The following is a 55469-nucleotide window of genomic DNA, read 5'->3' on the forward strand; positions in this document are numbered from 1 at the left end:
GTCCGGGCTGTCGAGCTTCTCCAGCTTGCGCAGCTGGGCCTTGAGCATGGCGGCTTCGATCTTGGCCTTCTTCAGCGCTTCGTCGCCAGCGGCTTTCGGTGCTGGCGCAGGGGCGGCAGCCTGGGCCTCGGCCAGCGCTTGCTGCGCGGCCTCGGCGGCACGGCGCAGCTCGGCGACCTGCGCCTGCAGCTCGGCGGTGTCGTGGGCGGCCAGTTGTTTCTCCGCCTTCTTCAGCGCGACCTGGGCCATGCTGGCTTCGATCTTGAGTTTCTTCAGCGCCTCGTCCGCTGGCGAGGCTGCTGCTGCCGGAGGCGCTTCGGCCTGCGCCGCCTTGGCGCGCGCGGCTTTCTCGGCGCGGGCCTTGCGTTCGGCTTCCTTCTGCTCCTCGGCGCGGCGCAGGCGTTCCTGGCGTTGCTCGAAGCGCTGCTTGGAATGTTCGGCCTTGAGCTGCTTCTGCTCCAGCTCGCGAATCTCCGCCTTGGCCACGCGGTAGTACTGCACCAGCGGGATGCTCGACGGGCAGACGTAGGCGCAGGCGCCGCATTCGATGCAGTCGAACAGGTTGTGTGCCTTGAGCTGCTCGTGTTCCTGGCCCAGGGCGAAGAAATGCAGCTGCTGCGGCAGCAGGCTGGCCGGACAGGCCTCGGCACATTCGCCACAGCGAATGCAGGGCATGGCGGGCGCTGGCGCCGGCAGTTCCTCGGCGGTGCTGGCGAGCAGGCAGTTGCTGGTCTTGATCAGCGGCACGTCGAGGCTGGGCAGGGTGAAGCCCATCATCGGTCCGCCCATGATCAGGCGATTGAGCCTGCCCTGGTCGAGCCCGGCGAAGGCCAGCAGCTCGCGGACGGGCGTGCCGATCAGCGCCTCGACGTTGCCGGGCCGCGCCAGCGCGGCACCGGTGAGCGTGGTGATGCGCGAGATCAGCGGTTTGCCCAGCAGCACGGCGTCATGGATGGCGACGCAGGTGCCGACGTTCTGGCAGAGGATGCCGATATCGGCCGGCAGCCCACCGCTGGGCACCTCGACGCCGGTGAGGATCTGGATCAGCTGCTTCTCGCCACCGGACGGGTACTTGGTGGGGAACACCCGTACCTGGAAATCGTGCCCGGTGCAGGCGGCCTGCACGGCGGCGGCGGCTTCGGGCTTGTTGTCCTCGATGCCGATCAACACCTGCTCCGGCTGGATCAGGTGGGCCAGCACGGCGATACCGGCCACCAGTTCGGCGGCGCGCTCGCGCATCAGCACGTCATCGGCGGTGATGTAGGGTTCGCACTCGGTGCCGTTGATGATCAGCGTGTGGATCTTCTGCGTCGGCCGCGCGGTGAGCTTGACCGCCGTGGGGAAGCCGGCGCCGCCCAGGCCGTTGATGCCGGCCTCGCGGATCAGCGTCAGCAGTTCGCCGGGCTCCAGGCTGCGGTAGTCGGCGGGGGGCGTCAGTGGCAGCCACTCATCCAGGCCGTCGCTGTCGATGACGATGGCCGGCGCCAGCATGCCGGAGGCATGTGGGTAGGGCTGCTCACCGATGCAGGCGATGGTGCCGGAGGTCGGTGCGTGCAGCGGCACGCTGACGAAGCCGTTGGCCTCGGCGATCTTCTCGCCCTTGCGCACGCGCTGACCGACCGTCACGCAGGGCTCGGCGGCGGCGCCGATATGCTGGCCGAGCGGCAGCACCAGGCGCTTGGGCAGGGGCAGCGCCTGGATCGGCGTGCGGTTGGACAGGTCCTTGTGCTCGGCCGGATGGATGCCGCCGGGGATGTCCCAGATTTTCATGGGGTCTTTCAGTACTGCGCTCATGCGGCCTGCTCCCGGTCACTGGCGATCAACTGGCCGGGCGCCAGTGGCTTGTCCCATTTCCAGCTCTGCACCGTGCTGCCGACTTCGAGCATGTCGATGCAGTCCACCGGGCAGGGCTCGACGCACAGGTCGCAGCCGGTGCACTCGCTGACGATCACCGTATGCATCTGCCGCGCCGCGCCGACGATGGCGTCCACCGGGCAGGCCTGGATGCACTTGGTGCAGCCGATGCACTCCGCCTCGCGGATGAAGGCGACCATCTGCGGCTTCTCGCCTTCCACCGCGTCCAGTGGCTCCGGCTCGACGTCGAGCAGGTCGGCCAGGGCGGCGATGGTCGCCTCGCCACCGGGCGGGCACTTGTTGATCTTGTCGCCGCCGGCGATGGCCTCGGCGTAGGGCTTGCAGCCGGGGTAGCCGCACTGGCCGCACTGGGTCTGCGGCAGCAGGGCGTTGATCTGCTCGGCGATGGGGTCGCCCTCGACGCGAAAGCGCACGGCGGCGAAGCCGAGGATGGCGCCGGCGATCAGGCACAGCGCGAGCAGCGCGGCGATCGCGACCAGGACCAGGCTCATAGCTTGATCAGCCCTGAGAAGCCCATGAACGCCAGCGACATCAGGCCGGCGGTGATCATGCCGATGGCTGCGCCCTGGAAGGACTTGGGCACGTCGGCGATGGCGATGCGCTCACGCATGGCGGCGAACAGCACCAGCACCAGGGAGAAGCCCAGGCCGGCGGCGAAGCCGTTGACGGTGGCGGTGATGAAGGTGAACTCGCTCTTGTTGGCGTTGAGCAGGGCCACGCCGAGCACGATGCAGTTGGTGGTGATCAGTGGCAGGAAGATGCCCAGCACGCGGTACAGCAGGGGGCTGGTCTTGTTCACCACCATCTCGGTGAACTGCACGGTCACGGCAATCACCAGGATGAAGCTGATGGTGCGCAGGAACTCCAGATCCAGCGGTTTCAGCACGTATTGCTGCACCAGGTAGCTGCACATGGCCGCCAGGGTCAGCACGAAGGTGGTGGCCAGCGACAGGCCGATGGCGGTTTCGATCTTCTTCGACACGCCCATGAACGGGCACAGGCCGAGGAACTGCACCAGCACGAAGTTGTTGACCAGGATGGCGCTGACCATGATCAGGACGAGTTCGGTCATCGGGTTGCCGTCGAATGCGCAAAGGCCTTAGGAAAAGGGCGCCTATTATCGGGAAGCAGCCCTGGCCATACAAGCCGCATGCGGCGAATCGCCTGCACTTGGCGACCATTCGTCACAGCTGGACTCAGTGACGGGTGAGGCGTCGCCACAGTTTGCGCAGGCCGAGGGCCAGGGGGAACAGCACGATGAGGAAGGGCAGGCCATAGCCGATGAACTCGATCAGGTTGGCGGTGCCTTCGGCAAGGTTGTCCTGCAGGCGCGAGAACGCTTCGCCAATGCGCCCCAGGGGCGAACGCTCGTAGGGGCTGCTGAAGCGCAGGGTCAGCAGGTTGGTGTCCAGGCGCCGTTGCTGCTGGGCGGCGTCCTGGGCGATGGCCTGCAGCTGCACTTCCAGGGCGGCCTGTTCACGGGCCAGGGCAAGCAGGTCGGCGACGGCGAGGTCGTCGCGTTTCTCGAATTGCTGCAGGGTGCGCTGCTGGCGCAGCAGTTGCTCGTGCTGGCGACGGTTGTCGGCCACGGCCTGGGCCAGGTCCTCGGCATGGGTGGTGCGGCTGGTCAGTTCACCGTCTGCGCTGGCGAGCTGGGTGATGGCCTCGACGCCATCGGGGACGATGCGCAGGGTCAGTTCGCCACGCGGCGCCTGGCCGCTGCTCTGTTGCGCCGTGATCAGGCTGCAGGCGCCGAAGCGCTCGCTCAGGCACGCCTCGCGGGTCGCCGCGATACGCTCGCCGATACGCTCGGCGGGCAGTTCGATAGCCACATGGTGTTCATAGGCTAGGTAGCTGTCGGCCTTGTTGCGTTCGCCCTGCAGGGCGCCGCCTTGCGGCAGGCCCGACGGGTCTGAACAACCCGCCAGGACGAACGCAAGCGTTGCCACCATCCATGGTTTCATCGAGGCCTCCTGGCGTGTGGCTTACTTGACGCGCTGGCCCGGCTTGGCGCCGCTATCCGGGCTGAGCAGGTAGATGTCCTCACCGCCGGGGCCGGCCGCCAGGACCATGCCCTCGCTGATGCCGAACTTCATCTTGCGCGGCGCCAGGTTGGCGACGTACAGAGTCAGGCGGCCTTCCAGCTTGCTCGGGTCCGGGTAGGCGGACTTGATGCCGGAGAACACGTTGCGCTTCTCGTCACCGATATCCAGCGACAGGCGCAGCAGCTTGTCGGCGCCCTCGACGAACTCGCACTTCTCGATCAGCGCGATGCGCAGGTCGACGGCGGCGAAGGCATCGAAGTTGATCTCGGCCGCCAGCGGGTCCTTGGCCAGCTCGCCGTTGCCCTGTGGTTTGGCGGCTTCGGCGGCCAGGTCTTCCTTGGAGGCTTCGGTCATGGCGTCGATCTTCGCTTGTTCGATACGGGTCAGCAGCGGGTTGAACGGGTTCAATTGGTGGTTGGCCAGCGGCAGCGCCAGGTCGGCCCAGGTCTGCGGGGCGACATTGAGGAAGGCCTCGGCGTCGGCGGCCAGCTGCGGCAGCACCGGCTTGAGCATGATCACCAGCTGGCGGAACAGGTTGATGCCCAGTGCGCAGATTTCCTGCACCTCGGCCTGCTTGCCTTCCACCTTGTTCAGGGCCCAGGGGGCCTTGTCGGCGATCCAGGCGTTGGCGCGGTCGGCCAGCGCCATGATCTCGCGCATGGCGCGGGAGAAGTCGCGTGCCTCGTAGGCCTCGGCGATGCTCGGCGCGGCGGCGCGGAAGGCGTTCCACAGCTCCGGCTCGGGGTCGGCGGCGACCAGCAGGCCGCCGTTGCCCTTGTGGATGAAGCCGGCGCAGCGGCTGGCGATGTTGACCACCTTGCCGACCAGGTCGGAGTTGACCTTCTGCACGAAGTCCTCGAGGTTCAGGTCGAGGTCATCGACGCCGCGGCCCAGCTTGCTGGCGTAGTAGTAGCGCAGGTATTCCGGGTTCAGGTGGTCCAGGTAGGTGCGCGCCTTGATGAAGGTGCCGCGCGACTTGGACATCTTCTGCCCGTTGACGGTCAGGTAGCCGTGCACGTTGACGGCGGTCGGCTTGCGGTAGCCGGCGCCTTCGAGCATGGCTGGCCAGAACAGGGCGTGGAAGTTGACGATGTCCTTGCCGATGAAGTGATACAGCTCGGCGCTGGAGTCCTTGCCCCAGAAGGCGTCGAAGTCCAGTTCCGGGCGGCGCGAGCAGAGGTTCTTGAAGCTGGCCATGTAGCCGATCGGCGCATCCAGCCAGACGTAGAAGTACTTGCCCGGCTCATCGGGAATCTCGAAGCCGAAGTAGGGCGCATCGCGGCTGATGTCCCACTCCTGCAGGCCGCCGTCGAGCCATTCGGCGATCTTGTTGGCGACCGCCTCCTGCAGGGCGCCGGAGCGGGTCCACTGCTTGAGCATGGCTTCGAAGTCCGGCAGCTTGAAGAAGAAGTGCTGCGACTCCTTGAGCACCGGGGTGGCGCCGGAGATGGCCGACTTCGGGTTCTTCAGCTCGGTCGGCGAGTAGGTGGCGCCGCATTTCTCGCAGTTGTCGCCGTACTGGTCCTCGGTGCTGCACTTCGGGCAGGTGCCCTTGATGAAGCGGTCGGCGAGGAACATGCCCTTCTCGGGGTCGAAGTACTGGGTGACCGCGCGCGTGGCGATGTGGCCCTTGTCGCGCAGCGCCAGGTAGATCGAGGACGACAGCTCGCGGTTCTCTTCCGAGTGGGTCGAGTGATAGTTGTCGAAGGCCACGCCGAACTCGGCGAAATCGGCCATGTGCTCGGCGCGCACGCCGTCGATCAGTTGCTCGGGCGTGATGCCTTCCTTCTCGGCGCGCAGCATGATGGCCGAGCCGTGGGCGTCGTCGGCACAGACGTAGATGGCCTGGTTGCCGCGCAGTTTCTGGTAGCGCACCCACATGTCGGTCTGTACGTACTCGAGCATGTGGCCGAGGTGGATCGAACCGTTGGCATAGGGGAGGGCGCTGGTAACGAGGATCTTGCGGGCTTCGGTCATGGTGATCGGCTGCACTGGTAAAACGAGGGAAGTCAGCAACTATAAAGCAGCGACAGTCTGCAAGCCACCAGCGACAACGAGCGTCGTTGTTGCTCGCGGCGTGACGCTCGCGGCCCGTGGCTGCTGTTAAGATGACGCTCTGATTTCCTGCCTGCCTTCTGGAGTTCTTGCATGAGTGCCGTCACCCGCGAAGCGGTCGAAGCCTGTCTGCGTCAGTTCACCGACCCCCACCTCGATCAGGACCCGGTCAGCGCCGGCTGCCTGCGTGAGGTCGACATCCAGGGCGGGCGGGTCTCCGTGCGCCTGGAACTCGGTTACGCCGCCGGCCTGTTCAAGAACGGCTGGGCGCAGATGCTGCAGATGGCGCTGGAGAACCTCGACGCCGTCGACAGTGCGCGCGTGCAGGTCGATTGCGTGATCGACTCGCACCAGGGGCAGGCCCAGGTGCCGGCCCTGCAAGGGGTGAAGAACGTGATCGCGGTGGCCTCGGGCAAGGGTGGCGTGGGCAAGTCCACCACCGCTGCCAACCTGGCGCTGGCGCTGGCCCGCGAAGGCGCGCGGGTCGGTATTCTCGACGCGGACATCTATGGCCCGAGCCAGGGCATCATGTTCGGCATCGCCGAAGGCACCCGACCGCTGGTCAAGGAGCAGAAGTGGTTCGTGCCGCTCGAAGCCCATGGCGTGCAGGTGATGTCCATGGCCTTTCTCACCGACGACAACACGCCGATGGTCTGGCGCGGGCCGATGGTCAGCGGTGCGCTGCTGCAGCTGATCACCCAGACCGCCTGGAACGAGCTCGACTACCTGGTGGTGGACATGCCGCCGGGCACCGGCGACATCCAGCTGACCCTGGCGCAGAAGGTGCCGGTGGCCGGCAGCGTGATCGTCACCACGCCGCAGGACCTGGCCCTGCTGGATGCGCGCAAGGGCGTGGAGATGTTCCGCAAGGTGCACATCCCGGTGCTCGGCGTGGTGGAGAACATGGCCGTGCACATCTGCTCCAACTGCGGCCATGCCGAGCATCTGTTCGGCGAAGGCGGCGGCGAGAAGCTGGCCGCGCAGTACGGCGTCGAGCTGCTGGCATCGCTGCCGCTGTCGATGGCCATCCGCATGCAGGCCGACGACGGCAAGCCGACCACGGTGGCCGATCCGGAAAGCCAGATCGCCATGATCTATCAGGAGCTGGCACGCAAGGTGGGCGCGCGCATCGCCCAGGCCGGCAAGCCGAGCATGCCGAGCATCGAAATCAGTGATGATTGAGAGCGGCTGCGCAGCAGCCATCTGCTGACCCTCTCCCATTCATGGGAGAGGGTGCCCGAAGGGCGGGAGAGGGCGCTCGGCGCAGCGGTTTTGGCTCTCGTGCTTGTCGGCGCATCCCTTCGGGGCGCTGGGGGCAACACTGTAGGTGCTTCCGCAGTGCGGCGCCGCCAGCATCACCCTCTCCCCCAGCCCCTCTCCCGCAAGCGGGAGAGGGTAGCGGCTGTGCCCCCTTGGCTTCGCCCTAGCCACCCTGGGCTGGTGTTTTGTAGGAGCGGCTTCAGCCGCGAATCTAGCGGATAGATCCGCTCCCACAGGGCGTACAAACAGGCACAAAAAAGCCCCGCACTAGGCGGGGCTTTTTCAGCAGCTCAAAAGCGCAGATCAACCAACGATCTGAACTTCTTCAGCTTGCATGCCTTTCTGGCCACGGGTAGCCACGAAGGAAACCTGCTGGCCTTCCTTCAGGGTCTTGAAACCGTCGGCCTGGATGGCTTTGAAGTGAACGAACAGGTCGTCACCGGATTGCGGAGTGATGAAGCCGTAGCCTTTCTCATCGTTGAACCACTTGACGGTGCCAGTCTGACGATTGGACATGTTGATGTCTCCTAACAAAAGTAATAGCAGCCCTGGAAAAGCCCAGGCCGGGACTGAGTGCAACGAGTACTAGGAGTCGGACGATGTTTGGATCGAAATCTGGGCATCTAGTAGCGATTCGCGGTGACACATGCAGCACAGTGGGCACACCATACGTGTTTTTATCGCCAAGTGCGAATGGTCGATGCAGCTTTTTTTGCAAATAATGACCAAGCGCTCGGCGGGCAATCTTTGATGCGTGGCGCGCGCATCGGTAAGATGCGCTCACTTTTTCGTAATCGCCCACTCAGGACCCTTCGCCATGAGCATCAAATCGGACAAGTGGATTCGCCGCATGGCCCAGGAACACGGCATGATCGAGCCCTTCGTCGAGCGCCAGGTGCGCGGCGCCGACGCCAGCCGGGTGATCTCCTACGGTGTCTCCAGCTACGGCTACGACGTGCGCTGCGCGGATGAATTCAAGGTGTTCACCAACATTCACTCCGCCGTGGTAGACCCGAAGAACTTCGACGAGAAGAGCTTCGTCGACATCAAGAGCGACGTCTGCATCATCCCGCCGAACTCCTTCGCCCTGGCCCGCACCGTCGAGTACTTCCGCATTCCGCGTGACGTGCTGACCATCTGCCTGGGCAAGAGCACCTACGCGCGCTGCGGCATCATCGTCAACGTCACGCCGCTGGAACCGGAATGGGAAGGCCACGTGACCCTGGAGTTCTCCAACACCACCAACCTGCCGGCGAAGATCTACGCTAACGAAGGCGTGGCGCAGATGCTTTTCCTGCAGTCCGATGAGGCCTGCGAGGTCTCCTACCGTGACCGTGGTGGCAAGTACCAGGGCCAGACCGGGGTGACACTGCCCAAGGCCTGATGTTTTCGTAGGCATGAAAAAGCCGGGCGCTTGCCCGGCTTTTTTCTGCCCGTTGCTCAGGGCACCAGAGGCAGCTCACGCTTGTGGCGGGTGTTGTCGTAGGTGCGCACGATGGTGGCATAGGCCTCGTCACTGACGGCCTCGCCATGCAGGAAGGCGTCGATCTCGGCATAGGTCACGCCATGCGCTTCCTCGTCCGGCTTGCCCGGGCGCAGTTCTTCCAGGTCGGCGGTCGGGGTCTTCATCACCAGGTGTTGCGGCGCCCCCAGGTGCCTGGCGATGGCGCGTACCTGGTTTTTCACCAGGCCGGACAGCGGGGCAAGGTCGCAAGCGCCATCGCCGAACTTGGTGAAGAAGCCCATCACCGCCTCGGCTGCGTGGTCAGTGCCGATCACCAGGCCGTTGTTGGCGTTGGCGATGGCGAATTGGGCGACCATGCGGATGCGCGCCTTGACGTTGCCGACGACGAAGTCGCGGCGGGCATCGGTCAGCTTCTGCAGGTGGGTGACCTGCTCGCCGAGGCCGTTGACCGCCCCGGCGATGTTCACGGTGTCGTCTTCGTCGGCGCGGATGAATTTCAGCGAGTCCTGGGCATCGTGCTCATCGTGCTGAGCGTTGTGCGGCAGGCGCACGGCGATGAAGCGGTAGGCGCTGTCACCGGTTTCCGTGCGCAGTTCCTCGACTGCAAGCTGCGCCAGGCGCCCGGCGGTGAGGGAGTCGACGCCACCGCTGATACCCAGCACCAGCACCTTGAGGCCGGATTGCTTGAGCACGTGCTTGATGAAGGTCTTGCGTCGCTCGATTTCCGCGTTCAGCGCGGCGTCGTCGGCGAACGGCGGCACCACGTCGAGGGCGGCGGCGATTTCGGCTTGGCGGTTGCTCATGTCTGGGTCCTCACTGGGTCACGCGAAAGACGTGTTTCAGGTAGCTGACGAAATTCTCGTCGCGGCATTGGGTCTTGCCGGGCGTGTCGGAAATCTTCGCCACGGGTTGGCCGTTGCAGGCGATCATCTTGATCACGATGTTCATCGGCTCGACGCCGGGGATGTCGCAGGTCAGGTTGGTGCCGACCCCGAAGCTTACGTGGATTCGCCCGGAAAGTGCACGGTAGAGGCGCAGCGACTTCTCCAGGTCGAGCCCGTCGGAGAACACCAGGGTCTTGCTCAGCGGGTCGATGCCGAGCTTCTCGTAGTGGGCGATGGCCTTTTCCGCCCAGACCAGCGGGTCGCCCGAGTCGTGGCGCAGGCCGTCGAACAGCTTGGCGAAGTACAGATCGAAGTCGGCCAGGAAGGCGTCCATGGTGATGCAGTCGGTCAGGGCGATGCCCAGCTGGCCCCGGTACTCGCGGACCCAGCAGTCCAGTGCGGCGCTCTGGCTGTCGATCAGGCGCGGGCCGAGCTGCTGGTGGGCCATCAGCCATTCGTGGGCCATGGTGCCGATGGGCTTGAGTTCAAACTCGCGGGCCAGGTGCAGGTTGCTGGTGCCGACGAAGCGCCCGGGGAAGTCGCGCTTGAGGATGCGCACGGCCTGCTCCTGCGCACGGTAGGAGAAGCGCCGGCGGGTGCCGAAGTCGGCGAGCTGGAAACCGGCCAGCTCGTCGTCACTGGCCTCGCTGCGCAGCCAGTCGATTTTCTCGTAGAGGCGCTCGGCGGCCTGCTCCAGCACCACTTCGCGGTAGCGATAGCGGTTGCGCACTTCGCTGATGATGGCCAGCAGCGGCACTTCGAAGAGGATCACGTGCAGCCAGGGGCCGCGCAGGCGGATGCTCAACTGGCCGTCTTCGATGCTGGTGTGCACGTAGCGCAGGTTGAAGCGGAACAAGCTGAGGAAGCGGATGAAGTCCGGCTTGATGAACGGAATGCGTTCGAGGAAGGCCAGCTGGTCGACCGTCAGGCTCAGCTCGCTGAGGCGCTCGAACTGGTAGCGAATCTCGGCCAGGTAGGGTGTCAGGTCTTCACTGTTGCGGCAGCGGAACTCCCATTCCACCTCGGCATTGGGGTAGTTGTGCAACACCGCCTGCATCATCGTCAGTTTGTACAGGTCGGTGTCGAGCAGGTTCTGCACGATACGGTCGGCGAAAATGCTGTCGCTCATCCTTGGGTCTCCAGAGTCAGGATCGCATCCAGCTCTTCCTGGCTGGCGGCGAGGGTAATGCCGGCGTCGTTCATCGCGCGGCAGGCCGGCACGGCCGTTTCTTCGGCGATGGCGCGGCAGGCCGGCAGGTAGACGATCACCTCGAAGCCTGCACGGCGCAGTTGCAGAGCGGTGGTCTTGACGCAGTAATCCAGCGCCAGGCCGCCGACCAGTACACGCTCGACGTCATTGTGCCGGAGAAACTCGATCACGCCCGTGCTGCGCTTCTCGGCCAGGTCGTGGTAGCAGGCGCCGTAGGGGTGCAGGTCCGGTTCCACGCCTTTCCACACGAAGTAGTCATAGTCCAGCGGCGCGGGCAGGCCGTCGAGCAGTTCGAAGCCGAGGGTGCCGGGTACGCAGTGGCTGACCCAGGTCAGGTCGGCATTGGCCAGGGGCAGGGGGCGCAGCATCTCCGTGTGGCTGTCGACGACCCAGGCGGCCTGCGGGCTGTGCGCGTCCTTGCTGCCGATGCGCAGCTGCGCCCGTGCGGCCAGCTGATTGAGCGCCGCCACGATGGCATCGCCCTCGGGCACCGGCAGTTCGTTGGGGCACAGCGGGGTGAAGCCTTTCTGGGCATCGACGTCGAAGCTGGCGATCTTCATGGTGTGCCTCCTTTCTGCGTGTGAGTGACTACATATTCCATCTGATGAAATATGTAGTCAAGCGTTTATCTGATTTTCCACGTGAAAAAAACCGCCTTATTGGTCAAGATGAAATAAGTACACGGAGGAGCAGGTGACAGGATGAGTGCAGTGGAGGTTCTTGCCGGGGTCGATATCGTGGCGTTGCGTCTGAGTGAGGCGGGGACGCTGCAGGTGTTGTTGATTCGCCGTCAGCGTGAGCCTTATGCGGGGCAGTGGGCATTGCCCGGTGTGCTGGTCAATGGTCGCTGCGTCGACGCCAGCCTGGATGCCGCCGCCGAGCGGGCGCTGGCGGACAAGGCGCGGCTGCGGCCGCACTACCTGGAACAGGTGGCGACGGTGGGCAATGGCGTGCGCGACCCGCGCGGCTGGTCGCTGAGCACCTGCTACCTGGCACTGCTGGCGGCGGACGTCGAGCCGGAAGACGACGACCTGCGTTTCGTCGACCTGCAGGCGGTACTCAGCGGCCAGCAGGCGTTGCCCTTCGATCATGCGCAGCTGGTGCGCCTGGCCGCCGAACGCCTGCAGGGCAAATCGGTATACAGCTCGTTGCCGCTGTACCTGCTGGTATCACGCTTCACCGTGACCGAGGCACTGGCGGCGTTTCAGGCCTGCCTGGGCGAGCCGGTGCAGCACACCACCCTGCGTGGGCGTCTGGAGCGGATGAAGGCGCAGGGCTGGATCGCCGATACCGGCGAGAAGAACTACCCGAAGATGGGGCGGCCACAGCATCTGCTGGAGCATCGTCCGCAGGCGGGAGAGGCCTTCATCTTCGACCGCAGCCTGCTGGCATAGAGGGTTTGCCTGATTGCGGGCAAAAAAATAGGCGCCATGGGCGCCAGGGGAGCATTTCAATCGATGCACAGGTTCAGAGCCTGCTTCGAGCGAGAAGTTCAATCCACTGATGCAGAAATGCCATCTTTTTTTCTGCAGGCAAAAGAAAAGGCGCCAGGGGCGCCTCAAATCGATGATCTATGGAGTAAGTCGATTACTCAGAGTCTGGCGCTGAGGAAAAGGTTCAGCGCCAGCCGACGAACGGTCATCACTTGCCCGGCATCAGCAGCAGACGCTGGCTGCCATAGACCTTGTCCAGATTCTGCGCCTTGAACGGGAAGCTCATGTAGCCGCCCTTGAGCCAGGCCTCGATGCCATCGGCGTAGTGCGGGCTGGCCGGGTTGCCGGACTGCCCCGAACTGTTGACGCCGATCAGCGGCTCATCGGCGGAAAAGTCGACGACGATGCGCATGGCCGGGATCAGGAAGGTAGTGAAGTCCTGACCCCAGGGGTAGGCCGCGACGTTCAGGGTGCCGTGGTCACCACCGGCCGGGTAGGGACCGCGATCCAGGTAGCCTTTGAGGGCGTTGATGCTGGTGCGCTGGCTGGCGCTCATGTAGGGCGCCAGGCGTGTGGTGTCGGTGACCCATTCGTAGGTGTGCAGCTTGCCCCACTGCCAGTTGCGGCGTTCGCTGCCCAGGCGGCTTTCCAGCAGCGTGATGCTGGCGGCCAGGCTGCGCGCCAGGATGGCCGGCTTGTCTTCCTTCTGCGGGGTGCGGATGTCATCCCAGAACGGGCTGTCAGGACGGCCGAGCAGGTGGTCGGCCTGCGCCGAATAGGACAGGTTGGCGGTTTCCACCAGGGCCTGCCAGGCCGGATCGTCTTCCGGGCCCAGTTCGTCGAGGAAGGTCTGCCGGGCGCCCTCCTGCATGAATGCACCGTAGACGGCCGCATCGGCCGAGCTGGCGGTGAGCTTGCCGTCGAAGGCCAGCAGGCGCCGCAGCGCTTCATCGGCGCGCTCGCGCTGGCCGCTGGGCAGCGCGGCGATCGCCTGGCGCAGCGGCTCGTGCATGGCCGGGTCGTTGAACATCGCCTGCAGCTTGGCGACGAACGGGGAACTCTGGTCGTACTGCATGGCGATCATGCTGCGGCCATCGTGACGGCCGTTGCCTGCCAGCTCGGCGATGCGCTCGGCGCGTTCCGGGTAGAACCAGGAACTGGACAGCTGCATGCCATAGCCGGGTTCGACGCTGCGCTGGTTGGCGGTGCCCAGCCAGCCTTGCGGCGGGTCCTGGTCGTAGGGATGCAGCATCGGATCGGCGTAGCCGTCCCAGGCGTAACGCTGGTCCCAGCCGGGGGAGGGCAGCAGGCCACGGCCTTCGCGCCGGTTCGGGTAGCGACCGGTGACCTGCCAGCCGATGTGCTGGGCATCGGCGAAGACGATGTTCAGCGGCATCGCGCGGATTTCCCGGGTGGCTTCGAAGGCGGCATCCACCGACTGCGCACGGGACAGGTCGAAGAAGGCGTCGAGGCTCTTGTCGCGCTCGAACTGGGTGGTCTTCAGGGCCAGGCCGTAGCCAGTCTGCAAGGGCAGGGGCTGCAGCATGTGCTTGCGCTCGCCCAGTACCGAGTTGAGCAGCGGGCCGTTGCGAGTCTCGTACAGGGTTTCGCGGATGGGGCGCTGGCCCTTGATGAAGAAGGTCTCCTGGCGCTCCATCACCGGCAGCCACTGGCCGTCGGCCTGGTACATCAGACGACTGCCCTCGCGCTTGATGCGTTCGAGGTAGATGTCCTGGTTGTCGCCCATGACCATGGTCATGCCCCAGGCCAGCTTGCCGTTGTACCCGGCCACCACGGCCGGCACGCCGGCCAGCGAAACACCGGCGGCCTGGTACTTGGGCGAGCGGATCTGCACGAAATTCCACAGCGACGGCATGCTCAGCGGCAGGTGCGTGTCGTTGGCCAGCAGGCTCTTGCCGCCACGGCTGCGTTCGGGGGCGATGGCCCAGTTGTTCGAGGCCGCGACACCCAGCATGTGCTGCTCGGCGATCTGCGCGGCGCTGCGGGCGATCGCCTGCAGACCGGGCAGCTGGCCCTTGAGATCGAGACCGGCGAGTTTCTCCGCTTCGGCGAAGGGCAGCGGCTCATCCGGGTAGATCGGCAGCAGCCAGGGCAGCTTGTCGACGCCGACCTGCTGGGCCATCGTCAGCGCGGCGATCTCCTCCTGCAGGTTCACCGACAGGCCGAAGTTCAGCAGGCAGAACAGCAGCACCGAGTCCTCGGGTTTCCAGTACTCGGGGCGATAGCCGGATTCCGCCAGGTCCATCGGCAGGCGGTCGCGGTAGCGGAACAGATAGGCATTGACGCCGCGTGCATAGACCTCGAAGAAGCGTTTCAGGCGCGGCGAGGCGTCGGCATAGAGCAGCTCGGCGCTCTTCCTGAGGTTGACTGCACGCATGAAGCGGTCCATCTCCAGCACGCCCGGGCCGGCCATTTCCGACAGGCGACCCTGGGCCAGCAGGCGCATGCCGACCATCTGGCTGAGGCGGTCGCCGGCGTGCACGTAGCCCAGGGTGAACAGCGCGTCGTGAAAGGTGCCCGACTCGATCAGCGGCATGCCGAGGGCATTGCGCCGCACCGATGCGCTTTCCGCCACGCCCTGGATGCGCTCGATGCCGCGGGTCGGCGGCACGCTGTCGGCATAGCGGCTGTTGAGCAGTGACTGGCAGCCACCGAGCGTGGTCAGGGATGCGGCAAGGGTCAGGCGGGCCAGCGTGCGCATGGCGGATATCCTTGGACAGGGGATGAGGCCGGTCGGGTGTCGACCGGCCACGAAGTCGCCAAGGTAAAGAGGCCGTTGCGACCTGGCAAGAGGGCTCAGGCGTTCGGCTGAGTGCGCTTGAGCCCGTCATCGAGCAGCCAGCGCGCGGCCGTGCGGGCGGCGGCCTTGTGCTGCAGCTCCAGCTCGTTGAAACGCTTCTCGAAGCGCCGCCGCTGCTCCTTGTCCAGCGCCTTCCAGGCCGCATGGGTCGGTACGTCGGTGGTCGCCTCGAAGAGCAGGTGGAACACCTGGCAGCGGCTGTCGTTGCTGAGGTCGCTGTCGTAGTTGTCGAGCAGCACCTTGATGCGGATGGCGCCCTCGATCAGCGGCAGCTGCTCGTCGAGCAGGCTGCTGGCGAGGATGTTCAGGTCACCACCGAGGCGCTCCTGGCGTTCCTGGCGAGCCTCCTCCTGGGCCTGTTGCCGGGCCCAGACGCGGCGCCAGAGGTGCCAGGCATAGGCGGCCAGGGCGGCGATCAGCAGCAGGCCGGCGAGCAGCAGGGGCAGGGTCACGGCGTGCATGCCCGGCTCAGGCGCCGTGGCACTTCTTGAACTTCTTCTGACTGCCGCAGGGGCAGGGATCGTTGCGGCCGACGTCCTTCAGGGCGTTGCGTACCGGCTCCTGATGGCCGTGGTTGCAATGCGGGCCGTGGACATGGCCATGGTCGTGGTGATCATGGTCATGGTTGCAGTCAGGGCCGTGGACGTGGGGTTGGTTGCTCATGAGGGTTACTCCGGGATGAAATCACCGGGAATTATCTCGCCATTGCGCGACATGTGCACGCTGCGGCTGAAGAGCATGCCGGTCTTCACTTCACCCTTGAGGCTGTAGCGGATCGGCTGGTCGGGTTTTTCCAGCATCTTCACCACCTGGCGGACATGGCGCCACAGGTTGGTGCGCACCGGCACGTCGAAGCTGTGATGCCCATTGGCGGGCACGGTGAACCACTCACTGGCGGAACCGTCGGCCAGGGGAATGTCGTTGAGGGTGACCGCATATTCCAGACCGCGTACCGGCAGGCTGACGCTGTTGGGATTGTCGATGCGAAAGCGCAGGAGGAACTCTTGTTCGAGCAGCCTGGCCTTGATTACGTCCACCTTGATGAGTCGGACATCCGGGTCCTTGAATCCACCCGTCATCCAGGTGGAGCATCCTGCGAGGCCTGAAGCAAGGCCAAAAAACATCATTAGGCTGATAATTCTTATCATTTGCGCCTGAGAAAACATTTCATACCCCCATTGCGGCTCAGTGTAACAAGCAAGCGCTTGGCTGCAACTGGGGTGAGTCATTATTTTCAAGGAGATACCGCCGTTGCCCGTTGAACATTTGTAAAGCGTGATGCACGGATGAGAAGCCGGCAGTGTCAGCGCAAAACAACCTGCGCCATACTGAGTCGTGAATAGGACAGGAGTGTGACCATGAGTCGCTACGAGATCGCCTTCTCCGGGCAGTTGGTGCCGGGGGCGCAACTGGAGCTGGTCAAGGCCAACATGGCCAAGTTGTTCCAGGCCGATGCCCAGCGGATCGCCCAGCTGTTTTCCGGGCGTCGCATCGTGATCAAGAACAACCTCGACGCTGCGGCGGCGGAGAAGTACCGATCGACCCTGGAGCGGGCGGGGGCCCGTGTCGAAGTGATCGACATGGATATGCCGATCGAGGAAGTCGAACTGGCTCCACCACCGCCCGCCGAACCGGCACCTGCGGCACCTGCGGCACCTGCTGCGGCAGCGGCGTCGGCGGGGCGACTGCAGGTGGCGCCGCGTGACGAATACATGGCGGCGTTCAGCGAAGTGGATGCCCCGGACTTCGGTATCGCCCCGGTCGGGGCGGACCTGCAGGACGCCAAGCCGGATGCCGAGGCGCCGCGCGTGGACCTGTCGCAGTTCAGCCTGGCGCCGGTGGGCAGTGACATGGGGCAGGCCAAGGCCGACGCGGCGGCGCCACCGCCGGATACGTCACACCTCAAGCTGCAGGAATGAAGAAATGGGCCCGCATGTGCGGGCCCTGTCGCTTCAGCCAGCCTTGCACTGGGCCTTGGCGTCCTCGGGCTTGAGGTTGCGCACGGTGATGAAGAACAGTTCGCAGGTCTGCTGCTTGTCCGTCACCTGCCATTTCTGGGTGCAACTGGTCAGCGTCTGCTGCGGGTCATTGCCCGGGTTCTGGCCCATGCCGGCCTGCCAGCAGGCGGCACTGAGGTCCTGCCCCATGACCTTGATGCCGGTGGCGTTGGCCTTGGCTTCGCTGCCCTGGTTGTTGTCCGGGTCCGCCGCGTACCAGATGTAGCTCGGGTGGTTGGCGCCGAGAACCGACGTCTGCTGCCCGGGCGCCGAGGTGATCTGGCCAAGCCCCAGCACCGGCAGGGTCACGCCGTACTGCTGCTTGATCCAGTTCCGCACCGGGCTGCCGAAGGCAACCATGGGCAGGGTACCGTCTCCCTTGCCGGCGGTGAGCTCGCCGACCATGCGCTGCTGGTAGGTATTGAAGTAGCTGTACACGCCTTCCAGGGTGCTCCCCGCACTGGCCGGTGCCGCGATGGGCGCGATGTCGACGATGGTCTGGTAGGCCGGCGTCTGCTGCACCGGCACGCCGTTGTAGCTGAGCAGCGACGCCCAGCGATCGGTGGTGTTGGAGCGCAGATAGTCCTGCGCCTGGGTCAGCGAATAGTCTGGCGGGAAGTGCAGCAGCTCGACACTCTTGCGGTTCTCCAGCGCCATGCCCAGGGGCAGGAAGAAGTACCAGTTGTACTGCCACTTGCCGTCGCTGTTCAGCTGGCTGGCGCCCTTGTAGGCCAGGTCCCCGGCATTGAGCAGTTGCTGCAGCGGCTTGCCATAGCCGTCGGGAGCACCCTTGAAGTCGGCCAGGATGCGCTCGCCGTGGCGGACCACGTTCACGCTGGCCTGCGGATAACCGTCCCGATCGAGGCTCTGGCGCAGGTAGTGCTCGACGGTCTGCTCCAGCGTCCAGTCGCGATAGCAGATCACGTTGCAGTTGTTCGGGTAGGCGAACAGCCGGCTGACGCGCTGGCTGTCGCCCAGGTCCACGGATTCCCCCTGCAGCCCGCCGGGCTGAGTGGCGCAACCTATGAGCAGGCTCGCCAGAATGACCGTCAAACCACTTTTCTTGTGCATGGCTCTCTCCTTGTTGAGTGTCCTTGCGGACGCTTCAACTCAAGCAGAAAGCGCGAAGAAAGCCAGTCAGGCGCTCAGGAAGGGGGCGCAGCACTTCTTGAATTTCTGGCCGCCCTGGCAGGGGCAGGGGTCATTGCGCCCGGCCTTCAGGGGCACGGTCGGGTCGATGAAATACCAGCGGCCGTCGACCTGGACGAAGGCCGAGCATTCGCGATGACTGTGCTCGCCGTTGTCATCGTGCCAGCGGGCGACGAAGGTCACCTGGGCGTGCTCGGGCTTGCCACCGAACACTTCGCGTTGCTCCACCTCGAGGCCGAGCCAGGTGCTCTGTGCGCTCCAGGCTGCCATGGCGTCGCGGTCGAGTGCCTGTTGCTGGGCGGGCAGGGTGGTCGCCACCAGGTAGTCCACCAGGCCCAGGACGTACGCGCTGTAGCGCGAGCGCATCAGCAGCTCGGCGCAGGGCGCGGGGGTGCCGCTGTGATAGTGACCGCAGCACTGGCTCAGCGGGTTGCCGCTGCCGCACGGGCAGTTGGGATCGAGTGGGTCCATCGTCACCACCAGTATTTGCCGAAATTTTGTGGATTGGCCCAGAACTTTGCGTTCAACCAGTCGGGAACTTGCTTGTAATCGAGCAGATCATAGGTGAACAGATGCAGGGTCTGTCCCTCGCGCTGGAACTGTTCGCTGGCTTGCATGGCCAGGGCGAAGAAGTCGGTTTCCCGCCAGTCGCCCGCCTGCAGATCGACCAACGCGGCGACCCGGCTGGCGTTCAGGTTGCGGATGCCACCGAGCAGTTGCAGTCCGTCGCGCTTGGGCAAGTGCTCCAGGCAGTCGACCAGCAGGGCCAGGTCGAAACGCTGTGCGGCCAGTTCCGGCGCCAGGGGCGCAGCCGCTGCGGTGGTGACCTGACACTGCGGATGTGCCTCTTTGAAGGCATCGACAGCGGGTAGCTCGCTGGCACCGAGCAGCAACAGCTTCTCGGGTGTATAACGGGCTAGCAGTGCGGCAATCGCCTGCTGTGGAGTACGGGAGCTAAGGCTGGCAGTCATCGAACTTCCTCGAAAAGTCTGCAAAGACTAACGTGGTGTCGATATCAGGCCTAGAGTGAGAGAAAATTATCCGTGCTATGCGCTATAGCTGGCGGATTGTACAACTCGTGTCTTTACTACTATTGAGTCGGTTATGGGCCGATGAACATTGGAGACCTAAAGTATGAGTATCACAAGGAACGCTGTACCCCTGATTCTGGCTAGTACCCTGCTGACCGGTTGTGCCGGTCTGCAGAAAACCGACTGGCCCACCTGCGCAGCCGTCGGTGGTGTGGGTGGTGCCGCGTTAGGGGCAATCGAGAGCTCGAGCTGGGCGGGTGGCGGTGCGCTGGTTGGCGCCGGCATGGGCGCTGCCTATTGCTGGGTCCACGGTGCCGAGGCGCAGCAGGTCGAAGTCGTCGAGGAAGTCGTCGTCGAAGAGATGGCGCCTGAGCCGGCCGAAGCCGTACGCGTCGAGCTGGACGTCAAGTTCGACTTCGACAAGGCGCAGGTCAAGCAGGAAAGCTACGGCGACATCAAGGCGCTGGCCGACTTCATGAAACAGTACCCGCAGACCAGCACCGTGGTTGAAGGTCACACCGATTCCGTGGGCAGCGATGTCTACAACCAGGGTCTGTCCGAGCGCCGCGCCGGTGCCGTTCGTGACGTGCTGGTCAACCAGTACGGTGTCGAGTCCAGCCGCGTACAAGCCGTGGGTTATGGCGAAAGCCGCCCGGTCGCCGACAACGCTTCTGCTGATGGCCGCGCCATCAACCGTCGCGTGGAAGCCGAGGTCGAAGCCCAGCCGTAAGGCGCTTCGCCCCGTAGACGGCAGATGCGAACGAGCCCGGTCGGTGTGCAACCGACCGGGCTCGTTCTTGTGTGATCCCCGCCTGCCGTCTTTACTCCTGTATACCGGCATAACGCCGGTACACAGGAGACACCACCATGAGAACCCACCTTCTGAAGGTCATACCTTTTCTCTTGGTCAGCAGTGTTCTCTCTGGTTGTGCCACGACTTCCAGTACGGGAGACGCGCCGCTCAATCAAGGGAACTGGCCCCTGTGCAGTGCGATTGGAGCCCTGGCCGGTGGCGGCCTTGGTGCAATCGAGAGTTCTACCTGGGCAGCAGGCGGCGCCGTGGCCGGTGCGGTACTGGGTACCATCATCTGTTATGCGCAGGACGGCGACGAAGACGACGACGGCGTGTTCGATCGGCGTGATCGATGCCCGGGCACACCCGCTGGAACGCCGGTCCACCACAACGGTTGCCCGCTGCCGCAGTACCCGGCCAGTGTCGCCGAGGAACCACCCATGGAGCCGCAGGCTCAGGACGAAGTCATCGTGCTCAGCGATCTGGGCAACGTGCTGTTCGCCTTCGACTCCGCCGAGCTGACGGGCGAGGCGAAACGTTTGCTGGCGGATGTCGCGACGCGGCTGACAGGCGCCAACCTGGTGGCGGTCAAGGTTGTCGGGCACACCGACAGCGTCGGCAGCGATGCGTACAACCAGGGCTTGTCCGAACGTCGTGCGCGCAGTGTCGCCGACTTCCTCGTCGCCCAGGGTGTGCCAGCCGACAAGCTCAGCACCGAAGGGCGTGGCGAGAGCCAGCCGGTGGCGGACAACGGCAGCGATGCCGGACGTGCGGAAAATCGTCGAGTCGAGCTGTACGTTTCCCGCTGATCGATACCACCTGGTGCCCCCGGTGCATTCGCCCCGGGGGCACGTCCGTCTGGGCCAACGCCTGACAAAGTCCCGGAAAAAGACCCTTGCCGCTGGTGGTCGGCGCTGCGACCGGTTAACGTGCTGCGCTATCAGAAAGTCGCGAGCATGGGGGCGGGATGAAGTCATTGTTGACCGTGGGCAAGGCGCTGGTCTTGGTGTTCTGGGTGGTGTGTGGCGCGGCGCTGGCCAAGCGCTTCGGTGCACCGTTCGAGCAACTGCTCCTTGTGCTGGCCGCTGCCATGCTGCTCGTGCATGCGCTGCAGCTGTGGCTGTTCGCGGGCCTGCTGGTAGGGCGGGCCAATCCCTGGGGTGACCGGCTGCAGGTGCTGCTGTTCGGCATCTTCCATCTGTATCCGATGAAAGCGACGAAGCAGCCCGCTCCCGTCGAGACGGCCTCGGTCGAGGAGGCTGCGCATGCGTAAGCTCGCCCTGTTGCTGTGCCTGTGCACGGGCGTCGCGCTGGCTGACAACCAGGTCAAGGTGCCTGCCAATGCGTTGATGCGCCTGCCTGTGGCCAGCGCCGCCCTGCAGCTGGACCGCCTGGAGGTCGCCGATCACGCGACGCTGATGATTCCGGCGAAGGTCACCGAACTGCGTGTCGGCACCCTGCTGATGGGGCGCGAGGCGCGCATCGGCGTGGCGCCGAGCGATCAGCCGCTGCGCCTGGAGGTGCAGGATGCCGATGTCGGCGCCGGCGCCTGGATCAGCGCCAAGGGCGCCGCAGGCACCTACAGCAAGGCCGCCACGCCTGGGCGGGAAATCAAGCTGAAACTGCACAAGCTGACGTTCGAGTCCCTGACCCTGGACGTGCGTGGCGGTCGTGGTGCGCCGGGTTACGCCGGGCTCGACGGTGCCCATGGCAAGCCGGGTGGTTGTACCTGGGGCCAGGCCAGTGCCGGCTACGATGGCCAGGACGGTACCGACGGGCATGCCGGCGCGGCGGGTGGCAACGTGGTGCTGGAAGTGCCGCACTATGTCGAGGTCGAGCGCCTGCAGGTGTTGCTCGACGGCGGCGAGGGTGGCGCGGCCGGCGCAGCAGGGCGGCCCGGCCACGGTGGCGCGGCCAGGGACTGCCTGCTCTATGGCGTCGATGGCGCCGCCGACGGCAACCCCGGCCAGCCGGGGCGCGCCGGCGCTGCAGGGCGCAGTGGCGCCGTGCAGGTCTTTCGTTTCTGAGGGGCGCGGGCTGCCTGCGCCCTGCAGGCAGCCCGTTCGATCAGAAGCTCGGGCGCATCGCCACCAGCGTCATCAGCGCCAGGCCGACCAGCAGGTTGCTGCCGACGATCTTGCGGATCTTTCCCAGTACCTCAGCGCCGACGGGCCAGTTCTCGGCCTCCACCGCGCGCCGCAGCTCCGGCAGCAGCAGGGCCTGGATACGCAGGAAGAGCGCGAGCATCACCAGGTACAGCCCCATCATGATGTGCACGTAGCGCGGCGCCGCGTCGAAACCGCCGTAGCTCAGGTGCAGCATGCCCACGCCGCTCAGCGGCAGCAGCAGTACCGCCAGCCAGACCCAGACGAAGAAGCGCTTGAACACGTTCAGCCACAGGCGCAGGCGGGCAGGCGGCTCCAGTGCGTCGACCGCTGCCGGGCGCAGGATCATCCAGGCGAAGAACATCCCGCCCACCCAGATGACGGCGGCCAGCAGGTGTAGCGCATAGAGTGGGGCGTAGGGTGTCATGCAGGGTCTCCAGAGGGTTCGGTTGACGGCTCGAGCTGCCCGATGTGCACGGGAGTCTGCGCCAGATCGATTGCCGCGTTATGATAGCGGCCGCTCCGCGAATACTGAAAATTTATCCAGCCTTTTTCGTTTCAGAATCCATGCTCAGTACCGAACTCAAGTCCCAGATTCAGGGCGCCTACTCGCGCTTCCTCGAGGCCAAGTCGCTCAAGCCTCGCTACGGTCAGCGCCTGATGATCGCCGAAATCGCCAAGGTGCTCGGCACCATCAGGAGCGACGACGAGGGCAAGCGCCTGGGCGATCCCGCCGTGGTCGCGGTGGAGGCGGGTACGGGCACCGGCAAGACGGTGGCCTACAGCCTGGCGACGATTCCCACGGCCAAGGCGGCGGGCAAGCGTCTGGTCATCGCCACCGCCACCGTGGCGCTGCAGGAGCAGATCGTGCACAAGGATCTGCCCGACCTGCTGCGCAACAGCGGGCTTAACTTCAGTTTCGCCCTGGCCAAGGGGCGTGGTCGCTACCTGTGCCTGTCCAAGCTCGATCACCTGCTGCAGGACGGCGCCGCGCAGAGCGCCACGGCGCAGCTGTTCGAAGAGGAAGGCTTCCGCATCGACGTCGATGAGCAGGGGCAGAAGCTGTTCACCGCGATGATCGAGAAACTCTCCGGCAACCGCTGGGACGGCGACCGCGACAGCTGGCCCGAAGAACTGGACGACAGCCGCTGGGCGCAGTTGACCACCGATCACAGCCAGTGCACCAACCGGCATTGCCCGAACTTCCAGCAGTGCGCCTTCTACAAGGCCCGCGAAGGCATGGGCAAGGTCGACGTGATCGTCACCAACCACGACATGGTGCTGGCTGACCTCGCGCTCGGTGGCGGTGCGGTGCTGCCCGACCCACGCGAAACCATCTACGTGTTCGACGAAGGTCATCACCTGCCGGACAAGGCCATCGGCCACTTCGCTCACTTCACGCGCCTGCGTTCGACCGCCGACTGGCTCACGCAGATCGACAAGAACCTGACCAAGCTGCTGGCGCAGAATCCGCTGCCGGGCGACCTGGGCCGGCTGATCGAGCAGGTGCCGGAGCTGGCGCGCGAGCTGAAGAGCCAGCAGCAGTTCATGTTCAGCGCCTGCGAAGAGGTCGCCGACTTCAAGGCCGGTGAGGACATGGAAGGGCGCGAGCGCCCGCGCCACCGCTTCGTCGGTGGGGTGGTGCCGGAGCACCTGACCGAGCTGGGGCTGGAACTGAAGAAAGGTTTCTCCAAACTCAACGACCTGTTCACCGGCGTCACCGAGTTGCTCAAGGAAGCGATGGACGGCGAGGGCGCGGTCGGCATCGCCAGCCACCAGGCCGAGGAGTGGTACCCGCTGTTCGGCAGCCTGATGGCGCGCGCCAAGGGCAACTGGGAGCTGTGGCTGGCCTTCACCGCCGAAGACCCGGAAGAAAGCCCGCCGATGGCGCGCTGGCTGACCCTGGCCGACAGTGGCGCGCTGTTCGACATCGAAGTCAACGCCAGCCCGATTCTCGCGGCGGAAACCCTGCGCCGCAACCTGTGGAACGTCGCCCACGGCGCCCTGGTCACCTCGGCCACGCTCACCGCGCTGGGCACCTTCGACCGCTACCGCATGCGTGCCGGGCTGCCCAAGGTGGCGGTCACCGCCATCGTGCCGAGCCCCTTCCATCACGCCGATGCCGGCGTGTTGCGCGTGCCCGACCTCAAGGCCGACCCGCGCGAGGCGGCCGTGCACACCGCAGCCATCGTGCGCGAGTTGCCGGCGCTGGTCGCGGGCAGTCGCGGCACCCTGGTGCTGTTCTCCTCGCGCAAGCAGATGCAGGACGTGTTCGACGGCCTGGATCGTGACTGGCGCAAGCGGGTGTTCATCCAGGGCAACCTGTCCAAGCAGGAGACGCTGAACAAGCACAAGGCGCGTGTCGACTCCGGCGAGGAGAGCGTGTTGTTCGGCCTGGCCAGCTTCGCCGAGGGCGTCGATCTGCCAGGTGCCTACTGCGAGCATGTGGTGATCGCCAAGATTCCCTTCGCCGTGCCCGATGACCCGGTCGAGGCCGCGCTGGCCGAGTGGATCGAGGCGCGGGGTGGCAACCCGTTCATGGAAATCGCCGTGCCGGATGCGTCGCTGCGCCTGGTACAGGCCTGCGGCCGCCTGCTGCGGACCGAGGCCGATCGCGGCACCATCACCCTGCTGGACCGACGCGTGGTGACCCAGCGCTACGGCAAGGCGATTCTCAATGCCTTGCCCCCCTTTCGTCGGGAAATCCAGTGAGCGCCTGACTGTCGGCTGTAGCGCGCGGGTCCGGAAGAGTCCGGGCCGGCGCCGAGTCGCCCGCGTGCCCCGCGTAACATCGACGGCCTGCGGTTCCCAACGGCGGCGGGGGCTGGAACAATGCGGGCAATTTCGTTCAAGGAGACAGATGTGCAGGTTCAGGGCTATTTCGACTTGCGTTTCGAGGCGGTGAGGGATGCCTTCGCCAGCCTGTTCGAGGACTCCCAGGAGCGCGGCGCAGCGCTCTGCGTGCAGATTGGCGGCGAAACCGTGCTGGACCTCTGGGCCGGGGTGATGGACAAGGACGGCCAGCAGGCCTGGCACAGCGACACCATCGCCAACCTGTTCTCCTGCACCAAACCCTTCGCGGCGGTCGTCGCGCTGCAACTGGTGGGCGAGGGCAAGCTCGACCTGGATGCGCCGGTGGCGCGCTACTGGCCGGAGTTCGCCGCCGCCGGGAAAGAGCGCATCAGCGTGCGCCATCTGCTCTGTCACCAGGCCGGTTTGCCGGCGTTGCGCCAGCCGTTGCCGGCCGAAGCCCTGTATGACTGGCAGACCATGACCGCCGCGCTGGCCGCCGAACAGCCTTGGTGGCCGTTGGGCGAGGGGCACGGCTATGCGCCCATCACCTATGGCTGGCTGATCGGCGAGCTGATCCGTCGGGTGGAAGGGCGTGGCCCGGGCGAGAGCATCGCCGCCCGTATCGCCAGGCCGCTGGGCCTGGATTTTCATGTCGGCCTGGCCGACAGCGAGTTCGATCGCGTCGCGCACATCGCCCGCGGCAAGGGCAACTTGGGCGATGCCGCCGCGCAGCGCCTGCTCAAGGTGATGATGAGCGATGCCAGCGCCATGAGCACGCGCTCGTTCACCAATCCGCCATCGATCATGACCAGCACCAACAAGCCGGAGTGGCGGCGCATGCAGCAACCGGCGGCCAATGGTCACGGCAATGCCCGCAGCCTGGCCGGCTTCTATGCCGGCTTGCTCGACGGCAGCCTGCTGGACAGTGAGCTGCTCGGCGAAATGACCCGCGAGCACAGCCTGGGTGAGGACAAGACCCTGCTGACCCGCACCCGTTTCGGCCTCGGTTGCATGCTCGACCAACCCGAGGTGGCCAATGCGACCTACGGCATGGGCGCCGGCGCCTTCGGCCACCCTGGTGCCGGTGGTTCCAGCGGCTTTGCCGATCCGCAGCGCGACCTCGCATTCGGCTTCGTCATCAATAATCTAGGACCGTTCGTCTTGATGGACCCTCGAGCGCAGAAACTTGCGCAACGGGTTGCGGACTGTATCTGATCGAGCGGCTAGACTTGCGCCATTCGTTCAGTACCACCCATAACAAACCGACCATTAGAAACTTGTGCGACCTCGGGGGCTTCATGCGCGCCAACAAGATTTTTGCCTTTACCTGCTGCCTGCTGATTGCCGGCTGCGCGGGCTCGGAGAAGAAAGAGGTCGCCAAGGCGGCCGTGATGCCGCCACCGCAGGTGACCCGTGCCTGGCTCGACGAGTACGAGCCGCGCGTGCGTGACGCCGTCAAGGACAGCGCATTCGAGTTCGAGCGGCGCGACAACCTGCTGGTCGTCACCGCGCCGGTGAAGGGCTCGTTCAACCCGGACCGTCCGCAGATGCTGCTGCCGGCCAGCCTGGGCCCCATCACCCGGGTCGCCAAGCTGCTCGAGGCCGACAACGACATCGCCGTGGTGATACTCGGCCACGCCGACAGCAGCGGTGATGCCTCGCTGAACCGCGACCTCAGCCAGCAGCGCGCGCGTGCCGTGACCTCCATCTTCCGCCTCAGCGGCCTCAAGCAGAACCGCCTGCAGGTCATGGGCCTGGGTTCGGACATGCCGCGTGCCGCCAACGACAGCGCAGCCGGGCGTGCGCTCAACCGTCGTGTGGAAATCCTCCTGACCTCGCGTGACACCATGCAGGGGCTGATCGCCAAGTACAGCCAGCCGGCCAAGGCCGGCCTGAAGGATGGGCCCAAGGTAGCTGCCGCAGATCAAGGAAAACTGGGCAAGTCAGAGTAAGCTTGGCGGCATTTCCCACCTGTTGAGGGTGTATCCGCAACCCGCTGGCGACAGCGCCGAGGGTTGCGGCAGGCGCCCCGAGGAACTGCCATGACCCAGACACTGGCCGATATGCGCCGTGACTACACCCGCGACGGCCTGAGCGAAGCCCAGGCCCCGCTGGAACCCTTCACCCTGTTTCGTCAGTGGTTCGACGATGCCGTGAAGACCGAGCAACTGCCGGTCGAACCCAACGCCATGACCCTGGCCACCGTGGACGAGCAGGGCCGGCCGCACTGCCGTGTGTTGCTGCTCAAGGGCCTCGACGAGCGCGGCTTCACCTTCTTCAGCAACTACGAAAGTGCCAAGGGGCGCCAGCTCGCGGCGCGCCCGTTCGCCGCCATGACGTTCTTCTGGCCCAGCCTGGAGCGCCAGGTGCGTATCGAAGGCCGGGTGGAGCGCGTCACTCCCGCCGAGTCCGATGGTTACTATCAGGTGCGCCCGCTGGGCAGCCGCATCGGCGCCTGGGCGTCGCCGCAGAGCCGGGTGATCCGTGATCGCGCCGAACTGGAAGGGCTGCTCGCGGAAACCGAACGGCGCTTTCTAAACCAGGCCCCGCACTGCCCGCCACACTGGGGTGGCTATCGCCTGCTGCCCGAGCGCATCGAATTCTGGCAGGGCCGCCCGAGCCGCCTGCATGACCGACTCAACTACCGCCTGCAGGGCGAGGCCTGGATTCGCGAACGCCTGGCGCCCTGAGGGGCGCGGAAGGGGGCGTCGAGGCTCGTTGACTGAATAGCAAAGCGCTTTCTGGAGAGGGTGGGGTGGCTGCTATCGGCCAGAAGCGGACCATGGATACCTAATGGCGAAACAGTAGCGATTGATGGACGGCCTCTTGGTAGGGCCACCACTAGCGTTGACTACGGGACACTCACGAATCGGAAAAAGGGAGTCACCAAGCAACGACATTCAAACGTGTCAAATTTCGCTCCATGGATCACCTCTTCGTAACTCGTTAATTTTTCTATTGAACTCATCTAGTGGGGTATCGGGATACTCCTTATGGAGATCGGCGGCGAGCTCTCTTGATGGTTTTTCTGGAAATGCACCAACTAATCTTAAAAGCGATAACCACTTTTTCTTGGCGCGCTTTATCAGTGCCAGTTTCTTCTTTTCTATCACTGCTGTCATTTCGTCGAGCCCGCAGGCAACTATCACCGCAGACCCTGCAGGCGATTTATCAATCGGCTCGTACACGGCATCATCGATGATGGCAATATGCTTTGTGTAATCATGTAAGTACGGATGAATCCATAAATACTGCCGAGACTCATTCAGATAGTTTCGTATGCTTTGTAGCATCACATCCGCATATATCGTAGGGTTGTGTGCTTTCTTTCGACTATTGCAGCGCTTGCAAGTCAATGTCAAATTGGCCCTAACAAAAGTGAACTGAGGCGCCATTGAGGATGGGATGATATGATCGAGCTCTGAAAGCCCAATTTCAGTCGATATTTCTCTTTTACAATAACTGCAGGAGTAATTTTGATGAGAAATAAGTTCGTCTCTCAGAGTGTCTTTCAATATTTTAATGCTTGCTTTTTCCCAGTCTGTCGGTAGCCCTGACGTATTCTTGTCCAGTTTTTTGAGTTCATCAATGCTCCACTCTCTGATAGGGAGACTGACCCCATGGGTAGTCATCATGTCAGGATGACACCTCAATGATAGTTGCAATTACTTCCTTTAGAATATCCGCCTCGGGAAGATTCTTCCTATATGCCTCTAGCCTTACGGATAGATCTTTTAATTCGACCTTGTTATCTTGTATTCCTGCACCAATGATTTTCAAGGCTCGATTGACAAGATCTGTTATTTCTGGCCCCCTTGGGCTTTCGAGAGTGAAAACCTCCTCCAAGAGAGTGTTGCTGTCCCAGCCAGACGGTGAATGTTGAAATTCAGCAACAACATTGTCCGCCTCACGCCTAAGTAGAATGCAATCGGAATCTTTGAGCGGAAGGGAACTAAGTAAAAGTGGGGAATGGGTAGCAACGACTACCTGACATCCTTTTACATGGTCAATTGCTGATAAAATATTATGCAAATAATTTCTTTGCCAGGAAGGGTGTAGGCCATTCTCGGGCTCATCAATTAGGACAAGAGAATTATCTTGAATGCCTAGTGTCACTGTACAAAGAGACACAAACATTCCCCACTGCCCGGCACTTAGGGTGTCCTCACTATTCATAGTGGAATGTCCAAAAACTAAGCTGGTTGGGCGCATAAATCCATAGCGGAAACCTGCTTCCAGAACGTCGCGCGAGAGCTTTCCATAATCGACAGTTCCTTTGTCAAAGTCGACGGAAACCGGAAAAATTGGCCGCTCTACTCCCCTTGTTCTTGTATCGAGCAAATATTTAATGTGTTCTTGTATTCCTTGCTGATAGACGTCAAGGCGGGAGATTTCATGCGTTAAGATTTTTTTCTGTCTATGCGTCGTAGTATCGCTATTGATTCGCCTAGTGAGGACATTCCTTACTTTCAAAATATCTGAATCAATATCTCGTCTTGCATAAGTTCCTCCTTCACGTTCTGCGGAGACGAGGCGGAGGAAGAAGCTAAAGCGTTTATCTATGCCTATTTGTTCACAAATACTGGCTAAATGTTCTTTTTTTGCTGCCACCATCTGTGGTGCAGTCAGCAATGCAGAAACAAGCTCTCTTGCACTTTGATTTCTACTTATGATGTTAGTGGCTGTCCTAGGCCCTACATACGAATACTCGTCAATTTCGAACTCTCCACCAACACTCCTATCGGAATATCCGTACTTTGAAGGGAAACGATCTGTTGGAAGCGCCGAAACTGCAATGATTTTACGAGGAGGATACCGGAACAGGTTCTTACTATCACTTGCTTCTATTTCACCAGTCACAAGGTGAATCGCGTCGTTCAGTATATGCCGAAGAAAGTGACTTTTCCTTGTTCCGTTTTCCCCTATAATTACGGATATTCTATTTTTGTACTGACAAGAGTCCATCGGAATTTCTTGCGAGGAAAATGGTAGGCAAAGGCTAGACAGCATTTAGGCTCCTTACACGTCAGGCGATGCGAAAAGATTGTATGCATTTTCGCAATGCCCTAGGATGAGGGGGGGATAAATATCAGGTAGGCATATTGCCGTCATTCGTTGAAAAAAACTTAACTTGCACTTCTACAACCTTCTCTTCAAGACCTCGTGTTTTAACCGCGAGGAATCGCGATGCCCGCCTGTGGAGCCTCTTTTGCGTAGTTTCCTGATTTTTGATCCATCAGTGGGCATTCATTTTCACCATGCGCAAGGCATTCTGCGGTGGCAGGAACGCCATGTGCGAAGGTCTACTTCTGGCCAGTTTCAGTCTGTTGCGACTGGCGACTCTCGGCCCATTGGCAACCTGCTGCCGTAGGGGGCATTGAGGATTCTATGGCCGCTTGAGGTGCTTTTAGCGGCTTCGCAGCCTCAAAGAATTCATTCCTTCCATTAGGACAACCAGCTGCTCGACTACCCCTTCATCAAAGTCCTCCCGATTCTGCTCCTCGTGAGTGCCTTTGTTTAGGTATTGCCATAACAACGTCTGCTCAGGTATTCCGAGAATCTGCTCCAAGGCTTCCAGCAAAGGCTGCTTATCACCATGCTCAAAGGTGCGTGCGCCATTTAGTCTTGCACGGAGCCCCTCACACAAATTTCGTAGTGAGGGCTGATCTCCCACACCTGCCAACTTGACGCTGATTACGCCTAGATCGTATTGCCCCAGCCATCGCCATACCTTGTTAGCGAGCATTTCTAACGCCTGCCTGCACGGTTGTAGCGCCCCACGATGGTCGCCTCGGTCAACAGCGGCCCTTGCGTTTAAAAGATAGGCTTGCGGCGGCACATCCCGTAGGACGCGCGGGTGATGATTCCCAGTGTGGTGACGGAACGTGTAAGACACCCACTGAGCACGATCAACATGATTCTGGATGTCCTTAATGAACTCATTGCTGTGGCAGGTCACGATGATCTGTGTATTGGCAAAGCGCTCGCTCTGGAACAAAGCCTCCCGAATACCCTGACGATGTTCATGGTCAATAGCATTGATCGCGTCATCGAAGATCACTGTAGGCGCCTGGATGTTGGTAGCCTTTGCCAACAGGATGGCTAACCCCAGACACCGCACATGTCCTTCACTCAGCACCTGAAGTGCATCAACACGCGTTTCTGGGGAACTTCGAAAGCTCAACTCGATTCGACCGTCGCCGGTGACAGGTAGGTGTAGCGCAGCCAGTTTGTCTTCGTCGGCATCACGGACGTTGAACTCGTTGTACAGCTCCATAGCCAAGTTGTTCAAACCTGCCATCAACGTTCTCGGCAACCCCGAGCGGTACTGTCTTAGTAGGCCCAAGAATCCGTTGTAGGCAGCTTGAATTCTTACCTCTGCTGCAATGCGAACTTCCTCTTCTGCGGCAGCGGCGATCAGTCCGGCGTTCTGCGCTTCAAAGGCATCGACACGCTGGCGAGCCGCTGCAATGGCTACACTGGCTTGTTGGCGTCGAGTCGTATGCTCAGTCAATGCGATGCGAGCGTCGGAAAGACGATCTCGCTCAGCAATCAGTTGTGCCCGCTGCTGAAGATTTTGCTGAGTAGCGGCATCCGCCTCCTCTAGCTGACGCGCGTAATTGACTGCCTGCTGTGCCAGTGAGATGCCACCGGCAACTGGGTTGTACCCTACCTTCCACCATGCGGTGCCGGGTTGGACACCTGGATTTGCCAGATAGCGTAAAACTTCATGCTCACTATCAACCCTAGCTCCGACGCGCTGGGCAAAATTGGCGAAGAACGCTCGCAATGCATCTGATGCGACCCGCCTCTGGTCAACAGCCGCTTGGTGCTGCTGCTTGAGCTGAGTCAGCTCCCGCAGCTGCTCCAGACCCTGCGCAGCCTTAACAAAAGGATCAGTATGGACATGCTCCACCCCAACAATTGCAGTCTCACATGCGGGGCAATGGTCTGGAGAAAGCGCCTGTAGCTCAAGAATTGCAGTGTAGAGGCCTTGGTACGCGGCACCATCCTGCTGCAAGGCCAGCTGGCCAGCGAGTTGCTCAACGAGATCGTGAGCTTCATCTGCGACGCGAAATGCCCCAAGGAGATCCTGCTGCCGTACACCGTACAAAGCCGGCGCAGGTTGGTTCAGTATCTCTATCAAAGCCTGCAATCGCCCCGGAGCGTCAGCAGAGCCCACCGCCTGTTTCAACTGGGCATACGTCAGTCCGGCTTGGAAAGCCTCAGCATACTGCCGCTCTGCCTGGTCGAATGCAGCAATACTGGCAGGCTCACCAGTAAGTAGTTCAGTGTCATGAGCGATTGCTTGCCGTCTGCGAGCAAGCTCGAAACCTTGCACAGCTTGAATCGAGAGCTGCGCATCAACTGACTCGTTAAATTGACTCACAAACTCATTGAAATCGTCCATGCCAAACAGCGCGGCGATCAACTCTGTCTTCTGGCCGGCGGGTTTTGCAGCGATCCTAGAAAAGGAGTCAATACGGTTCTTCTCAATGAAGCAGAACCGATATGCGTCGGCATCTGCCTGAACGGCAACTTGCTGGCCATGTGCATCTAATGCCGCCAGCTGAGGAGGTGCAAACCGACCTTCATGTATGTTGCGGAGGTACTGAGCAGCATCAATTCGCTTTTGCGCCCCCTCGTCTACAGCTCCGAGCAGGGCAAACTCGAGCGCCTCGCAAAGACTGGTCTTGCCGCTACCATTGGGGCCATAAAACAGCACTATACGGCGTGCTAGATCAAACGCCTCAGCATTGCGAAAGCCCCGGAATGGCCCAAGCGAGAGGTGGCACAGCCTCTGCCAACTCCAACCTACTCCCCCTGCTATGGCGTCCAGCTGCGGTTGCCCCGGATCAGTCGTGGTGAGTCGCTGGCGCGCCAGCTCAACCAAATGCACCGACCGCTGACTTCGATTACGAGAAGTGGCACTAACTCGTTCAAAATCGTCGAGCACTAGCATTGCAAATCGGCGCACATCTTCTGGCACAGCACCGCCAGGTCGATGAAGCCATTGCATGAAATGCTGATAGTCGTGTTCTGCCGACGCCATCGCTACCTCCGCTGTAACTAGCATGACTATGAACGGCAACGTTACTGGCGCGCTAGCATTGTGTCCATGGCCTGCTTTTGGCCGGTTGCAGCCGGTCTGCGCGCTACCTTATTCACGTATGCCAGCGATTTCGCCCCGCCTTCACAGCTACCGTCGAGCATGCCAGCTGCCAATGGGGCTGTATGCGAGGAGCACATGAGATACCCTTGCGCCACGAATCAACCAGAGCGCTGTGAACCGAACGATGGGTTTTGAACAACTAGCCGAACTGCGTGACCGCCTGCGGGCGGAAAAACAGCAGGCCGAACCTGAAAGTGCCAAGCCGCAGAAGCGCAAGGCACCGCAGAAAACCAGGGCACCGAAAACCAAGGCACGCGAGCAGGATCCGGCCGTCGAGGCGATCTGGCGACTGCAGAAGCATTTCCCCTTGGCCTTCCCGGTCAATCCAGCGCCCAAGGTGCCGCTGAAAGAGGGCATCCTCAAGGATGCCGAGCAGCATCTGGCGTTGCTCGGCATCAGTCTCGAGCAGCTCAAGCTGGGCATCGCCGCCTGGTGCCGGGGCGGGCGCTACTGGTCCGCGATGACCGAGAACTCGCCGCGCCTGGATCTCCAGGGCCAGCCCGTCGGCATGGTGACGGCGGCGCAGGCACTGCATGCCCGGCAGCAGGCCCGGCGGCAGCGCATGGAGGCCCGGCGCGCCCAGGCCAAGGCGAAGGCGCCGGCGGCTGACGAGGCCGTCGAGGCCGTCGAGGCCGCTGCGCAGCCTGACGAGGCGTAAAGCTCCGGCAACCCGAGCTTGCCTCGGGTTCTGCGGCGCATCGTGAAGCGCCGCTGATGTGCCTACAATGACGGCCTCAATCGTGAGGCCGCTTCCGATGCTCGAACTCGATTCCACCCTGGCGCAGCACATCGTCGACCGCGCCATGGCCATCCTGCCGCACAACATCAACGTCATGGATGCCCAGGGGATGATCATCGGCAGCGGAGACCCCAGTCGCCTGCATACGCGGCACGAGGGCGCGCAGCTGGTGCTGGCCAATCGTCGCGTGGTGGAGATCGACGCGCAGGCGGCCGCCTGTCTGCGTGGGGTCAAGCCTGGGGTGAACCTGCCGCTGCTGCATGCCGAGCGCCTGATCGGCGTGCTCGGCATCACCGGTGAGCCCGAACTCGTGCGGCCCTACGCCGAGCTGGTGCGCATGGCTGCGGAGATGCTCGTCGAGCACCGGGTGCTGCAGGCGGAGCGGCATTGGCAGCGGCATCAGCAGGAGGCCTGGCTGCGCCAGTTGCTCGACCCCCAGCTGCGCCTCGCCAGCCTCGAAGCCGATGCCGAGCGCCTCGCCCTGCAGCTCTCCTGGCCGCGGCAGATCTGCCTGCTGCAGCTCGACGCCGACGGCGACCCGCTGCCACGCCAGGCGCGCCTGCTGGCCAGCCTCGGTGGCAAGAACGATCACCTGATCGCCCCGCTTGGACGTGACGAGCTGCTCTGGTGCCGGCCGTTCAGTGCGAGCCGGGATGACCGGGCCTGGCTGGCCCAGGCCGACGAGCGCGAGTGGGGCGTGCGTTCCCTGACGCTCAGCGATCCGCTGCACGACCTGGCCGAGTTGCGCCAGGCCAGCCTGGTCCTGCGTGACCTGCAGGCCTACGGTCAGGCGCGCTTTCCCGAGCGCCGGCTGTTGCGCCTGGACGAGCTACGCCTGCCGACGCTGCTGTATGCCCAGCGCCACAGCTGGTTGTTGCAGGGCTGGCTGGCTCCCTTGCGCAGCGTGCTGGCGCAGGACCCCCAGGGAACCCTGCGCACCACCCTGGAGGCCTGGTGCGCGCATGACGGTCAGGTACAGACCTGTGCCCAGGAACTGGGCATTCACCGCAATACCCTGCGCTACCGCCTGGAGCGCATCGCCGAGTTGAGCGGCCTGGACCTCAATCGCCTGGACCAGCGCCTGCAGCTGTCGTTGGGCCTGGGCCTGCTGGAGCCGGAGGCCTTGGCCGCGGCGCCGACGAGCGAATAGGCGGCTGGCAGGGCGATGCGGCTTTGTGCGCCCGCACAGGCCGCTGGGGTTCGTCAGCGTTGTTTTGGTGCCTGCGCACAGGGCGAGGGGAGTGGTGGCTGAGCCACAATGAGGCGCCTGTCGGCACTTCCACTCGGGCGTCGCGCCCGCCATAACAACAATGAGGAGACTGGTCATGGGCCTGGTCCTGATTCTGGTGGCACTGATCGCGTTCATCGTGCTGTCCACTACCCGTTTGAAACTGCACCCCTTCCTGGCATTGCTGGCCGCTGCCCTGATCGCCGGCTTCGCCTATCAGTTGCCTGGCAACGAAATCATCAAGACCATGACCGCCGGCTTCGGCGGCATTCTCGGCTACATCGGCATCGTCATCGTCCTTGGCACCATCATCGGGGTGATCCTCGAGCGCAGTGGCGCGGCGATCACCATGGCCGAGACGGTGATCCGTCTGCTGGGTCAGCGTTTCCCCACGCTGACCATGTCGATCATCGGCTATCTGGTATCGATCCCGGTGTTCTGCGACTCCGGCTACGTCATTCTCAACTCGCTGAAGAATGCCCTGGCGGCGCGCATGAAAGTCTCGGTGGTGGCCATGAGCGTGGCGCTGGCGACCGGTCTGTATGCCACCCACACCTTCGTGCCGCCGACGCCGGGGCCGATCGCCGCAGCCGGTAACCTGGGCCTCGAAGCCTCCCTGGGGCTGGTGATCCTGGTCGGCCTGCTGGTCGCTGCGGTCACCGCCGTGGCCGGCATGCTGTGGGCCAACCGGTTCCTCAAGCAGAACGACCAGGAGCTGCTGGAGGAGGCGCCCAGCGAGCTGCTCGCCGAGGATGTCGACTTCGACGCCCTGCGCGCCCGCTACGGCAAGCTGCCCAGCGCCTGGCAGGCGTTCTCGCCGATCTTCGTGCCGATCCTGCTGATCTGCCTGGGCTCGCTCGCGGCGTTCCCGAGCAAGCCCTTCGGCACCGGCGCGTTCTTCGACGTGCTGAGCTTCCTCGGCCAGCCGGTCGCCGCCTTGCTGGTCGGTCTGGCCCTGGCCTGCACCCTGCTCAAGGGGGAAGGCAAGCGTCAGCAGTTCCATGACCATGTCGCCCACGGCCTCAAGGAAGCGGCGCCGATCCTGCTGATCACCGGTGCCGGCGGTGCCTTCGGTGCCGTGCTCAAGGCCACGGCGCTGACCGCTTACCTGGGCGACACCCTGTCGGCCCTGGGCATCGGGCTGTTCATGCCGTTCCTGGTGGCGGCCGCGCTGAAAAGCGCGCAGGGCTCCTCGACCGTGGCGCTGGTCACCACGTCGGCCATGGTCGCACCGCTGCTGGGCAACCTGGGCCTGGACAGCGAGATGGGCCGGGTGCTCACCGTGATGGCCATCGGTGCTGGCGCGATGACCGTCTCGCATGCCAACGACAGCTTCTTCTGGGTAGTGACCCAGTTCAGCCGCATGAAAGTCGCTACCGCGTATCGCGCCCAGACCATGGCGACCCTGATCCAGGGCCTGGCCGGCATGGCAGCGGTGTGGCTGCTCAGCCTGGTTCTGCTGTAATCCGCTTTACCGGCGGGTGGCTTCGGCGCACCCGCCTCCTTCCGAGGTTCTAGTCATGAAAATCGTCATCGCTCCCGACTCCTTCAAGGAGAGTCTCAGTGCGCCCGATGTCGCCGCGGCCATCGCCCGTGGCTGGCAGCAGGTATTCCCCGACGCCGAGTGCCTGCTGCGGCCAATGGCCGATGGCGGCGAAGGCACGGTCGATGCGCTGCTCGCCGCCGTTGGCGGTGAGCGCCGCGAGTGCCGGGTCCGGGGCCCCATGGGCGAACCGGTCGTGGCCCATTGGGGCTGGCTGGGGGAGGGCACGGCCGTCATCGAGATGGCGGCGGCCAGCGGCCTGCACTGGGTGCCGCGCGAGCAGCGTGATGCGCGCCTGGCCAGCAGTTACGGCACCGGCGAGCTGATCCGCGAGGCCCTCGATGCCGGCGCCACGCGCATCATCCTCGGCCTGGGCGGGAGCGCCACCAACGATGCCGGCGTCGGCCTGCTGCAGGCCCTGGGCATGCGCTTTCTCGATACGCAGGGGCGCGACCTGGCGCCGGGCGGCGCTGCCCTGGCCGAGCTGGACCAGCTGGACCTGAGCAGCCTGGATGCGCGCCTGCTGAACGTGCAGATCGACGTCGCTGCCGATGTCGACAACCCGCTCTGCGGTCCGCGGGGCGCCTCTGCAGTATTCGGGCCGCAGAAGGGCGCGACGCCCGAGCATGTGGCGCAGCTCGACCAGGCGCTGGGACGTTTTGCCCGCGTCACCGCGTCGACCCTGGGGGAGGATCACGCCGAGTTCCCCGGTGTGGGTGCCGCCGGTGGCCTGGGGTTCGCCGCGCGGGGGTTCCTCAAGGCCGGCTTCCGTCCGGGCATCGAGCTGGTGGCCGAGCTGTCCGGGCTGGCGGCTGCCGTGCAGGGCGCGGACCTGGTGATCACCGGGGAAGGGCGGATGGATGCGCAGACGCTGCACGGCAAGACGCCGGTCGGTGTGGCCCGCGTCGCGCGTGCAGCCGGCGTGCCGGTGATCGCCTTGTCCGGCAGCCTGGGTGACGACTACCAGGCGCTGTATGACGCCGGCATCGAAGCCGCGTTCAGCCTTGCTCCGGGGCCCTTGTCGCTGGAGCAGGCCATGGCCGGCGCCGCCGCCGAGCTGCAGGCACGCACCACGGATATCGCCAGGCTCTGGCGCCTGGCGCGGGCGTAGCGCCACGAACCTAACTGAACTCTGTCTGTCTGAGGCTACTATTGTTCAGGCTTTGCCGTGACAGTTGCGCGTGCCCGGCGTCTAATGGATCGAGATATCTCTGGAGGAATTGCTATGCGTAAACCCACTCTGCTCATGACTTCGCTGGCGGCGCTGCTGGCCCTAGGCGGTTGCGCATCGAGCCTGACTGGCGATACCTACAGCCGTGACGAGGCGCGCGCGGTACAGACCGTGCGCATGGGTACCATCGAGTCGCTGCGACCGGTGAAGATCGAAGGCACCAAGACGCCCATCGGCGCGGGTGCGGGTGCGGTGATCGGTGGCGTTGGCGGCAGTGGTCTCGGCGGCGGTCGCGGCAGCGCCGTGCTGGCGGTGATCGGTGCGGTGGCCGGCGGCCTGCTCGGTGCAGCCGCAGAGGAAGGCCTGACCCGTACCCAGGGCGTGGAGATCACCGTGCGCGAAGACGACGGCACCCTGCGCGCCTATGTGCAGGAAGTCGAGCCCAATGAGATCTTCCGTGTCGGCGAGCGCGTGCGCATCATGACCGTCAACGGAACCAGCCGCGTCGCTCACTGAGGACGCCGTTTCAACCGACCGGAGCCGCCTCGGGCCGCTCCGGTTTTTTGTGCCTGCCATACTGGACGACGCGCCGTCGTGCGAGGGTCAGCGATGCGCGCATCGCTATCCGCAACGGCTGATAGGCGCGGCGCAGAGCGGTGATAGAGAAAGACGCGTATTCACCTGCTGGTGCGTTTAGTAATAATTCAATGCATGACGATGCGTCGATAGGTATGGATAATCGGCGGTTATTCTTGTCGCGACAACGACTTAGCTGATTCGTTGTGGTGCGGGGTTCGTCACCGTCAGGGAGTTGCGACTCCAATTCTCGTCGCTGGTCGTGGTCGACTGGCGTGCCTGCTAAAGGGGTTTTGCCGATGGCGCTTGCGCTGATCATAGCCTTGCCGTTTCTGGGCGTTTTTCTACCGGTGCTGGCCGAGCGGCTGGGCCGCTCGGCGTGCGCCGTGGCCGCCGCGCTGCCGCCGCTGGTGGCGCTGGTGCTGCTGTTCAGCCTGCAGCCTGGCGTGTTCGCCGGCGAGGTCCTGCGCGTCAAGCTGGAATGGCTGCCGCAACTGGGGCTGAACCTGAGCCTGCGTCTCGACGGTCTGGGCTTCCTCTTCGCCCTGCTGATCCTCGGTATCGGCCTGCTGGTGATCCTCTACGCACGCTACTACCTGTCCAAAAGCGAGCCGATGGGGCGCTTCTTCGGCTTCCTGCTGCTGTTCATGGGCGCCATGCTCGGCGTGGTGCTGTCGGAAAACCTGCTGCTGATGCTGGTGTTCTGGGAGCTGACCAGCCTTTCGTCCTTCCTGTTGATCGGTTTCTGGGGGGCACGTTCCGACGCTCGCAAGGGCGCACGCATGGCCCTGGCGGTCACCGGTGGCGGTGGTCTGGCGTTGCTTGCCGGTATCCTGCTGATCGGCCATATCGCCGGCAGCTTCGAGTTGTCCCAGGTGCTGGCAGCCGGTTACGCGATTCGTGCCCATGAGCTGTATCCGGTCGCGCTGATCCTGGTGCTGCTGGGCGTGTTCACCAAGTCGGCGCAGTTCCCGTTCCACTTCTGGCTGCCGCATGCCATGGCGGCGCCGACGCCCGTCTCGGCCTACCTGCACTCGGCGACCATGGTCAAGGCCGGGGTGTTCCTGCTGGCGCGCCTGTATCCGGCACTGGCCGGCTCCGAGTGGTGGTTCTACCTGGTCAGCCTGACCGGTCTGGCGACCCTGCTGGTGGGGGCCACCCTGGCGCTGTTCCAGCATGACCTCAAGGGCCTGCTGGCCTATTCCACCATCAGCCACCTGGGCCTGATCACCCTGCTGTTCGGCCTCGATACGCGCCTGGCGGCGGTGGCGGCGGTGTTCCACATCATCAACCACGCCACCTTCAAGGCCTCGCTGTTCATGGCCGCCGGCATCATCGACCACGAGACCGGCAGCCGCGACATGCGGCGTATCAACGGCATGTGGAAGTACATGCCGCATACGGCGATGCTGGCGATGGTGGCGGCCTCGGCGATGGCCGGGGTGCCGTTGCTCAACGGCTTCCTGAGCAAGGAGATGTTCTTCACCGAGACGCTGCACCAGCACCTGCTCGGTAGCTTCAACTGGGTGATCCCGGCGGCGGCGACCCTGGCCGGCGTCTTCTCGGTGGCCTACTCGTTGCGCTTCATTCATGACGTGTTCTTCAACGGCGAGCCGATCGACCTGCCGAAGTACCCGCCGCACGAGCCGCCGCGCTATATGAAGGTGCCGGTGGAAGTGCTGGTGTTCCTCTGCCTGCTGGTCGGTGTCGTGCCGGCCTACACCGTGGCCCCGCTGCTGGCCTCTGCCGCGTCCGCCACCCTGGGTGGCGACCTGCCCGAGTACAGCCTGTCGATCTGGCACGGTTTCAACCTGCCGCTGATCATGAGCGTGGTCGCGCTGGTGGGTGGTGTTCTCGTCTATGCCCTGCGCAAACCGCTGTTCCGCTGGTACGCCGGGATGCCCCGGGTGGATGCCAAGCTGGTCTTCGAGCGCATGGTGATGAGCCTGTTCGTCAGCGCCACGGCGTTCACCCGTCGCCTGGAGAACGGTTCGCTGCAACGCTACATCGCCTACCTGCTCGGCGCTGCCATCGTGGTGGTGGTGCTGGCGCTGGGGCCGCTGCCGGAGCTGAGTGGCTCGGTGCCGATGCAGCCGATCGATGGCATCACCGCGCTGGGCCTGGCGATCATGGTCATGGCCGGGCTGGCCACGGTGATCTTCCACCGCCAGCGCCTGGCCGCGCTGGTGATGCTCAGCGTGGTGGGGCTGATGGTGGCGCTGGCCTTCGCCCGCTACTCGGCGCCGGATCTGGCACTGACCCAGCTGTCGGTGGAGGTGGTGACCATCATCCTGCTGATGCTGGCGCTGTTCTTCCTGCCGGCGCAGACGCGCGTCGAGTCCAGCAGCATGCGCGCCCTGCGCGACTTCAGCCTGGCCATCGGCAGCGGGGTGATGGTGGCCATGCTGGCGTTCGCCGTGCTGACCCGCCCGTACACGAGCATCGCCGACTACTTCCTGGCCAACAGCGTCTCCGGTGGCGGCGGTACCAACGTGGTCAACGTGATCCTGGTGGACTTCCGTGGCTTCGATACCCTGGGCGAGATCAGCGTGCTGGCGATCGCAGCGGTGGGCATCTATGCCATGCTCGACGGCCTGCGCCTGTTCCAGCCCAACGCCGACGCCGAGGGCCGCAGCTGGGCGCGTGACCGCCACCCGCTGATCCTCGCCACGCTGTCGCGCGTGCTGCTGCCGATGGCGCTGCTGATCTCGGTGTTCATCTTCCTGCGTGGCCACAACCTGCCGGGCGGCGGCTTCATCGCCGGCCTGATCACGGCCGTGGCGCTGATCCTGCAGTATGTCGCCAGCGGCGTGCAGTGGACGCAGTCGCGCCTGCCTTTGAACTATCACCGCATGGCCGGTGGCGGCGTGCTCATCGCCACGGCCACCGGGGCGGGCAGCTGGCTGTTCGAGCGTCCGTTCCTGACCTCGGCGTTCGGCCATTTCCACATTCCACTGGTGGGTGAGATCGAGCTGGCCACGGCCATGCTCTTCGACCTGGGCGTCTATCTGACTGTGGTCGGGTCGACCCTGCTCATCCTCGCCAACCTGGGCAAGCTGACCCAGGAAAAGCCCGGACAGGAGGTACTCTGATATGGAAGCGCTGTTTGCCGTGGCGCTCGGCATCCTGACCTCGAGCGGCGTGTATCTGCTGCTGCGAGCTCGCACCTTTCCGGTGGTCATGGGGCTGACCCTGATCTCCTACGCGGTCAACCTGTTCCTCTTCGCCATGGGACGCCTGCAGGGCGGTGCGTCCAGCGTGATCGGGCAGGGCAGCCGCTATGTCGACCCGCTGCCCCAGGCGCTGGTGCTGACTGCCATCGTCATCGGTTTCGCCATGACCGCGTTCGTCGTGGTGCTGGCCCTGCGCAGCGTCGGTGAACTGAGCACCGACCATGTCGATGGCCGGGAGCAGCATCGATGAATCATGCGTTGATCCTTCCCATTCTTCTGCCGCTGCTGGCCGGCAGCCTGCTGCTGGTGGCCGCTCGCCTGGACATGCCGCGCAAGCGCGTGCTGTCGGTCGGCGTGACCACGCTGCTGGTGCCGCTGAGCTTCTGGCTGCTGGCGCTGGCCGACCAGGGCACGATCCAGGTCTATGCCCTGGGTAACTGGCAGCCGCCGTTCGGCATCGTGCTGGTTCTGGATCGCCTCAGTGCGCTGATGCTGGTGGTGACATCGGTGCTGGCGCTGTTCGCGGTGCTCTACGCGATGCGCGGTGACGACGAGCGCGGGCGCAACTTCCATGCGCTGTTCCAGTTCCAGTTGCTGGGCATCAACGGGGCGTTCCTCACCGGCGACCTGTTCAACCTGTTCGTCTTCTTCGAGATCCTGCTGATCGCGTCCTACTCGCTGCTGCTGCACGGCGGCGGCAAGGATCGCGTGCGCGCGGGGCTGCACTACGTGGTGCTCAACCTGGTCGGCTCGGCGTTCTTCCTGATCGCCGTGGGCGTGCTGTATGGCGTCACCGGCACGCTGAACATGGCCGACATGTCGCTGCGCGTCGCCGCTGCCGGCGCCGACCATGCGCCGCTGATCGGCGCAGCCAGCATGTTGCTGCTGGTGGTGTTCGGCCTCAAGGCCGCGTTCCTGCCGCTGTACTTCTGGCTGCCGCGTGCCTACGCCTCGGCGACCGCGCCGGTGGCGGCGCTGTTCGCGATCATGACCAAGGTCGGCCTGTACTCGATTCTGCGGGTCTACACCCTGGTCTTCGGGGACGAGAGCGGCAACCTCTCGCACCTGGTCCAGGAGTGGCTGTGGCCGCTGGCCCTGCTGACCCTGGCGCTGGGCGCCGTCGGCGCGTTCGCCTCGGTGACGCTGCAGGGCATGCTGGCCTACCTGGTGGTGCTGTCGGTGGGCACGCTGCTCGCCGGCATGGCCCTGGGCACCCCCGAGGCACTGCAGGCGGCGCTGTTCTACCTGATCCACAGTACCTGGGTGGCGGGCGCGCTGTTTCTGATCGCCGATCTGGTCAGCCGCCAGCGCGGGATCAAGGAAGCGCAGCTGATCCAGGGGCCGGCGCTGCAGAATCCGTACATCCTGGGGGCGCTGTTCTTCGTCGGCGCCATCGCCGTGGCCGGCCTGCCGCCGCTCTCGGGCTTCGTCGGCAAGCTGCTGCTGCTCAAGGCGGCAGGGTCCGGTTGGGAAGCCGCCGTGCTGTGGCCGGTGGTGCTGATCGGCGGTCTGGTGACCCTGGTCAGTCTCAGCCGCGCCGGCAGCACCCTGTTCTGGCGTGTCGGGCTGAGCCAGCTGGACAGCGCCGAGCTGGACAACGGCCGCCTGCTCGCCGCCATCGGCCTGCTGCTGATGAGCCCGCTGCTGGTGGCCTGCGCCGCGCCCGCGCTGGACTACATCGGCGCCATGGTGGCGCAACTGCATGACCTGGAGAGCTATCACATGATCCTGCTCAGCGGAGGTGGCGCATGAACGGGCGTCGCTGGCTGCCCCATCCTCTGCTGAGCCTGTGCCTGCTCGGTGTCTGGCTGCTGCTGGTCAACGACTTCAGCTTCGGCCACTGGCTGCTGGGGGCCTTCCTCGGCTGGCTGATTCCGCTGGTCAGCCAGGTGTTCTGGATCAACCCGCCGCAGGTGCGCAAGCCGGTCAAGCTGTGCCTGTTCCTGCTGCGCGTGCTGGGTGACATCGTCGTCGCCAACCTGGAAGTGGCCAAGCTGATTCTCGGCCCGGCCAGTCGCATGCGCCCGGCGTTCGTCGAGGTGCCCCTGAAGCTGGACGACGAGCTGGCGCTGACCATGCTCGCCAGCATCGTCTCGCTGACGCCCGGAACGGTCTCCGCCGACCTCAGCGACGACAAGCGCACGTTGCTGATCCACGGCCTCAACGTGGATGACGAAGCCGCGCTGGTGCGCAGCATCCAGACCCGTTACGAAGCACCACTGCTGGAGGTGTTCGCATGCTCGCGTACGTGATTCCGATCTGCCTGGCCATCATGGGCCTGGCACTGGTGTTGACCCTGGCCCGGCTGATCAAGGGGCCGGACATGCCCGATCGCATCCTGGCGCTGGACACCCTGTACATCAACGCCATCGCCCTGCTGGTGCTGTTCGGCATCTGGCTGGGCTCGGACCTGTATTTCGAAGCGGCCCTGCTGATCGCGGTGATGGGCTTCATCGGCACCGTGGCAGTGGCCAAGTACCTGCTGCGCGGCGACATCATCGAGTAGAGGAGAGACAGCATGAACGCTTGGATCGAGGGCCTGGTCGCCCTGTTTCTGCTGCTCGGCAGCCTGTTCGCCCTGGTCGGCGCCATCGGCCTGTACCGCCTGCCGGACTTCTTCATGCGCCTGCATGGGCCGACCAAGGCCACCACCATGGGCGTGGGCGGCATGGTCATCGCATCGCTGATCTACTTCGGGACGCGGGGCCAGGGCATCAGCCTGCATGAGCTGCTCATCACCCTGTTCCTGTTCATCACCGCGCCGGTCAGCGCCCACATGCTGGCCAAGGCGGCCCTGCAGCAGAAGGTGCGCCTGAGCGAGCAGACCCGTGGCCGCCCCTGGGAGCAGTGACAGTTTTCACCCGCGACTGTGCCTGTAGACCCTTGCACGCAGGCCCTAGACTGAGCCCCTGGCTGGCAGCACCTGGCGCCGGCCACTGACTCAGGCGAGGTGAACATCATGATGCAGTTGCGCGCCGCGACCGCAGCGGACATCGAGGCCATGTGCGAGCTGTTGCTGGAGCATGGACCGAACCCCTGGAACCACTTGCCCGAAGCCGAGGTGCGCGCCCACCTGGCGGCCATCGCCGGTGGCGAGACGCGGGCCCTGCTGGCCGAGCAGGAGGGCGTGCTGCAAGGCTTCGTCAGTCATCGCCTGACCGATGGCTTCGCCGCGCATCAGCCGCCGTCACGCTCGGGCCAGGTGCATGCCTATATCTGCGAGGCCGTGGTGCACGCTCGGCAGGCCGGGCAGGGGCTGGGCTCGCGCCTGTTGCGTGGTGTGGTCGAAGGGCTGCTGGAGGATGGGCTGCGCGACATCTACATCGACCGCCACGAGGAGAATGCCGCCTCGGCAGGGATGATGCGCAAGGCGGGGTTCGTCGAGTTGCTCACCTACGCCGACCCGCAACGGCGTCCGCACGGTTCGCGCCGCTCGACCCTCTGTTGCCTGCGCGCCGAAGACGCTTGAGCGCGCGGCGTGGCGGCGCCATCGCCTTGCTCGTCGGCGCGCAGCTGGTGCTGGCAGCACTGCTCTACAGCGGCGCCTTCGAGCTCTGTCGACAGCTGCTCGGCACGCTCCGCCGCGATATCGGCTACGGCGTGCAGTTGCAGCATTCGCTGTATCTCTTCGCCGCCCTGGCGCTGTTCAACGCGATCTGGCTGATGAGTTGCCGCAGCCGACGCAGTGGCCTGGCCGGCTGCTGCGTCTGCCTGTCGCTGTGGACGCTGTACTGGGTCAACCTTTTCACCAGCATGCCGCTGCGCAGCCTGCTGGTGGTCACTGTCGGCGTGCTGGTCCTGGCGCTGCCGGCATGCCTGCTGGCGCTACGCTTCAGGTCGCCCGGCTGAGTCCGGCCGGGCTCCTGTTCAGCGCTCCAGCCCGAGCATGTCCCTGGCCACGGCCTCGGCGACACGGATGCCGTCGACGCCGGCGGAGAGGATGCCGCCCGCATAGCCGGCGCCTTCACCGGCCGGATACAGGCCCTTCAGGTTCAGGCTCTGCATGTCGGCGCCACGGGTGATGCGCACGGGGGAGGAGGTGCGCGTCTCGATGCCGGTGAGCACCGCGTCATGCAGGTCGAAGCCCTTGATCTGCTTGGCGAAGGCGGGGATGGCCTCACGGATCGCCGCGATGGCGAAGTCCGGCAGCGACGGCGCCAGGTCGCCCAGGCGCACGCCCGGCTTGTAGGACGGCTGCACCTCACCCAGCGCGCTGGACGGCGTGCCCTTGATGAAGTCGCCGACCAGCTGCCCGGGGGCCTCGTAGTTGCGCCCGCCGAGCACATAGGCGTGCGACTCCAGGCGCTCCTGCAGCTCCACGCCGGCCAGCGGGCCACCGGGGTAGTCCTGCTCCGGGGTGATACCGACGACGATGCCGGCATTGGCATTGCGTTCGTTGCGCGAATACTGGCTCATGCCGTTGGTGACCACGCGCTCCGGCTCGGAGGTGGCGGCGACCACGGTGCCGCCCGGGCACATGCAGAAGCTGTACACCGCGCGGCCGTTGCTGGCGTGGTGCACCAGCTTGTAGTCGGCGGCGCCGAGCTTGGGGTGACCGGCGTACTTGCCCAGGCGCGCGTTGTCGATCAGCGACTGCGGGTGCTCGATACGGAAACCCACCGAGAACGGCTTGGCCTCCAGGAACACGCCTCGGGCGTGGAGCATGCGGAAGGTGTCACGCGAGCTGTGACCGAGGGCCAGCACCACATGACGGCTGCGCAGCTGTTCGCCGCTTTCCAGCACGACGCCGCTGAGCTGCTCGTCCTCGATCAGCAGGTCGCTGACGCGCTCCTGGAAGCGCACTTCGCCACCGAGCGCCTTGATCTCCTCGCGCATGGTGGCGACCACGCCGGTGAGGCGGAAGGTGCCGATGTGCGGTTTGTTGATGTAGAGGATCTCGTCCGGCGCGCCGGCCTTGACGAACTCTTCCAGCACCTTGCGGCCGTGATGGTTCGGGTCCTTGATCTGGCTGTAGAGCTTGCCATCGGAGAAGGTGCCGGCGCCGCCTTCACCGAACTGCACGTTGGACGTCGGGTCGAGCACGTTCTTGCGCCACAGCCCCCAGGTGTCCTTGGTGCGCTGGCGAACTTCCTTGCCGCGCTCCAGGACGATGGGGCGCAGCCCCGCCTGGGCCAGGATCAGTGCGGCGAAGATGCCGCAGGGGCCGAAACCGACCACGATGGGGCGTTCGTCGAGGCCACCGGCAGGCGCCTGGCCGACGGGTTGGTAGCGGATGTCCGGTGCCGGTCCGACGTGGCGATCACCTTCGAGGCGGGCGAGCAGGGCGCTTTCGTCCTGCACCTCGCAGTCGACGATGTAGATGAACGGCATGTCGCCGAAACGCTTGCGGGCATCGTAGCTGCGCTTGAACACGGTGAAGGCGAGCAGCTCGCCATCGGCGATGCCCAGGCGCTGGACGATGGCCGGGCGCAGGGCGTCGTCGGCGTGGTCGAGGGGCAGTTTCAGTTCGGTGAGACGAATCATGGCAGGTATCCAGCAGGGCCGGTGGTGATCCGGCAGGGGGTAACGAGGGCGGCGATTGTACAGGATCGCCGTGTGCCGGTCGTCGCCCGGCATCGCCATGGGCGCAGCGGCGCAAGCGCCGCTGCGACGTTCAGCGCTGGCTGTCGCGGCTCAGGTGATGCCAGTACAGCAGGACGTCGAGCATGCGGTTGGCGAATGCCCATTCGTTGTCGTACCAGGCCAACACCTTGACCAGGTCGTCCTGCACGCGGGTGTGGTTGAGATCGACCACGCAGGAGACCGGGTAGGCGTTGAAGTCGGTGGAAACCAGCGGCGCCTCGTTGCACTCCATGACGCCTGGCGTCATGGCCTTGGCACCGTTCTGCAGCGCGGCATTGATCGCCTCGCGGCTGGTCGCACGCTCGGCGTTGAAGGTCAGGTCGAGCAGCGACACGTTGGGGGTCGGCACGCGCACCGAGAGACCGTCGAGGCGCCCGGACAGCTCCGGCAGCACCAGGCCGATGGTCCGGGCGGCACCGGTGCTGGTGGGGATCATCGACAGCGCGGCGGCGCGGGCGCGATAGAGGTCGCTGTGGGCCTTGTCCAGCAGGTTCTGGTCGTTGGTGTAGGCATGCACCGTGTTGACCAGCCCCTGGCGGATGCCCACCGCCTCGTGCAGCACCTTGGCCAGCGGCGCCAGGCAGTTGGTGGTGCAGGAGGCGTTGGAAACGATCTGCTGCTGGTTGCTCAGCAACTGGTGGTTGACGCCATAGACCACGGTCAGGTCCGCGCTTTCCAGCGGGTGCGAGAGCAGCACGCGCTGCGCGCCGGCGGTCAGGTGCTGCTCGGCTTGAGCACGCTTCTTGAACTTGCCCGAGCATTCCAGCACCAGGTCCACGCCCAGGCGGTTCCAGGGCAGGTTGAACGCCTCGCGCTCGCTGAGCAGGTGGATCGATTGGCCGCCGAGGTGCAGCTGCTCGCCATGCAGTTCCACCTCGCCGGGAAAGCGGCCGAAGGTGGAGTCGAAGCGCGTCAGGTGGGTGAGGGTCTGGTAGTCGCCGAGGTCGTTGATCGCGACCAGGCGGATGCGTTGCTGCAGATCGCGCTGCACCAGAGCGCGCGTGAGTGCGCGGCCGATGCGTCCATATCCGTTGAGGGCTACTCGTAGCATGGTGGTCTCCTTCCTGCGATGCTGCCTTGAGCTTAGGCGGAGGGAGCGGGGTGCGCCTGCTTTCGATTGTGGCAAAAGATCACACGGGCTGACGGCTGAGCCAGGACCTGCGCTCAGCCGTCAGCATCCGTGCCGCAGGCGGTGCGATCAGTTGCGCATGGCGCCGAAGTGCGCGCAGCCACGCAGTACCTGGCCATCCAGGCGCAGTTCCGCGCTGAGGTGGTTCACCGCGCCGCTCATGCCGTCGACGCAGCGCTGCGGCGCGACCCACAGCTCGAGGCGCTGGCCGTTGGCCTCGCTGCTGAAGTTGAGACGGCCTTCCGGCAGCTGTTCTTCCAGGTAGGGCAGGGCCAGTGGCTCATGCTCGGGACGGTTGAGCACCAGGCCCTTGCTGCCGACCTCCACCTGCCAGAACGGCTCGTTGCCGCTGGCGCGCAGGGTCAGGCGCTTGAAGTTGAGGTCGTCGCAGCCATGGCCCTCACCCTGCAGGCGGTAGAGCTGGCTGACCTCGAAGCGGCCATCGTTGCCTTGCCCCTGGCTGCCGCCCAGCTGGCCGGCCAGGTCGGCGAACAGCTCGCCCTGGTCGCCAGCGAGCTGCCTGGCTTCACGCTCGATGTCGGTGTTGCCGCCGTCGACCAGGAGGAAGCGGCGCTGTTCCTGGCAGGGGCTGAACAGCAGCTGGCCGTTTTCCAGTTGTACCTGGCCCTGCAGGCGGGTGGCCGGCGGCGGGCCTTCCGGCTTGCCGGTGTAGACCTGGCAGGCGGTCAGAAGCGGGAGTAGGGCGATGCTGCTGAGCAGGGAACGGGTGATGGACATGAGGCCTCCGAAGCGAAGCGGCCACCATAGCTACAGCGTGACGCCGGCTCAAGCCGTTTGCTTTGACTGGACGCGGTGACTGCGGCCTAATTCGCCGCATCCGGACCGATGCGAGCCCCCGTAATGCCCAGCCCTGCCATGCGCCCCAGTACGCTTCACCTGCCCCAGGGCGACTGGGCGACGGTACTCGACTGCCTGTGCGCGCACTTTCCCGCCATCGAGCGGGCGGTGTGGCTGCAGCGCATGGCGCGTGGCCGCGTGCTGGATGGCGAAGGCAAGCCCATCGATGCCGAGCATCCCTATCGCGCCGGCCTCAAGGTGCGCTACTTCCGTGAAGTGCCGAACGAGACGCCGATTCCCTTCGAAGAGCAGGTGCTGTGGCAGGACGAACACCTGCTGGTCGCCGACAAGCCGCATTTCCTGCCGGTGATGCCGGCCGGCGAATACGTCGAGCAGACCCTGCTGGCGCGTCTGATCAGGCGCACCGGCAATCCTGACCTGGTGCCGATCCACCGCATCGACCGGCTGACCGCCGGCCTGGTGCTGTTCTCGGTCGACCCGGCCAGCCGCGGGCTGTATCAGGCGCTGTTTCGCGAGCGGCAGGTGGAGAAGCGCTACGAGGCCATCGCCCCGGCGCTGACCGATCTGCAGTTCCCCTGCGTGCATCGTTCGCGGATGGTCGCTGGCGAGCCCTTCTTCCGCATGCAGGAGGTCGCCGGCGAGGCCAACAGCGAAACGCGGATCGAGGTGCTTGAGCGCCGTGGCGCGCTATGGCGCTACGGCCTGTCGCCGGTCACCGGGCGCAAGCATCAGCTGCGGGTGCACCTGGCCGGGCTGGGCGCGCCCATCGTTGGCGACGACTTCTATCCGCACCTGCTGGAGTCGCGCCACCAGGCGGATGACTACAGCCAGCCGCTCAAGCTGCTGGCCCGTGGTCTGCGCTTCGTCGACCCGCTCAGTGGTCAGCCCCGTACGTTCGACAGCCAGCTGCACCTGCAGTGGTAGCGGGGCGCCGGGGCAGCCACTTGGGCGAAGCGGCAGTGCAAGCACCACGGGCTAGACGTGGCGCTTGCACCAGAGCTTGAACAGCGGCTCGGCGAGAAACATCACCAGAAACAGCCGCAACACCTGCAGCGCGGTGACCAGAGCCACCGAGAGCTGCAGGGCTTCGGCAGTCAGGCACAGCTCGGTGATGCCGCCAGGCATCATGCCCAGCATCAGTGACAGGTGATCCTCGCCGGCCAGCCAGCCGAGCCCTTCACCCAGGGCAGCGGCGACCAGCATCGCCAGCAGGGTGAACAGCAGTACGCGGGCCAGGAAACCGGGAGCGCTGCGGAAGAAGGCGCGGTCGAAATGACAGCCCAGCGCGCTGCCGATCAGCCACTGACCGAGCTGGCCGAGGCCTGGCGGCAGGCCCAGGTGCAGGTCGAAGGTGGCGCTGGCCACGGCGCAGGCGGTCAGCGGGCCAAGCATCCAGGGGTTGGGTTGCTTCAGGCGCCCCCAGCCCAGGGCCAGCACCGCGCCGGCAGCGAGCAGGATGATCAGCCAGGTCCAGTCCACTGGCGCGCGCGCCGGTGCACTGACAGCGGGCAGGCCCCAGGTGAACAGCGCCGGAATCAGCAGGACCACCAGCAGCAGGCGCAGGCTGTGCGCCGCGGCCACCCGTGCCGGTTGGGCGTCGTGGCGCAGGGCCAGGTTGACCATCTCGCTGGCCCCGCCCGGCATGCTGGCGAAGAACGCGGTGGCGCGGTCGACGCCGGCACGACGGAGGATGGCGATGCCGATGAGGCTGAGCAGGAGCGTGCCGAAGGCGCCCATGACGATGATCGGCAGATGGCTGAGCACCTGCTCCAGCACTTCGCTGGTGAAGTGCAGGCCGATGCCGCTGGCGACCAGCCACTGGCCGGTCTTGCGCCCACCGGGGAGTTCGCTGAAGGCGCGGTTGGTCAGGCAGCGCAGGGCGATCACCGCGAGCAGCGAACCGACCATCCAGGGCAGGGGCCAGCCGGCGAGGCTGGCCAGGTAGCCGCCGACCGCACCGGCCAGCGGCGTTACCCAGAGATCACGCGGCAGCGGCATCAGCCCCGGCCTTGATCTGTTGGCGACGACGCACCCAGCGGATGCCCGGCAACGCCAGCATCAGCGCGACCAGTGCCCAGAGCACCAGGGTGATCGGGCTGCCCCAGAGAATGCCCAGGTCGCCGGCCGAGATCGACAGCGCGCGGCGCAGGTTGTCCTCCATCAGCTCGCCGAGGACGAAGCCGAGGATCAGCGCCGACAGCGGGAAGTCGAGCTTGCGCAGGATGTAGCCGAACACGCCGAGGAGGATCATCAGCACCAGATCGAAGGTGGTGCTGTGCACGGCGTAGACGCCGACCATGCTGACCACGGTGATCGCCGGCACCAGTACCCAGTTCGGCACGCTGAGCATGCGCGAGAACAGGCCGACCAGCGGGATGTTCATCACCAGCAGGATGACGTTGCCGATGAACAGCGAGGCGATCAGGCCCCAGACCACGTCGGGCTGCTGTTCGAACAGCAGCGGGCCGGGAGTGATGTTGTACAGGGTCAGGGCGCCGATCATCACCGCCGTGGTGCCCGAGCCCGGTACGCCGAGGGTCAGCATGGGGATCAGCGAGCCGCAGGCCGAAGCGTTGTTGGCGGCCTCCGGGGCTGCCAGGCCACGCAGGTCACCGTCACCGAAGCGACCCTTGCTGCCGGCCATGCGCTTCTCGGTCATGTAGGTCATGGCGCTGGCGATGGTGGCGCCGGCGCCGGGGAGGGTGCCGATGACGAAGCCGGCCAGGGCGCTGCGGATCATGGTCCAGAAGGTCTGGCAGAACTCCTTGAAGTTGAACAGCAGGCGGCCGCTGGCCTTGACCGCTTTCTGCCCGCCGTGGGTCTTCTCCAGCATCAGCAGGACCTCGCTGACGCTGAAGAAGCCGATCACCACGATGACGAACTGGATGCCGTCGGACAGGCTGACGCTGTCGAAGGTGAAGCGATAGACGCCGGTGGTCGAGTCCACGCCGACCGTGGCCAGGGCCAGGCCGATCAGGGCGGCCATCAGGGTCTTGACCGGCTTGTCGCCGACCATGCCGCCGAGGCAGGCGATGGCGAACACCATCAGCACGAAGTATTCGGCGGGGCCGAAGGCCACGGCCCACTTCGCCAGCAGCGGCGCGAACAGCACCACGCCGCAGGTGGCGACGATGCTGCCGATGAAGGAGCTGACCGCCGACAGCGACAGGGCGATGCCCGCCTTGCCCTGGCGCGCCAGCGGGTAGCCGTCGAGGGTGGTCATGATGGCCGCGGCGTCGCCCGGCACGTTGAGCAGGATGGCGGAGATACGCCCGCCGTACTCGCAGCCCAGGTAGACGGCAGCGAGCAGAATCAGTGCGGTTTCCGGCGGCAGGCCGAGGGCGAACGCCAGCGGCAGCAGCAGGGCCACGCCGTTGATCGGGCCGAGGCCCGGCAGCAGGCCGACCACGGTGCCGACGAAGGCGCCGAACAGCGCCACCAGCAGGTTGTCCGGGCGCGTGGCGACACCGAAGCCCTGCATCAGGAAGTTAAGGGTTTCCATTTCAGCTCTCCACGAAGGCTTCAAGCAGGCCGAGCGGCAGGGGCACGTCCAGCAGCAGATCGAACAACACGTACAGCAGCACGCCCATCGCCACCGCGCTGACCGCGCAGGGCAGCGGGCGGCCAGTGAACAGTAGGCCCAGGGCAAAGGTGGCCAGGCTGGTGCTGATGACGAAGCCGAGCGGCTCGAAGGTCAGCGCATAGGCCAGCAGAACCACCACGCACAGCGCGCTGCGCAGCGCCGTGGGAAGGTCCAGGCGTTGTTCGAGCATGCCCGGCTTGAACACCAGCCACAGGCTGCCGGCACCCATCAGGGCCAGCAGCAGCAGCGGGTAGGCCCGTGGGCCGACCGGGTCATAGGCGAAAGGCGCCTGGAAGCCCCAGGCAATGACGGCGAGCCAGGCACACAGAAGCAGCCAGACCGCGGAGAACAGGCGAACGTACATGGTGATTTACCTCGGAAGCGCCAGGCCGGAGGGCAGCGCCGAACACGACCCGGGTGGGGTGCTCAGTGCTGCCCTCGGCAGGGCGCGGATTGCACAGGCGTGTTACTGGACCAGGCCGAATTCGCCGGCCAGGGCCTTGTAGTCCTGCACTTGCTTGAGCACGAAGGCGTTGAGCTCGTCGCCGGTCAGCGACAGCGGGAACAGGTCACGTTGTTCGCGCAGGGCGGCGAAGTCGTCACGTGCCAGCATCTTCTCGAACTGGCCCTGCCACCAGGCGAACTGCTCGTCGCTGACCTGCGGGCCCATGTAGAAGCCGCGAATCACCGGCCAGCTGATGTCGTAGCCCTGCTCCTTGGCGGTCGGAATGTCCGCCAGCTTGCCCGGCAGACGCTCGTCGGACAGCACGGCGAGGATGCGCACCTTGCCGGCCGCCAGTTGCGGGGTGACTTCGCCCAGGCCGCTGGAAGTGACCTGCACGTGACCGCCGAGCATGGCGGTCAGGGTCTCGCCGCCGCCTTCGAAGGCCACGTAGCGCAGGCTCTGCGGGTCGATGCCGGCCGCGCGGGCGATCAGCGCGGTCTGCATCCAGTCCTGGCCGCCGATGGTCGCACCGGCGCCGAAGACCACGCTGGCCGGGTCTTTCTTCAGCGCCTCGACCAGCTCGCCGAGGGTCTGCCAGGGCGCATCGGCGCGTACGGTGATGGCGCCGTAGTCGGTGCCGATCGCCGCCAGCCAGCGGACGGCGTGTTCGTCGTAGCGACCGAACTTGCCCTGCGCCAGGTTGAGCAGCGAGCCGGAGGAGAAGGCGGTGATGGTGCCTGGGTCCTTGGCGCGCTGGGCGACCACGGCGTTGTAGGCAACGGCGCCGACGCCACCCGGCATGTAGGTGACGCGCATAGGCGCCTTGAGCAGGCCGGTGTCCTTGAGGCCGCTCTGGGCCAGCTTGCAGGTCAGGTCGAAGCCGCCGCCGGGCTTGGCCGGTGCGATGCATTCGGGACGCTTGGGTTCGGCAGCCAGCAGCTGGCCGGCGAAGGCCAGGCAGGAAACCGCCAGTGCGGCGCGGGTCAGGGCAGATTTCATGATTGGGTTCTCCTGGAGAATCTTATTGTGGGTTACCAGATGGGCAGGGTGTAGCCGACGATGACGCGGTTTTCATCTGCATCGCGGGCAAAGTCGGAGCGGAAACTGGCGTTGCGTACGCGGACGTAGAGGTCCTTGAGCGGGCCGTTCTGCACCACGTACTTGAACTCGATGTCGCGTTCCCATTCGCCGCCACGCTCGTCGCTGCCGGCGATGCGTGCATCGTCACCACGGATGTAGCGGGTCATGAAGGTCAGGCCGGGAACCCCGACGCTGGCGAAGTTGAAGTCGTAGCGCGCCTGCCAGGAACGTTCGTCGGCGTTGGCGAAGTCGTTGATCTGCACGAAGTTGACCAGGAACGGATCGCTGCCGTCGATGTAGGCGAAGCCGGTGTCGCCGCTCATGTCCTGAAAGCCCAGGCCGAACTTGTGCGCACCGATGCCGTAGCTGAGCATGGCGTTGATCGCGCGGTTGTCCACCTTGCCCGCCTTGGCGGCGCCGGTGTCGTCGCTGTAGATCAGGCGCAGATCGCTGTTCAGGGTGCCGGCACCGAGCTTGTGACTGGTCAGCAGGCCGAGGAAGTGCTGGCGGTAGATGTCGTCCAGGTCGGCGTAGTAGTAGCGGCCGGTAAAGCCGGGCGCGAACTTGTAGTCGGCGCCGGCCAGGTCCAGGTGGTCGGCCTGGATACCCCCGGCGAAGCGGCGGTTCTTGCTGTTGAGCACCAGGTCTTCGTCGTCGGTGGAGGCGCGGTCGATGACCTTGTCCAGGCGACCACCGGTGAAGGTCAGGCCTTCCAGTTCGGAGGAGGTCAGCAGGCCGCCTTCGAACACCTGCGGCAGCAGGCGGCTGTCGCTGGCCTTGACCACGGGCAGCTCCGGCACGTGCGAGCCATAGCGCAGCTCGGTGGCGGACACCTTGATCTTGGCGGTCAGGCCCAGGCGGCTGAAGTCGTCGGCCGAACGCCCGTCATCATGCACCGGCAGCAGGTCGGTGCCGGTGCGGCCGCGTCCCGAGTCGAGCTTGAGGCCGAGCAGGCCCATGGCATCGAGGCCAAAACCGACGGTGCCTTCGGTGTAACCGGACTGCAGGTCGAGACGGAAGCCCTGACCCCATTCTTCGCGCTTGTTCTGGCCGGAACCTTCGCGGAAGTCACGATTGAGGTAGATGTTGGTGGCGGTCAGGCTGGCAGTGCTGTCTTCGATGAAGGCAGCGTTGGCGAGCGGGGTCGCACTGGCGGCGATGGCCAGGCAGAGCAGGCGGACAGGCGGCAGGGCCTGACGTGAGGCTGCGTACATGTGTGGTCTCCGTTTTTGTTCTTGTTGCGACCTGGCACCACTGCAAGGTCGCTTGAGCAGGTGGATCGAGCCACCTTGAAGCGATGCTATGAGGGCA

General features: G+C 64.7%; 53 protein-coding genes and 1 pseudogene. 26 read left to right on the forward strand and 28 right to left on the reverse strand.

Translation table 11 applies throughout. The features are described from left to right. The 5 genes from rsxC to metG all read right to left on the reverse strand — a co-directional run. On the reverse strand, positions 1-1794 hold a 1794-nt coding region (gene rsxC, locus E4487_RS10590), incomplete at its 3' end, for an electron transport complex subunit RsxC (protein WP_257229397.1). Next, positions 1791-2366 (reverse strand): electron transport complex subunit RsxB, encoded by a 576-nt coding sequence (rsxB, locus tag E4487_RS10595; protein WP_134676336.1) that lies wholly within the window; start codon positions 2364-2366, stop codon positions 1791-1793. The genes rsxB and rsxC, both read right to left, overlap by 4 nt. After that, positions 2363-2947: an electron transport complex subunit RsxA gene (gene rsxA / locus E4487_RS10600; RefSeq protein ID WP_037049106.1), complete on the reverse strand. Its 585-nt coding sequence runs from the start codon at positions 2945-2947 to the stop codon at positions 2363-2365. Before rsxA ends, rsxB begins: the two co-directional genes overlap by 4 nt. 124 nt (positions 2948-3071) lie before the next feature. After that, entirely contained in the window at positions 3072-3839 is a 768-nt protein-coding gene (locus tag E4487_RS10605; RefSeq protein ID WP_175253307.1) for a DUF4349 domain-containing protein, read from the reverse strand. A 21-nt stretch (positions 3840-3860) separates the two neighbouring features. Next, entirely contained in the window at positions 3861-5897 is a 2037-nt protein-coding gene (metG, locus tag E4487_RS10610; RefSeq protein WP_175253308.1) for a methionine--tRNA ligase, read from the reverse strand. A 171-nt stretch (positions 5898-6068) separates the two neighbouring features. Between metG and apbC the strand changes: the two genes are divergently transcribed. Continuing rightward, a complete protein-coding gene (gene apbC / locus E4487_RS10615) occupies positions 6069-7157 on the forward strand; it encodes an iron-sulfur cluster carrier protein ApbC (RefSeq protein WP_134676333.1) in 1089 nt (362 codons plus the stop codon). Between the two features lie 381 nt (positions 7158-7538). Here the strand turns inward: apbC and E4487_RS10620 are convergent, their stop codons facing one another. Further along, positions 7539-7751 (reverse strand): cold-shock protein, encoded by a 213-nt coding sequence (locus E4487_RS10620; RefSeq protein WP_037049100.1) that lies wholly within the window; start codon positions 7749-7751, stop codon positions 7539-7541. Positions 7752-8052: 301 nt separating this feature from the next. On the opposite strand from E4487_RS10620, the gene dcd reads away from it, so the two are divergent. Next, on the forward strand, positions 8053-8619 hold the full coding sequence (dcd, locus tag E4487_RS10625; protein ID WP_013714599.1) for a dCTP deaminase: 567 nt from the start codon (positions 8053-8055) through the stop codon (positions 8617-8619). A 56-nt stretch (positions 8620-8675) separates the two neighbouring features. Here the strand turns inward: dcd and nadE are convergent, their stop codons facing one another. The 3 genes from nadE to E4487_RS10640 are packed head-to-tail and all read right to left on the reverse strand — an operon-like array spanning position 8676 to position 11354. Then, the gene (gene nadE / locus E4487_RS10630) at positions 8676-9503 is read right to left on the reverse strand and encodes an ammonia-dependent NAD(+) synthetase (RefSeq protein ID WP_175253309.1); all 828 of its coding nucleotides are present in this window, start codon (positions 9501-9503) and stop codon (positions 8676-8678) included. 10 nt (positions 9504-9513) lie between these two features. Next, on the reverse strand, positions 9514-10713 hold the full coding sequence (gene pncB, locus E4487_RS10635; RefSeq protein WP_037049097.1) for a nicotinate phosphoribosyltransferase: 1200 nt from the start codon (positions 10711-10713) through the stop codon (positions 9514-9516). Further along, positions 10710-11354 carry a nicotinamidase gene (locus tag E4487_RS10640; RefSeq protein ID WP_150608684.1) on the reverse strand — a complete coding sequence of 215 codons (645 nt, stop codon included), beginning with the start codon at positions 11352-11354 and terminating at the stop codon, positions 10710-10712. The genes pncB and E4487_RS10640 overlap by 4 nt, the downstream gene beginning before the upstream one ends. A 141-nt stretch (positions 11355-11495) precedes the next feature. Between E4487_RS10640 and E4487_RS10645 the strand changes: the two genes are divergently transcribed. Further along, positions 11496-12188 (forward strand): NUDIX hydrolase, encoded by a 693-nt coding sequence (locus E4487_RS10645; RefSeq protein WP_134676331.1) that lies wholly within the window; start codon positions 11496-11498, stop codon positions 12186-12188. A gap of 247 nt (positions 12189-12435) precedes the next feature. Here E4487_RS10645 and E4487_RS10650 read toward each other — a convergent pair whose 3' ends face one another. The 4 genes from E4487_RS10650 to E4487_RS10665 all read right to left on the reverse strand — a co-directional run bounded on the left by E4487_RS10650 (position 12436) and on the right by E4487_RS10665 (position 16214). Beyond that, on the reverse strand, positions 12436-14949 hold the full coding sequence (locus E4487_RS10650) for a penicillin acylase family protein (RefSeq protein WP_175253310.1): 2514 nt from the start codon (positions 14947-14949) through the stop codon (positions 12436-12438). 95 nt (positions 14950-15044) lie between these two features. After that, complete coding sequence (locus E4487_RS10655; protein ID WP_175253311.1) at positions 15045-15509, reverse strand: DUF2489 domain-containing protein; 465 nt, start codon at positions 15507-15509, stop codon at positions 15045-15047. 7 nt (positions 15510-15516) lie between these two features. Then, positions 15517-15711: an SEC-C metal-binding domain-containing protein gene (locus E4487_RS10660; RefSeq protein ID WP_037049080.1), complete on the reverse strand. Its 195-nt coding sequence runs from the start codon at positions 15709-15711 to the stop codon at positions 15517-15519. 5 nt (positions 15712-15716) lie between these two features. Then, a complete protein-coding gene (locus E4487_RS10665; protein WP_175253312.1) occupies positions 15717-16214 on the reverse strand; it encodes an LEA type 2 family protein in 498 nt (165 codons plus the stop codon). A 192-nt stretch (positions 16215-16406) separates the two neighbouring features. Between E4487_RS10665 and E4487_RS10670 the strand changes: the two genes are divergently transcribed. Beyond that, entirely contained in the window at positions 16407-16967 is a 561-nt protein-coding gene (locus E4487_RS10670; protein WP_175253313.1) for a hypothetical protein, read from the forward strand. Between the two features lie 33 nt (positions 16968-17000). On the opposite strand, the gene E4487_RS10675 is transcribed toward E4487_RS10670, so the two are convergent. From E4487_RS10675 to E4487_RS10685, 3 genes are all read right to left on the reverse strand, one after another. Beyond that, positions 17001-18116 (reverse strand): hypothetical protein, encoded by a 1116-nt coding sequence (locus E4487_RS10675; protein ID WP_175253314.1) that lies wholly within the window; start codon positions 18114-18116, stop codon positions 17001-17003. Between the two features lie 66 nt (positions 18117-18182). Then, positions 18183-18665: a YchJ family protein gene (locus E4487_RS10680; RefSeq protein WP_175253315.1), complete on the reverse strand. Its 483-nt coding sequence runs from the start codon at positions 18663-18665 to the stop codon at positions 18183-18185. A 2-nt stretch (positions 18666-18667) separates the two neighbouring features. After that, a complete protein-coding gene (locus E4487_RS10685) occupies positions 18668-19165 on the reverse strand; it encodes a DUF6231 family protein (RefSeq protein WP_047586055.1) in 498 nt (165 codons plus the stop codon). A 427-nt stretch (positions 19166-19592) separates the two neighbouring features. On the opposite strand from E4487_RS10685, the pseudogene E4487_RS24520 reads away from it, so the two are divergent. The 4 genes and pseudogenes from E4487_RS24520 to E4487_RS10705 all read left to right on the forward strand — a co-directional run. Next, positions 19593-19955, forward strand: a pseudogene (locus E4487_RS24520) (OmpA family protein); the annotation flags it as partial. 137 nt (positions 19956-20092) lie between these two features. Next, positions 20093-20827, forward strand: coding sequence for an OmpA family protein (locus E4487_RS24680; protein WP_051800543.1), 735 nt, complete (start codon positions 20093-20095; stop codon positions 20825-20827). Positions 20828-21003: 176 nt separating this feature from the next. Beyond that, a complete protein-coding gene (locus E4487_RS10700; RefSeq protein ID WP_373921518.1) occupies positions 21004-21291 on the forward strand; it encodes a DUF1145 domain-containing protein in 288 nt (95 codons plus the stop codon). Further along, positions 21284-22045, forward strand: coding sequence for a collagen-like protein (locus tag E4487_RS10705; RefSeq protein WP_175253317.1), 762 nt, complete (start codon positions 21284-21286; stop codon positions 22043-22045). Before E4487_RS10700 ends, E4487_RS10705 begins: the two co-directional genes overlap by 8 nt. 40 nt (positions 22046-22085) lie before the next feature. On the opposite strand, the gene E4487_RS10710 is transcribed toward E4487_RS10705, so the two are convergent. Further along, on the reverse strand, positions 22086-22550 hold the full coding sequence (locus E4487_RS10710; protein WP_037049055.1) for a CopD family protein: 465 nt from the start codon (positions 22548-22550) through the stop codon (positions 22086-22088). Between the two features lie 140 nt (positions 22551-22690). Here E4487_RS10710 and dinG point away from each other — a divergent pair, with 140 nt between their 5' ends. From dinG to pdxH, 4 genes are all read left to right on the forward strand, one after another. Then, positions 22691-24835, forward strand: coding sequence for an ATP-dependent DNA helicase DinG (gene dinG, locus E4487_RS10715; RefSeq protein WP_175253318.1), 2145 nt, complete (start codon positions 22691-22693; stop codon positions 24833-24835). Positions 24836-24985: 150 nt separating this feature from the next. Further along, positions 24986-26131, forward strand: coding sequence for an EstA family serine hydrolase (locus tag E4487_RS10720; protein ID WP_037049050.1), 1146 nt, complete (start codon positions 24986-24988; stop codon positions 26129-26131). An 83-nt stretch (positions 26132-26214) separates the two neighbouring features. After that, complete coding sequence (locus E4487_RS10725) at positions 26215-26868, forward strand: OmpA family protein (protein ID WP_037049048.1); 654 nt, start codon at positions 26215-26217, stop codon at positions 26866-26868. Positions 26869-26958: 90 nt separating this feature from the next. Continuing rightward, positions 26959-27606, forward strand: a complete 648-nt coding sequence (gene pdxH / locus E4487_RS10730; protein WP_047591956.1) for a pyridoxamine 5'-phosphate oxidase — start codon at positions 26959-26961, stop codon at positions 27604-27606. 219 nt (positions 27607-27825) lie between these two features. Here pdxH and E4487_RS10735 read toward each other — a convergent pair whose 3' ends face one another. From E4487_RS10735 to E4487_RS10745, 3 genes are all read right to left on the reverse strand, one after another. Continuing rightward, a complete protein-coding gene (locus E4487_RS10735) occupies positions 27826-28551 on the reverse strand; it encodes an HNH endonuclease (RefSeq protein WP_175253319.1) in 726 nt (241 codons plus the stop codon). A gap of 1 nt (position 28552) precedes the next feature. Further along, positions 28553-29926 carry an AAA family ATPase gene (locus E4487_RS10740; protein ID WP_175253320.1) on the reverse strand — a complete coding sequence of 458 codons (1374 nt, stop codon included), beginning with the start codon at positions 29924-29926 and terminating at the stop codon, positions 28553-28555. Positions 29927-30323: 397 nt separating this feature from the next. Next, positions 30324-32969 carry an AAA family ATPase gene (locus E4487_RS10745; protein ID WP_175253321.1) on the reverse strand — a complete coding sequence of 882 codons (2646 nt, stop codon included), beginning with the start codon at positions 32967-32969 and terminating at the stop codon, positions 30324-30326. 244 nt (positions 32970-33213) lie between these two features. On the opposite strand from E4487_RS10745, the gene E4487_RS10750 reads away from it, so the two are divergent. The 13 genes from E4487_RS10750 to E4487_RS10810 all read left to right on the forward strand — a co-directional run bounded on the left by E4487_RS10750 (position 33214) and on the right by E4487_RS10810 (position 45368). Further along, positions 33214-33747 (forward strand): ProQ/FinO family protein, encoded by a 534-nt coding sequence (locus E4487_RS10750; RefSeq protein WP_175253322.1) that lies wholly within the window; start codon positions 33214-33216, stop codon positions 33745-33747. 97 nt (positions 33748-33844) lie between these two features. Further along, entirely contained in the window at positions 33845-34978 is a 1134-nt protein-coding gene (locus tag E4487_RS10755) for a sugar diacid recognition domain-containing protein (RefSeq protein WP_175253323.1), read from the forward strand. Positions 34979-35153: 175 nt separating this feature from the next. Continuing rightward, positions 35154-36521, forward strand: a complete 1368-nt coding sequence (locus tag E4487_RS10760; RefSeq protein WP_175253324.1) for a GntP family permease — start codon at positions 35154-35156, stop codon at positions 36519-36521. Positions 36522-36576: 55 nt separating this feature from the next. Next, the gene (locus tag E4487_RS10765) at positions 36577-37710 is read left to right on the forward strand and encodes a glycerate kinase (protein ID WP_037049029.1); all 1134 of its coding nucleotides are present in this window, start codon (positions 36577-36579) and stop codon (positions 37708-37710) included. A 114-nt stretch (positions 37711-37824) separates the two neighbouring features. Further along, a complete protein-coding gene (locus E4487_RS10770; protein WP_037049026.1) occupies positions 37825-38286 on the forward strand; it encodes a membrane protein in 462 nt (153 codons plus the stop codon). A 359-nt stretch (positions 38287-38645) separates the two neighbouring features. Further along, positions 38646-41438, forward strand: coding sequence for a monovalent cation/H+ antiporter subunit A (locus E4487_RS10775; RefSeq protein WP_150608718.1), 2793 nt, complete (start codon positions 38646-38648; stop codon positions 41436-41438). 1 nt (position 41439) lies between these two features. Further along, positions 41440-41769 carry a Na+/H+ antiporter subunit C gene (locus tag E4487_RS10780; protein WP_037049020.1) on the forward strand — a complete coding sequence of 110 codons (330 nt, stop codon included), beginning with the start codon at positions 41440-41442 and terminating at the stop codon, positions 41767-41769. Further along, on the forward strand, positions 41766-43271 hold the full coding sequence (locus tag E4487_RS10785; protein ID WP_175253325.1) for a monovalent cation/H+ antiporter subunit D: 1506 nt from the start codon (positions 41766-41768) through the stop codon (positions 43269-43271). The genes E4487_RS10780 and E4487_RS10785 overlap by 4 nt, the downstream gene beginning before the upstream one ends. Next, complete coding sequence (locus E4487_RS10790; protein WP_037049016.1) at positions 43268-43771, forward strand: Na+/H+ antiporter subunit E; 504 nt, start codon at positions 43268-43270, stop codon at positions 43769-43771. Before E4487_RS10785 ends, E4487_RS10790 begins: the two co-directional genes overlap by 4 nt. Next, positions 43756-44025 (forward strand): K+/H+ antiporter subunit F, encoded by a 270-nt coding sequence (locus E4487_RS10795; RefSeq protein WP_037049014.1) that lies wholly within the window; start codon positions 43756-43758, stop codon positions 44023-44025. Before E4487_RS10790 ends, E4487_RS10795 begins: the two co-directional genes overlap by 16 nt. Positions 44026-44037: 12 nt before the next feature. Beyond that, positions 44038-44370 (forward strand): Na+/H+ antiporter subunit G, encoded by a 333-nt coding sequence (locus E4487_RS10800; RefSeq protein ID WP_037049012.1) that lies wholly within the window; start codon positions 44038-44040, stop codon positions 44368-44370. 108 nt (positions 44371-44478) lie between these two features. Then, entirely contained in the window at positions 44479-44988 is a 510-nt protein-coding gene (locus E4487_RS10805; protein WP_037049010.1) for a GNAT family N-acetyltransferase, read from the forward strand. Further along, positions 44985-45368, forward strand: coding sequence for a hypothetical protein (locus E4487_RS10810; protein WP_150608724.1), 384 nt, complete (start codon positions 44985-44987; stop codon positions 45366-45368). The genes E4487_RS10805 and E4487_RS10810 overlap by 4 nt, the downstream gene beginning before the upstream one ends. An 18-nt stretch (positions 45369-45386) precedes the next feature. Here the strand turns inward: E4487_RS10810 and E4487_RS10815 are convergent, their stop codons facing one another. The 3 genes from E4487_RS10815 to E4487_RS10825 all read right to left on the reverse strand — a co-directional run bounded on the left by E4487_RS10815 (position 45387) and on the right by E4487_RS10825 (position 48969). Beyond that, positions 45387-47003 (reverse strand): NAD(P)/FAD-dependent oxidoreductase, encoded by a 1617-nt coding sequence (locus tag E4487_RS10815; RefSeq protein WP_150608726.1) that lies wholly within the window; start codon positions 47001-47003, stop codon positions 45387-45389. Between the two features lie 130 nt (positions 47004-47133). Then, a complete protein-coding gene (gene gap, locus E4487_RS10820; RefSeq protein ID WP_037049004.1) occupies positions 47134-48153 on the reverse strand; it encodes a type I glyceraldehyde-3-phosphate dehydrogenase in 1020 nt (339 codons plus the stop codon). A gap of 147 nt (positions 48154-48300) precedes the next feature. Beyond that, a complete protein-coding gene (locus E4487_RS10825; protein ID WP_175253326.1) occupies positions 48301-48969 on the reverse strand; it encodes a COG3650 family protein in 669 nt (222 codons plus the stop codon). A gap of 123 nt (positions 48970-49092) precedes the next feature. Between E4487_RS10825 and E4487_RS10830 the strand changes: the two genes are divergently transcribed. Then, positions 49093-49974 (forward strand): RluA family pseudouridine synthase, encoded by an 882-nt coding sequence (locus E4487_RS10830; RefSeq protein WP_047592867.1) that lies wholly within the window; start codon positions 49093-49095, stop codon positions 49972-49974. Between the two features lie 51 nt (positions 49975-50025). Here E4487_RS10830 and E4487_RS10835 read toward each other — a convergent pair whose 3' ends face one another. The 5 genes from E4487_RS10835 to E4487_RS10855 form a co-directional block, all read right to left on the reverse strand. Continuing rightward, positions 50026-51048 carry an AbrB family transcriptional regulator gene (locus E4487_RS10835; RefSeq protein WP_175253327.1) on the reverse strand — a complete coding sequence of 341 codons (1023 nt, stop codon included), beginning with the start codon at positions 51046-51048 and terminating at the stop codon, positions 50026-50028. Beyond that, complete coding sequence (locus E4487_RS10840) at positions 51032-52552, reverse strand: tripartite tricarboxylate transporter permease (protein WP_037048995.1); 1521 nt, start codon at positions 52550-52552, stop codon at positions 51032-51034. Before E4487_RS10840 ends, E4487_RS10835 begins: the two co-directional genes overlap by 17 nt. Position 52553: 1 nt before the next feature. Then, the gene (locus E4487_RS10845; RefSeq protein WP_037048992.1) at positions 52554-52997 is read right to left on the reverse strand and encodes a tripartite tricarboxylate transporter TctB family protein; all 444 of its coding nucleotides are present in this window, start codon (positions 52995-52997) and stop codon (positions 52554-52556) included. A gap of 102 nt (positions 52998-53099) precedes the next feature. Continuing rightward, complete coding sequence (locus tag E4487_RS10850; protein WP_037048989.1) at positions 53100-54077, reverse strand: tripartite tricarboxylate transporter substrate binding protein; 978 nt, start codon at positions 54075-54077, stop codon at positions 53100-53102. A gap of 32 nt (positions 54078-54109) precedes the next feature. Beyond that, a complete protein-coding gene (locus E4487_RS10855) occupies positions 54110-55372 on the reverse strand; it encodes an OprD family porin (protein WP_037048987.1) in 1263 nt (420 codons plus the stop codon). Positions 55373-55469 lie beyond the last annotated feature (97 nt).

The organism is Pseudomonas sp. BMW13, assembly GCF_013357275.1.
GTDB classification, from domain to species: domain Bacteria; phylum Pseudomonadota; class Gammaproteobacteria; order Pseudomonadales; family Pseudomonadaceae; genus Aquipseudomonas; species Aquipseudomonas khazarica.

Excerpts from the sequence above, each read along its gene's own strand:
- E4487_RS10705 (WP_175253317.1), top strand. The coding sequence starts at position 21,284 with ATGCGTAAGCTCGCCCTGTTGCTGTGCCTGTGCACGGGCGTCGCGCTG.
- E4487_RS10750 (WP_175253322.1), top strand. The coding sequence starts at position 33,214 with ATGGGTTTTGAACAACTAGCCGAACTGCGTGACCGCCTGCGGGCGGAA.
- rsxA (WP_037049106.1), bottom strand. The coding sequence starts at position 2,947 with ATGACCGAACTCGTCCTGATCATGGTCAGCGCCATCCTGGTCAACAAC.
- E4487_RS10680 (WP_175253315.1), bottom strand. The coding sequence starts at position 18,665 with ATGGACCCACTCGATCCCAACTGCCCGTGCGGCAGCGGCAACCCGCTG.
- E4487_RS10645 (WP_134676331.1), top strand. The coding sequence starts at position 11,496 with ATGAGTGCAGTGGAGGTTCTTGCCGGGGTCGATATCGTGGCGTTGCGT.
- E4487_RS10850 (WP_037048989.1), bottom strand. The coding sequence starts at position 54,077 with ATGAAATCTGCCCTGACCCGCGCCGCACTGGCGGTTTCCTGCCTGGCC.
- E4487_RS10815 (WP_150608726.1), bottom strand. The coding sequence starts at position 47,003 with ATGATTCGTCTCACCGAACTGAAACTGCCCCTCGACCACGCCGACGAC.
- E4487_RS24680 (WP_051800543.1), top strand. The coding sequence starts at position 20,093 with ATGAGAACCCACCTTCTGAAGGTCATACCTTTTCTCTTGGTCAGCAGT.
- apbC (WP_134676333.1), top strand. The coding sequence starts at position 6,069 with ATGAGTGCCGTCACCCGCGAAGCGGTCGAAGCCTGTCTGCGTCAGTTC.
- E4487_RS10665 (WP_175253312.1), bottom strand. The coding sequence starts at position 16,214 with ATGTTTTCTCAGGCGCAAATGATAAGAATTATCAGCCTAATGATGTTT.
- E4487_RS10670 (WP_175253313.1), top strand. The coding sequence starts at position 16,407 with ATGAGTCGCTACGAGATCGCCTTCTCCGGGCAGTTGGTGCCGGGGGCG.
- E4487_RS10735 (WP_175253319.1), bottom strand. The coding sequence starts at position 28,551 with ATGATGACTACCCATGGGGTCAGTCTCCCTATCAGAGAGTGGAGCATT.
- E4487_RS10825 (WP_175253326.1), bottom strand. The coding sequence starts at position 48,969 with ATGTCCATCACCCGTTCCCTGCTCAGCAGCATCGCCCTACTCCCGCTT.
- E4487_RS10775 (WP_150608718.1), top strand. The coding sequence starts at position 38,646 with ATGGCGCTTGCGCTGATCATAGCCTTGCCGTTTCTGGGCGTTTTTCTA.
- metG (WP_175253308.1), bottom strand. The coding sequence starts at position 5,897 with ATGACCGAAGCCCGCAAGATCCTCGTTACCAGCGCCCTCCCCTATGCC.
- E4487_RS10765 (WP_037049029.1), top strand. The coding sequence starts at position 36,577 with ATGAAAATCGTCATCGCTCCCGACTCCTTCAAGGAGAGTCTCAGTGCG.
- E4487_RS10770 (WP_037049026.1), top strand. The coding sequence starts at position 37,825 with ATGCGTAAACCCACTCTGCTCATGACTTCGCTGGCGGCGCTGCTGGCC.
- E4487_RS10725 (WP_037049048.1), top strand. The coding sequence starts at position 26,215 with ATGCGCGCCAACAAGATTTTTGCCTTTACCTGCTGCCTGCTGATTGCC.
- E4487_RS10805 (WP_037049010.1), top strand. The coding sequence starts at position 44,479 with ATGATGCAGTTGCGCGCCGCGACCGCAGCGGACATCGAGGCCATGTGC.
- rsxB (WP_134676336.1), bottom strand. The coding sequence starts at position 2,366 with ATGAGCCTGGTCCTGGTCGCGATCGCCGCGCTGCTCGCGCTGTGCCTG.
- E4487_RS10840 (WP_037048995.1), bottom strand. The coding sequence starts at position 52,552 with ATGGAAACCCTTAACTTCCTGATGCAGGGCTTCGGTGTCGCCACGCGC.
- E4487_RS10795 (WP_037049014.1), top strand. The coding sequence starts at position 43,756 with ATGCTCGCGTACGTGATTCCGATCTGCCTGGCCATCATGGGCCTGGCA.
- E4487_RS10655 (WP_175253311.1), bottom strand. The coding sequence starts at position 15,509 with ATGCACGCCGTGACCCTGCCCCTGCTGCTCGCCGGCCTGCTGCTGATC.
- dcd (WP_013714599.1), top strand. The coding sequence starts at position 8,053 with ATGAGCATCAAATCGGACAAGTGGATTCGCCGCATGGCCCAGGAACAC.
- pncB (WP_037049097.1), bottom strand. The coding sequence starts at position 10,713 with ATGAGCGACAGCATTTTCGCCGACCGTATCGTGCAGAACCTGCTCGAC.
- E4487_RS10780 (WP_037049020.1), top strand. The coding sequence starts at position 41,440 with ATGGAAGCGCTGTTTGCCGTGGCGCTCGGCATCCTGACCTCGAGCGGC.
- E4487_RS10685 (WP_047586055.1), bottom strand. The coding sequence starts at position 19,165 with ATGACTGCCAGCCTTAGCTCCCGTACTCCACAGCAGGCGATTGCCGCA.
- E4487_RS10830 (WP_047592867.1), top strand. The coding sequence starts at position 49,093 with ATGCCCAGCCCTGCCATGCGCCCCAGTACGCTTCACCTGCCCCAGGGC.
- pdxH (WP_047591956.1), top strand. The coding sequence starts at position 26,959 with ATGACCCAGACACTGGCCGATATGCGCCGTGACTACACCCGCGACGGC.
- E4487_RS10755 (WP_175253323.1), top strand. The coding sequence starts at position 33,845 with ATGCTCGAACTCGATTCCACCCTGGCGCAGCACATCGTCGACCGCGCC.
- E4487_RS10835 (WP_175253327.1), bottom strand. The coding sequence starts at position 51,048 with ATGCCGCTGCCGCGTGATCTCTGGGTAACGCCGCTGGCCGGTGCGGTC.
- E4487_RS10660 (WP_037049080.1), bottom strand. The coding sequence starts at position 15,711 with ATGAGCAACCAACCCCACGTCCACGGCCCTGACTGCAACCATGACCAT.
- E4487_RS10745 (WP_175253321.1), bottom strand. The coding sequence starts at position 32,969 with ATGGCGTCGGCAGAACACGACTATCAGCATTTCATGCAATGGCTTCAT.
- E4487_RS10605 (WP_175253307.1), bottom strand. The coding sequence starts at position 3,839 with ATGAAACCATGGATGGTGGCAACGCTTGCGTTCGTCCTGGCGGGTTGT.
- E4487_RS10640 (WP_150608684.1), bottom strand. The coding sequence starts at position 11,354 with ATGAAGATCGCCAGCTTCGACGTCGATGCCCAGAAAGGCTTCACCCCG.
- gap (WP_037049004.1), bottom strand. The coding sequence starts at position 48,153 with ATGCTACGAGTAGCCCTCAACGGATATGGACGCATCGGCCGCGCACTC.
- E4487_RS10675 (WP_175253314.1), bottom strand. The coding sequence starts at position 18,116 with ATGCACAAGAAAAGTGGTTTGACGGTCATTCTGGCGAGCCTGCTCATA.
- E4487_RS10790 (WP_037049016.1), top strand. The coding sequence starts at position 43,268 with ATGAACGGGCGTCGCTGGCTGCCCCATCCTCTGCTGAGCCTGTGCCTG.
- E4487_RS10785 (WP_175253325.1), top strand. The coding sequence starts at position 41,766 with ATGAATCATGCGTTGATCCTTCCCATTCTTCTGCCGCTGCTGGCCGGC.
- E4487_RS10800 (WP_037049012.1), top strand. The coding sequence starts at position 44,038 with ATGAACGCTTGGATCGAGGGCCTGGTCGCCCTGTTTCTGCTGCTCGGC.
- nadE (WP_175253309.1), bottom strand. The coding sequence starts at position 9,503 with ATGAGCAACCGCCAAGCCGAAATCGCCGCCGCCCTCGACGTGGTGCCG.
- E4487_RS10740 (WP_175253320.1), bottom strand. The coding sequence starts at position 29,926 with ATGCTGTCTAGCCTTTGCCTACCATTTTCCTCGCAAGAAATTCCGATG.
- E4487_RS10855 (WP_037048987.1), bottom strand. The coding sequence starts at position 55,372 with ATGTACGCAGCCTCACGTCAGGCCCTGCCGCCTGTCCGCCTGCTCTGC.
- E4487_RS10845 (WP_037048992.1), bottom strand. The coding sequence starts at position 52,997 with ATGTACGTTCGCCTGTTCTCCGCGGTCTGGCTGCTTCTGTGTGCCTGG.
- E4487_RS10650 (WP_175253310.1), bottom strand. The coding sequence starts at position 14,949 with ATGCGCACGCTGGCCCGCCTGACCCTTGCCGCATCCCTGACCACGCTC.
- E4487_RS10710 (WP_037049055.1), bottom strand. The coding sequence starts at position 22,550 with ATGACACCCTACGCCCCACTCTATGCGCTACACCTGCTGGCCGCCGTC.
- E4487_RS10760 (WP_175253324.1), top strand. The coding sequence starts at position 35,154 with ATGGGCCTGGTCCTGATTCTGGTGGCACTGATCGCGTTCATCGTGCTG.
- E4487_RS10620 (WP_037049100.1), bottom strand. The coding sequence starts at position 7,751 with ATGTCCAATCGTCAGACTGGCACCGTCAAGTGGTTCAACGATGAGAAA.
- dinG (WP_175253318.1), top strand. The coding sequence starts at position 22,691 with ATGCTCAGTACCGAACTCAAGTCCCAGATTCAGGGCGCCTACTCGCGC.